Here is a 57,015-nt window from a genome sequence, read left to right on the forward strand (position 1 = left end):
GGAGATCCTTCGGGGGCTGCGAGTCGCTGATCACCTTAGACCAGCGGCAGCCGCCCGCTTGCGCGCCAAGGCGTCCACGCCTGCGGCCAGGAGCAAGACGGACCCTGTGACCAGGTACTTCACGCTCGCACCGTACCCCATCAGACCCATGCCGTTCTCGATCACGGCCACCACGGCGCCGCCGAGCACGGCGTCCAGCACCCGCCCCTTCCCGCCGAACAGGCTGGTGCCGCCGATGACGGCCGCGCCCACCGCGTACAGCAGGACGGAGCTGCCGCCCGTGTTCGGGTCGACGGAGCTGGCCCGCGAGGCGGCCACGATGCCGCCGATGGCGGCCATCGAGGAGCAGATCACGAACGCGCTGATCTTGATCCGGTCGACCGGGATGCCCGCGCGGCGGGCGGCCTCGGTGTTCCCGCCGACCGCGTAGAGGTGGCGGCCGAACCCGGTGCGGCGCAGGATCAGCGTCCATGTGACCAGCAGCACCAGGATGAGGGGGACCACGATCGGCACGCCGGTGAGCGAGACCAGCGCGGGGTTGCGGCTGCGCTCCAGGTTGAGCGCGAAGACCGCGAGCCCGGCGAAGAGCGCCAGCATGCCCACGCGGAAGGCGATCAGCGACAGCGGGTCGGCCACCAGCCCGCGGCCGGTGCGCTTCCTGGCCCGCATCAGCTGCACGCCCGCGTAGATCGCCACGCACCCGGCGTAGAGCGCCCAGCCGAGCCACGGCGGCAGGTTCCTGTTCGCGATCGCGACGATCACGCTGTCCCTGATGGAGATGTTCGTGCCCTCGTCGACCAGCACCAGGACCAGGCCCTGGAAGGCGAGGAACGCGGCCAGCGTCACGACGAACGAGGGGATGCCGACCTTGGCCACGAGTGTGCCGAGCACGGTGCCGATGACCACGCCGGTGAGGACGGCGGCCAGCACGCATACGTACCACGGCAGGCCCAGCCTCGCCAGCGTGACGGCGAGCACCGCCGCGCACACGCCGCTGGCGAAGCCGGCCGACAGGTCGATCTCGCCGAGCAGCAGCACGAACACCAGGCCCATCGCGATGAGCGTGACGGCCGCGCCCTGGGTGAACAGGTTCGCGAAGTTGATCGCGGTGACGAAGGAGGGACGGGCGACGGCGAAGACGGCGCAGAGCACGATCAGGCCGAGCACGGCCGGCAGCGCGCCCATGTCGCCGCCGCGCACCCGCTGGATGTAGGCGCGGAAGCTGTTGCCGATCGACGGGGCCTGCGTCGCGGCGACGATGGCCTCGCCGGGGAGTTCCTTGACGACCTTGCTCATGGGGTGACCCCGTTCTTGAGGCCGAGATCCCCGCTACGGCCTGCAGTGATCAGTTCGACGACCTGCGCGTGCGTCACGTCGGCGGTCCTGACCTGGGCGGCCATCCTGCCGAGGTAGAGCGCCGCGATCCGGTCGGAGACGGCGAACACGTCGTTCATGTTGTGCGAGATGAGCACGACGGCCAGGCCGGTGTCGGCGAGTCTGCGGACCAGCTCGAGCACCTGCGCGGTCTGGGCGACGCCCAGCGCGGCGGTCGGCTCGTCGAGGATGACGACCTTGCTGTTCCACAGCACGGCCTTGGCGATGGCGACGGTCTGCCGCTGACCGCCGGACAGGCTGGAGACCTGCTGCCTGATGGACTTCACCGTACGCACGGACAAGCTGCTGAGCGTCTTCTCGGCCAGCTCCTCCATGCTGTCCTCGTCGAGCAGGAGCCCGCTCTTGCGCTCCCTGCCGAGGAACATGTTCTGGACGATGTCGAGGTTGTCGCAGAGCGCCAGGTCCTGGTAGACGATCTCGATCCCCAGCTCACCGGCGTCGCGGGGGGTGTGGATCTGGACCGGGCGGCCGTCGAAGGAGATCGTGCCCGCGTCGATCGGGTAGATGCCGCCGATGCACTTGACCAGCGTGGACTTGCCCGCGCCGTTGTCGCCGACGAGCGCGGTGACCTCGCCGGGGTAGGCCGAGAACTCGACGTTGTGCAGGACTTTCACCGGACCGAAGCTCTTGTCGATCCCGTGCACTTCGAGGAGGGGGGTCATGGGGCTCCCTAAAGGGGACGCGGCCGACGGCCGCGTCCCCTTGAACTCATTGGATTCCGGCCTCGGTGCACTTCTCGGCGAAGTCACCCGTGCAGAGTTCCTCCTTGGTGACGTAGCCGTCGGCCACCACGTCCTTGACGTTGTCGGCGTAGATGGCCTGCGGCTCCATCAGCTCGGCGGGCACGTCCTGACCGCTCTCCGGGTCCTTGACGCTCGAGCTCGCCGTGGGCTTCTCGCCCTTGGCCAGCGCCACCGCGAGCTTGGCCGCGGCGTCGGCCTCCTTCTTGACCGCCTTGTAGACGGTCATGCACTGGTCACCCGCGAGGATGTTCTGCAGGCCCTGGACGGTGGCGTCCTGGCCGGTGACCGGCACCTTGCCGTTGAGGTTGTTCTTCTTCAGCACGGTGATGGCGGCGTTGCCGAGGCCGTCGTTGGCGGCCAGCACGCCGGCGATCTTCGGCTGCTCGGTGAGCATCTGCTCGAAGAGCGTTCCGGCCTGGGTGTTGTCCCAGTCAGGCACCGACTGCTCGGGGCCCTTGACGTAGTCGCCGGAGTCGAACTTGGGCTTGAGCACCCCGTCGTAGCCGGCCTTGAACAGCGTGGCGTTGTTGTCCGTCGGCGAGCCGTTCAGGTAGGCGACGATCGGCTTCTCGGCCTTCTTGTCGGTCAGGCACTTGACCAGACCTTCGCCCTGGAGCGTGCCGACCTTGGTGTTGTCGAAGCTGACGTAGTAGGCGGCGCCGCCGCCGAGCGTCAGCCGGTCGTAGTCGATCACGGCCACGCCCTGGGACTTGGCCTTGTCGATCACCGCCTTGCCGCTGCCGCTGTCCAGGTTCACGATCATCAGAACGGTGGCGCCGTTCGTGACCATCTGGTCGGCGATGGTCTGGAACGCCGTCTTGTCGTTCTGGGCGTTCTGGATGTCGTACTGGACGCCGGCGGCCTTGAACGCCTCTTCGAGGAATTTGCGGTCCGCCGTCTCCCATCGAGCCGAGGACTTGCTGTCCGGCAGGATGACGCCGATCTTGCCGGCTTGGGCCGCTGAGGCCGTGGCGGACGAGGTCGACGTGGTGGTCTGACCGCTATCGCCCCCGCAGGCGGTGAGACCGAGGGCGAGCGCGGCTGCCGCGGCGGTCATGCTGAGGATCCCCTTGCGCATGGGTGCAGGGTCCTTTCTTCCGGAGGGGCCCGGATGAATGTTGTTTGCGGCAACGTATTCCGGGATGGCCTGCTTTGGAAGAGGGTTGGGGTTGAGAGTTTGTTGTATCCGGTAACAATCCAGAAACGCCACCTCAATCTCCCGGACTCCCGCCGCCGAGGCCCCTTTCTTTCATCGGTGACTCTCAGTGATCGCTTGGTATCGTTCTGACATCAGCACGCCCCGTGCCCAGGCGACGCGGGGCACCCTCCTCGGTCCCATAGCCGTGCACGCTGGACCCAATAGCGTCCGGAGGGACGTGCCACGCGGGCCGGGGGCTTTGCCCCCCGGCACCAGGACATGACGACGATCGGTGCATGCCCGGCATTTCGCCGTGCACTGTTCCTGGGGATTCCTCAGGATCGCCAAGCTGACCAGAGACGCTGTGAGCGATAGGTGGCGGATGTGAGACGCCTGGAGTCGATCAAGCATCGCAAGGAGTGCTGGGCGTCGGAGTGCTCGATGGCCAGGGTGACCGGGCATAGGACAGTCACTCGGGCGAATCGTCTGCGCCGTGGCAGAATCCACCGCGGCCGACCCCTGTCTTGACCTGCGTGAAGAACTCGCGGAAAAGATCGTCAGCAGCCATCGTGCCCGCTTCGATGACGGCGATGTCGTCGCGTACAGCGCGGTCGATGCCGAAGGAGTGCGGGCCCAGCGGTCGCCGCGCGTGACAAGCGGGGTGGCCGCGTCAGCGGTGACGTGTGGCCGGCGATCATTCGCTTTGCGGTGATGGTGAGGGAGAGGTGGCCCGGAGTCGGCGCTGGCGGCCGCCCGCGGCGAGGACCGCCCAGCCCGCCGCCGTCGTGGCGGCCATGAGCAGGGCCAGGGCGCCCAGCGTCTGGCCGTCGGGGTGAATCACCGCCTGGCCGCGCAGCGCCTGCCAAGTCACCAGGACGATCAGGCCCGCGTACGCCGCGGCCGCCACGATCATCAGGCCCGCCCGGGTCCGCTCGTCGCGCAACCGGGTGACCCGGCTCGCCAGGAACCCGAGCACCAGCGCCGCGACCAGCATGACCTGCAGCCCGTGCAGGCCGACGAAGTGCGGGATGCGCAGGTCGCCGCCGACCGTGCTCCAGCCGGTGAGCGGCAGCCCGGGACCGCCGTCCGGGACGCCCACGTTGTGCTGGGCGGCCAGGGGGATCGCGTGCCCGGCCGCGTCCTTGGCCGTCCACACCTCGTTGGACCTCATAGGTATCAGGAGCCCGAGGCCGATCCCGGCGATCACGAAGGTCAGGCCCGCGCGAATCGCCCAGGTGAGCACCCGGTCGCCGACCCTTTGGAAGATCAGAAGCCCGGCGAGGACGAAGTTCGCCAGCATGAGCAGCTGCACGCCCACGCCGAAGATCAACTGGATGACGTTGGTGAACGGGTCGTCCGCCTGGTTGAAATGGCTGAACGTGCCGCGCGCCGCCTGGACCACGACGACGCCGACGTCGACAATGCCGGTGACGGCCAGCAGCGTCGCCATCCACCAGGTCCAGCGGCTCGCCCTGTGCGGCAGCGTCAACAACCAGGCCAGCGTCAGGCCGTACACGATGAACGACACGGCGAACTTGAGGGGCTTCCCCCAGACCGGCGCGCCGAGCAGGACACGGTCGTCGGCCACCATGCCCACGGCCGAGACGACCAGCAGCAGTGCCATCGAGACGACCATCAGCAGGAGCGGGCGGTGCAGGCGGCGGGCCGCCGTACGGGCTGGTTCGAGGACTGCGGACATCGGCACGCCTTTCGAAGCGGAAGCCGCGATGAAGGAACAGTCCCGACGTTAGGAACCGGCTCGGTTCCGCCCCAGCCTGGCGACCCCCGAACCAGAGGACGGCCAGCCGTCCCACGGGTGGTAGGGCCAGCCGTACCAGGGTGTTTGACGTGCTTTGTGTGGTCCGTGGTGGGCTTGCCGCAGCCCAGGGAGGTTCCCCGGAACCCTGTTCATCACGCTTTCAGCGTCACTCCCGTCGCGCCCCAGTGAGCACCCGGCCCGGCCCCACCTGCCGGGCGAGGACTCTGAACCAGCCGATCGCGGGAGGCACGCTCACCGCGAGGCCGGCAAGACCCGCGATCGCCAGGCCTCGAGCGGGACCCACCCAGTCCACGAGCACGCCGCCCAGCATGACGCCGAGGCCCTGAACGGCCACCAGCGCCGAGGACGCCAGCCCGACCGCCTGACCGCGCTGCTCGTTCGGCACAATCCGGACGAACTCCGCGTTCGCCGAGACCTGGTAGGCGGTGCACACGCCGGTCAATCCCCACAGCACGAGCACCATGGCGAACCCCGGCTGGAGAAAGGCCACCACGAGCGGCGCGCCGGCGAGAACGGCCATCGGCGCCATGAGCAGCAGCCTGGAACGCGCTGGAACGAACGTGGTCAGCGCGAACACGCCGATCAAGGTGCCGGCCGGCATGGCCGCCATCATGATCCCCGCCTCGGCGTCGCCCAGGCCGAGTGAATGGGCGTAAGGCACGGCGATCGCTTCGGGGATCACGTGGAAGGCGGCGAGCAGGGCGAGGCCCAGCAGGTTGCGCAGCGACGGCGTTCCGGCGATCAGCCGCAGCCCCGCGTTCGTGGACGACCACCAGGAGCGCCCGGGGCCGTCCCGCCCGGCCGCGGGGCGGTGTCGTACGGTCAGGGTCGTGATCACCGCGCTGACGGCGAAGGTGACCGCGTCGATCGCGAGCGCCGGTCTCGGCCCGACGAGCGCCACCACCACACCGCCTGCGGCGAAGCCGACGAGGGTCATGAGCTGGCCGGTGAAGGCGTTGATCGCGACACCCGTCGGGTAGATCGCCGCGGGCAGGACGTCGGGCGTCAACGCGATGCGCGCGGCCCGCGCCGGCGCGTCCAGCAGATGCGACGCGAACACCAGTGTGCCGATCAAGGGCAGCGGCATGCCGGGAACGGCCATGAGGGCCACCAGGACGGTCCTGGCCACGTCGCAGCAGACGATGAGCTCGCGCCTGGGGTGGCGGTCGGCGAGCCAGCCGAGCAGGGGGCCGCCGAGCAGAGCGGGCACGAGCGTGAGCCCGTAGACGACGGCGGTCAGCGCCGCCGACCCGGTGCGGTCGTAGGCCAGGATGGCCAGCGCCACGCGGGCCAGCTGGTCGCCCACCTTGGACAGCAGGAGCCCTGCCCACAGCCCAGTGAACTCGGCGATCGCGAAGACTCGCAGGTATTCGGCCCCTGGGATGGTTCTGCGCACCCTTGTCCCTCCGCGAAGGTGGAGGTGACGGTCGCCAACCGCCGAACCGTCACCTCATGTGACCTCGATCAGCTCCAGTTGATGTCGGGGCAACCCCATTCGAAATCGGGGCAACTCCAGTCGAACTCGGGGCATCCCCATTCAGTTCCAGACAGCTGTCGCATCAGTGACCTCCCTTCCGCAAGCACATGGCTCCACGATCGGATGTGAACGCTCACTCCATGTCGGAAGAACGGCACCCGGCCGTGTCGCCGTCGATTCGTCCTACGCCATGGAACCCGTTTCACCGGCCGCGCTGTTGCCTGCGGACGCCTGGTTGTTGCCCGTTCGCGCACGGCTCGGCGTTCACTGAACGGCGTTGAACGCGTAGGATCAGGGCCCGTTGCGGATCATGCAGTGCCGAGCCGAGTTCGCAGGCGGGCAGGGCGGCGATCAGGTCGAGGATCACCCCTGGTCACATGGGCAGCATCCGCGCGACCACATTCTGTACGATCAGCGCCACCGCCGAGGCGGCTGCCACCGCCAGGACGGCCACGCGCACCTTGCCGCCGTCCAGGTAACGCCGCAGCGGCCCCGACACCAGAAAGCCCAGCACCATGGGCACGATGAGCACCGCCCCCGTCACCAGCGCCTGGGCCGGCAACTCGTCCACGAACGCCAGGATGGCCAGCGACTGAGCGGCGCTCAGGAAGAAGAACATCGCCAGCGTCGCCCTGATCTGCGGCCCCTTGGCCGTCTGGTAGACCAGCGCGATGGGCGGCCCGCCGATGCCCGTGGCGGTCCCGGTGACCCCCGAGACGAAACCGGCCGAGGTGATCGTCACACCGTTGCGCGGCACGCTCAGCGCTCTGGCGGTGAGCGCCACGGCGATGAGCACCATGACGGCGACGAAGACGCCTCGGCTGTAGACAGAAATGTAGACAACGATGAGCGCACCGAGCACGCTTCCCGGGATCCTGCCGAGCACCGCGAAACCGAGCCCGCGCCAGTCCACCCTGCGCCATTCGGCGGCCAGCGTGAACAGCGGCAACGTCATGTTGACGACCTGAATGGCACCCGGCATCAGGCCGGGATCGAGCATGGTGAGCACGGGCGCCGCCACCAGCCCCAGGCCGAAGCCCACACCACCCTGGACGACCGCGCCGACGAAAACCGCCAGACCACCGACGATCAGCACCAACGCCGCATCAGTCATGGGAAGGAGTCAACCATCTTTACTCTCTGTTGCCATTCATGCTGCGAACGTGACCGAGGCCCTGTAGTGTTCCTTTAGACGCCGACGTAGCCTTCTGAGTATGACGATGAAGCCCAAAGCGACGACGATACGCGTCAGTGTCAAAACGAGAGATCGACTAGCCCGGATCGCCCGGCAGGAGGGCCGAACCATGACCGAGGTGCTCAACGACGCCATCGCGGACTACGAACACAAGCAGTTCTGGCAGGAGGTCAACGAGCAGGTTGAGCGGACGCAGCGAGAGGACCCGGCAGGCTGGGCCGACTACCTGGCGGAGCGCGAAAGCGTCCTCGGCACCGCACCGCGCACCCGTCGCATAGCGCCCGAGTGGGAGGGCCTGATCACATTCCCCGAGGAGAAGAATGAAACTCACACAAGGTGAGATTTGGTTCACCCGATTCGAACGGCAGCCGACGGGACGCGAGCAAGGATTCGACCGTCCAGCCCTGATCCTCAGCAACGACAATTTCAATCAGTCGAGGCTGGGGCTCGTGCTGGTGGTTCCGCTGACGACCCGTGAGCGCGGATATCCCACGCATGTCCGTCTGGGGCGCGGCCAGACCGGGCTGGCCAAGCCGAGTTGGGCGATGGTCGAGCAGGTGCGGGCCATCTCACCAGACCGGTTCGACTTCTTCGTCGGCAGCGCGCCCGACGAGGTCGTCGCCGAAGCGGTCACCGTGCTCACACGGATGCTATGAGTGTTGCCGCCCGGCGAAGTAAAGGTTCGCCGGGTGGCACCCTCATCGTGCCACATGCCACCGCTCGTTAAGCTGCCGACCGTGCATTCCCTCCCGATCAAGCGCCCCCTCGTGGCGGTCCTGGTGATCTCCTCCTTGTCCGCCTTCCCGGCCCAGGCCTCCCCCGAAGCCACGTTCCCGCGAGGCAAGCCGGCCGCCATGTCCTGCCCGGAGACGCCGATCAGTTCCGGAGGGATTCCGCGGACGCGGGAGTATCTCGAGACGGTCCTGACCTGCCTGGGCAAGGCGTGGGCAGGCTATTTCAGGCGTGCGAAGCGGGAGTTCCGTAAGCCCGTCGTCCGCTACTACGAAGAGCCCGAGAGCACCGTGTGCGGGGTGGCGTGGCCCGAGCACGCGGCGGCCTTCTACTGCACCAATCGTCGCACGCTGGTGTTCCCGCTCACCGGCCGCTGGATCGAGGACCGGACGGATCTCTATCCCTTCAAGGTGGCCGCCCACGAGTACGGGCATCACCTGCAAAGCCTGCTCGGCATCCGGCGGGCCTTCGAGGAGCGCGTCCGGACCCGCAAGCCGCATCAGGAGGAGCTGAAGCGGCGCTACGAACTCCAGGCGGACTGCCTGGCCGGCGTGTTTCTGGGGAGCGTGTGGCGATCCCTGTCCCGCACGCGGGCGGATTGGGAGGAACTGGTCGAGGCCACGCGGGCCAGCGGCGACGATCCCGATTACCGCAGCCATGGCAGGGGCGCCAATCGGGTCTATTGGCTCGAACGCGGTTACCGGGCCGTCTCCCCCGCCGCCTGCGACACCTGGGCGGCCCCGGCCGCGAGAGTCTCCTGAGAGCGCGGAAGAGCCGCCCAGCGGGGGTTTCCCGCCGGGCGGCTCTCCGTGTGTCGGGTGGTTCCCCCGATCGGGGCGCGTGAGGATCACGCCCCCGCCCCCGGCTCAACGGCTCAGCGAAGCAGCCAGGGTCCCGGCCCCCGCGCGGCTCATGACCGGGCGGGGGCGCGGGAAGTCACTTGGCCAGCAGCGAGCGCAGCACGTACTGCATGATGCCGCCGTGCCGGTAGTAGTCGGCCTCGCCGGGCGTGTCGATGCGCACGACCGCCTCGAACTCGACGCCGGCTCCCTGCGCGGACGACGACGTCGCCTTGACGTGCACCGTCTGCGGGATGCCGCCCTTGTTGAGCTCCTCGACGCCCGTGATGTCGAACGTCTCCTCGCCCGTCAGCCCCAGGGACGCGGCCGAGGCACCCTCGGGGAACTGCAGCGGCAGCACGCCCATGCCGATGAGGTTGGAGCGGTGGATGCGCTCGTACGACTCGGCGATGACCGCGCGGACGCCCAGCAGCGCCGTGCCCTTGGCGGCCCAGTCGCGTGAGGAGCCCGAGCCGTATTCCTTGCCCGCCAGCACCACCAGCGGTGTCCCGGCGGCGGCGTAGTTGACCGAGGCGTCGTAGATGAACGACACCGGCCCGTCGGGCTGGGTGAAGTCGCGGGTGTAGCCGCCCTCGGTGCCGGGGGCGATCTGGTTGCGCAGGCGGATGTTGGCGAACGTGCCCCTGATCATCACCTCGTGGTTGCCGCGCCGCGAGCCGTAGGAGTTGAAGTCCTTGACCTCGACCCCGTTGGCCCGCAGGTATTGGGCGGCCGGGGTGCCGTTCTTGATGGAGCCGGCGGGCGAGATGTGGTCGGTGGTGACCGAGTCGCCGACCTTGACCAGCACGCGGGCGCCGGCGATGTCGGAGACGGCCTCGGGCTTCTCCGGCATGCCGTCGAAGTAGGGGGCCTTGCGCACGTACGTGGAGTCGGGGTCCCACTCGAACGTGTTGCCGGTCGGGATCGGCAGCGAGCGCCAGTGGTCGTCGCCCTTGAAGACGTCGGCGTAGTCGCGCTCGAACATGTCGCGGCCGATGGAGGAGGTGACCACGGAGGAGATCTCCTCCGGCGACGGCCAGATGTCGCGCAGGTAGACCGGCTTCCCGTCGTTGCCGAGGCCGAGCGGCTCGGTGTCGAGGTCGAGGTCCATGGTCCCGGCCAGCGCGTACGCCACCACGAGCGGCGGCGAGGCCAGATAGTTCATCTTGACGTCGGGGTTGATGCGGCCCTCGAAGTTGCGGTTGCCGGACAGCACCGCCGTGACGGCCAGGTCGTTGGCCTGGATGGCATCGGAGATCTCCGGCAGCAGGGGCCCCGAGTTGCCGATGCAGGTGGTGCAGCCGTAGCCGACGAGGTTGAAGCCGATCTTGTCGAGGTACGGCTGGAGCCCGGAGCGCTCGAAGTAGCCGGTGACGACCTGCGAGCCGGGGGCCAGCGAGGTCTTGACCCACGGCTTGCGGGTCAGGCCCTTCTCGACGGCGTTGCGGGCCAGCAGCGCCGCGCCGATCATGACGTACGGGTTGGAGGTGTTGGTGCACGAGGTGATCGCGGCGATGGAGACGATGCCGTGGTCGATCTCGAACGACGTGCCGTCGGCCAGCGTGACGGGGACCGGCTTGTGCGGCCGGCCGCCGTTGGCGCTGGCGTTGGAGGCGGGCGCGTCGGAGGCGGGGAACGACTCCTCCCCCTCCTCGTCGACGCCGTCCTCCACGTAGTTCTGGACGTCGTGGCGCCAGGTGGTCTTGGCGGCCGACAGCGCGATGCGGTCCTGCGGGCGCTTGGGGCCGGCGATGGAGGGGACGACGGTGGCGAGGTCGAGCTCGATGTACTCGGAGAACACGGGCTCGGGCGCCGACGGGTCGAGCCACAGGCCCTGGGTCTTGGCGTACGCCTCGACGAGGGCGATCTGCTCCTCGCTGCGGCCGGTCAGGCGCAGGTAGTCGACGGTCTGGCCGTCGATCGGGAAGATCGCGCAGGTGGAGCCGAACTCGGGGCTCATGTTGCCGATCGTGGCCCGGTCGGCCAGCGGCACGGAGGAGACGCCCTCGCCGTAGAACTCGACGAACTTGCCGACGACGCCGTGCTTGCGCAGGATCTCGGTGATCGTGAGGACCAGGTCGGTGGCGGTGGCCCCGGCCGGCAGCTTGCCGCTGAGCTTGAAGCCGACCACGCGCGGGATCAGCATGGAGATCGGCTGGCCGAGCATCGCGGCCTCGGCCTCGATGCCGCCGACGCCCCAGCCCAGGACGCCGATGCCGTTCTCCATGGTGGTGTGGGAGTCGGTGCCGACGCAGGTGTCGGGGTAAGCCTTGCCGTCGCGGGTCATGACGACCCTGGCCAGGTGCTCGATGTTGACCTGGTGGACGATGCCGGTGCCGGGCGGCACGACCTTGAACTCGTCGAAGGCCGTCTGGCCCCAGCGCAGGAACTGGTAGCGCTCGCGGTTGCGCTCGTATTCGCGCTCGACGTTGCGCTGGAAGGCGTCGGGGTGGCCGAAGAAGTCGACGATCACCGAGTGGTCGATGACCATCTCGGCGGGCGCGAGCGGGTTGATGCGGGCCGGGTCGCCGCCGAGGTCGCGTACGGCCTCGCGCATGGTGGCCAGGTCGACCACGCAGGGCACGCCGGTGAAGTCCTGCATGATCACGCGTGCCGGCGTGAACTGGATCTCCACGCTGGGCGCCGCTTTCGGGTCCCAGCCACCCAGCGCCCGGATGTGGTCGGCGGTGATGTTGGCGCCGTCCTCGGTGCGAAGGAGGTTCTCCAGAAGGATCTTCAGGCTGTACGGGAGGCGTGCGGCGCCCTCGACGGCATCCAGCCGGAAAATCTCGTATGACGCGTCGCCGACGCGTAGCGTGTCACGGCTGCCGAAGCTGTTCGCGGACACGGTGATTCGCCTCCTCCATCAGTCCTGTGTTCAGACCAAATCCTGCCGCACTCCTGGAATGCCAAGCACGTTAGGTGACCCTAACAAGCAGGCCGCGGCAGGTGTCTCGACGTCAAGATATCACTGGGACAAGGAACCTGCCCATCAGACTGCCGCCTCACTGCCGCTCGTGGCCGAGACCGTAGCGGCAGTCCGTTCAGCGGGCTTCTCCTTGACCCGGCGTCGAGTCAAACCGGCGCCAAGCGCCAGAACAGCAGCCCGATGATCGCGACGGACAGGATCGGGGCCAGGATCTTCTGCTCGAACGTCTTGCCCGTCTTGATGCCGATCTTCCACGGCAGCATGAACTTGGTCCCCAGCGGCCACAACACCGGGCAACCCCGTTCGGTCATGCAGTCGCCGACCACATGCATGAGGCAGCCGATCCCCACGGCCAGCCCGAGCCAGGCGTACCCGACGGACAACGAGAGGAAGACGGCGTAGAGCCCGGCGGTCAGCCCGACGTTGATCATGGCGGACCCGATCTTGTTCCCCGGGATGCCGACGCCGACCGCGCGCAGCGCGAGGCCGATGAGCAGCACGACCATGATGTCGCGGCCGATGGGATAGGTGTTGGCCAGCCAGTGCGCGCCGATCCCGATCCCCACGGCGAACGCCAGCGAGTGCGTGGCCCCGCGGTGCCCGCCGCTGATCCAGGACACGGCCTTGCTGAGCGCCCAGGTGACAGGACCGAACGTCTGCGCGATGGTCGCGCTCGGATGGTCGAGGTCGGGCAGCATCGCGGCGCCCGCGCAGACGATCGCGCCGGCGATCAGCTCGGCGGGAGAGAGCGCGGTCGCCATGATCCCGGTGTCGACGTACCGCGAGGACTCGTTCAGCAGCGGCAGTGCGGCGAGCGGCGGAGCCAGCCCCAGCCAGGCGATGGCCCCGGTCATCGCGTGCGTGTGCCCCATCATGATCGGGACTGTACGGCAAAGAACGCCTTTACGCGCCGAGGCGTGCCGTGAGACCCGTTCGATATGTCCGGAAACGCAGACGAGGTCGTCTCCGCGGCGACAGCACCCCCCAGCCCTGCCGACGCGGAACGACCTCGTCTGCTCTGAACAACGACCGTCTCCCCAATCCTGTTCCCGGATTCCGCAACTTTTTCGTGATGTGGATCACTCCTCCTCCCGGCTTGCTAACGACATAGTGTCGATATATCGTTGATGCATCGAGAATAGATCACGATATAGGGGGAAACCTATGAGTTCCGCACAGGCAGCCGGGGGAAACTGGCCCGGCGCACACGAGTACAGGCAGGCGGCCCGCGAGGCCAAGCAGGCGGCCCGCGAGGCGTTCAGGACCCTGTCCGAGGCCTTCGAGCAGATGGGCGGCCGGCACCACCACCACGAGCACCGGCACCGCGGCCGGCGGGGCGGTCCGGGCGGTCCGGGCCCGTTCCCGTTCGACTTCGGGCGCGGCGGCCCCTGGGGCGGTCCCGGCGGGCCGTGGGGCGGCCACCGCGGCTGGGGCGGCCGCAGCCGCAAGGCCAAGCGCGGCGACGTGCGCGCCGCCATCCTGGCCCTGCTGGCCGAGGAGCCGCGCAACGGCTACCAGATCATCCAGGAGATCGCCGAGCGCAGCGAGGGCGGCTGGAAGCCCAGCCCGGGCGCCGTCTACCCGGCGCTGCAGCAACTCACCGACGAGGGCCTGGTGGTCTCGGAGGAGAACGACGGGCGCAAGAGCTTCCGCCTCACCGAGGAGGGCCGCAACTACATCGAGGCGCACGCCGACGAGGTCAGCGCCCCCTGGGACGACATGCGCCCGGACATCGACGACAACGCCGCCGATCTCTGGCAGATCTCCAAGCAGTCGGCCTTCGCGATGATGCAGATTCTCCAGACCGGGAACGACGCACAAATCCGCGAGGCGCGTAAGACTTTGGTAGAGACCCGGCGCAAGCTCTACCAGATCCTGGCCGACGGCGAACCGGGCGAGGAGTGACTCCTACCCCGCGAGGGAGTGCCGTCGTCTGGAGGAGCGGCGGGAGCGAAGCGACCAGAGCGGGGGAAGACGGCGGCATATGGCGACCGAGCCGCCGATCGGAGTGAGGCCATGAACACAGAGGAGCCGGCCATGGACCGCAACGATCTGCGCATCGGCGACGCCGAGCGCGAGCACGCGATGGCCGCCCTGCGCGAGCACTTCGCGCAGGGCCGCCTGACCCACGAGGAGCTCGACGAGCGACTCGACCGCACGCTGGCCGCCAAGACGGCCCGCGACCTCGCGCAGGTCACCGCCGACCTGCCCGGGAAGGAACCCGCGTACGACTACCGTGCGCCCCAAGGGCCTTGGGACAGGGCTGAGTGGCACGCGGCGATGCACGCGCACCGGCACCAGTTGCAGAGCCAGCGCCGGGAGGCGCACGCCATGCACCGGGACAGGCGCCGGGAATGGGCCCGGCGGCACGGCCGCCGCGGGCCCCACCCGTTCGTCGGCGTGCTGTTCGTGCTCATGGTGCTGTCGCTGATCTTCGGGTTCGGCGTCTTCAAGGTGTTGTTCGCACTGTGGCTGGGGGCCATGGTCTTCAGCCTGGTCCACCGGCGTTTCCACTACCGCGGCTGAGGGGCCGCGCAGATCGTCTTTGGGCCTTGACCCGCGTCAGGGACTCACTGATGATCTGGGCGGATCTTCAGTACGTGAGGGGACGCCGCATGAGCGAGCCGCGCGCCGGCCGGGACAATCCGTTCACCGCCGTCCCCCCGGCCGACGGCCTCGTCCTAGACGTACCGGAATACCGATCCCGTTTCGACCGCGACCACGCCACGCGCACCGAGCCGATGTGGAAGCTGGAGCGTGCCCAGAGCTTCTACGAGCCGGACGTGGCGAGCTGGCGGGCCATGATGGACGGCGACTGGGCGACCTCGCTGGCCCTTGCCGAGCGCATGGCGGGCCCGCTGGAGGACTACTTCCGCAGCCGCGTGCCGGTGTGGCGGGTGCGGGTGGTGGAGTTCCCGATCAGCGCGTACCTGCAGTGGGAGCTGCACGTGCTGGCGGTGCGCGCCCGTGCCGGCTCGCCCTGCAGGGTGGTGCCGGCCGAGCGGGTCGCGGCCCTCGACCCGCTGCCCGAGCTGGTGATCTTCTCGTCGTCCCTCATGTACGAGGTGCTCTACGACCGCCACGGCGGCGGCCGGGGCGGCAGGCGGATCACCGACCCCGGCGTCGTGGAGCCCTGCCTGCGGGCGGTGCGGGAGTTGTACGCCGTGGGCGAGGACCTGCTCTCCTTCCACGAGCGGGAGATCGTGCCGCTGCCACCGCCGGTCGTCACCGACGAGATGCGGGCCGCGGTGCCCGCGTACGCGCACCGCACCGAGGAGTTCAGGATCTGACGGCCTCGTTCACGCACCGCAGCACGGGAAACCCGGTCAGCGCCGCGGCGTCCAGTTCCCTGGCCGTCGTGACGTGGAAGGCGGCCCTCTCCCCCGGCAGCAGGGTGACGAGCTGGTCGTCGACGCTCGCGTCCGGGTCCAGCCGGTCGGGGAAGAGCGCCAGCTCGCGCACCACGGTGGTCGCGGTCACGGTCACCCGGTAGCCGCCGGCCGAGCGCTCGGCGTGCGCCTCGTAGTCCGCCTCGGGGAACGCCACCGCGGTGTCCTCGGCGTAGAAGCCCACCGTGCGGCTCGCGCCGAGGCGGGCGGCGAGCAGCTCGCGCGCCGGGTCGTCGGGCTCTGCGACGGACTTCGGCAGCGCCACCCTGGTCACCGACCTGGCCGCCACGTGGACGGCGACGACCTCCTTCGCGAGGGGCTCGCCGGCCAGGCTCTGGCGGACCAGCCGCAGCTCGCCCGTCCAGGGCACGGCCGTGTCGTTGACCAGGGCGAGCTCGCCGTCCTGCACGGTGAGCAGCCGGTCGGCGTAGGCGCGGCGCAGCGCGTACCAGAGCGGCTTGCGCCGCCCGTCGCCGTCCACGGCCGACCAGGACGTCACCGGCCAGCAGTCGTTGAGCTGCCAGACGATCGTGCCCATGGTCCACGGCATGAGGGAGCGGAACCGCTCGACGCCGAACGCCACCGCCCGTGCCTGGTTGAGCTGCGTCAGATAGTGCCAGTCGTCGAACGTCTCCGGCCGCGGCAGGTGCTCGCCCAGCCCGCGCAGCAGCTTGGCCTGCCCGTCGACGGCCTTCTGGTGCGAGGAGTCCGAGGTCAGGGGCTCGTCGGAGGAGGCCCGGCGCAGGGTGGCGTACGCGGGCGGCCCCTGGAAGCCGAACTCGGCCACGAAGCGGGGCCGGTAGGCGGCGTACCGGGTGTAGTCCTCCCGGTTCCAGACGTCCCAGATGTGGATCGTTCCGCGTGCGGGGTCGTTGGGCGGCAGGCCGGGGGCACCCGAGTAGGGGCTGCCCGGCCAGTACGGGCGGGCCGGGTCGAGCTCGGCGACGATCGCCGGGAGCAGGTCGTAGTAGAAGCCCGCGCCCCAGGAGCGCCCTTCGAGCCGGTCCTGCCAGTGCCAGTCGGCGTGGCCCTCCAGGTTCTCGTTGTTGCCGCACCACAGGACCAGGCTGGGGTGCGGGGCCAGCCGGGTGACGTTCTCCCTGGCCTCGGCGGCCACCTCGGAGCGGAACGGCTCCTCCTCGGGGTAGGCGGCGCAGGCGAACGGGAAGTCCTGCCAGACCATCAGGCCCAGCTCGTCGGCCAGGTCGTAGAAGTCGTCGCTCTCGTACAGGCCGCCGCCCCAGACCCGTAGCAGGTTGACGCCGGCGGCCGTGGCCTGCCCGAACCGCTCGGCCAGGCGTTCCCTGGTGACGCGGGCGGGGAAGCAGTCGTCGGGGATCCAGTTGACGCCCCTGACGAAGATCCGGACGCCGTTCACCTTGAGCGTGAACGCCTCGCGCTCCAGCTCCACGGACCGGAACCCGACCTTGCCGCGCCACTCGTCGCCGCCGAGGCGGACGGCCAAGTCGTAGCGGGGCTGGTCGCCGTACCCGCGGGGCCACCACAGCTCCGGGTCGGGGACCTTCAGCGAGAGCACGGCCGACCGGCCGTCGAGACGCTGCTCCGCGGTGACGCCGGCGATCCCGGCGGACAGGGTGAGCGGCTCCTCGGTGCTCCGCTCGACGCGTACGTGCACGTCCACCGTGCCGTCGGCGTACGCGAGCGGGCGCACCTCCGCCAGGCGCGCGCCACTCCAGCTCTCCAGGCCGATCGGCCGCCAGATGCCGGCCGTGACCAGCGTGGGGCCCCAGTCCCAGCCGAAGTTGCAGGCCATCTTCCTGATGAACGGGAACGGCTCGGTGTACGGGCTCGGCCGCTCCCCCAGCGCCGCCCGGCGCTCCTCGGCGTAGTCGTAGGCCGAGGAGAAGCGGATCTCCAGGGTGTTCTCGCCGGCCCGCAGCAGGTGCCGGACCGGGAACCGGTACGAACGGTGCTGGTTGGCGGTGCCGCCGAGGCGTACCCCGTTGAGCGTGATCGTGGCGACGGTGTCGAGCCCCCGGCAGATCAGGTCGGTGCGCTCGTGCCCGTCGGGCGACCATGTGAAGGCGGTGCGGTAGGTCCATTCCGTGCGGCCGATCCAGGCCAGCCGGTGCTCGTTGTCGTCCAGGTAGGGATCGTCGATCAGCCCGGCCGCGAGCAGATCGGTGTGCACGCAGCCGGGCACCGTCGCGGGAACCTCCTTGACATCGGGCGCGAGGTCCTGCGACGACAGGGTCCAGCCGTCGTGCAGCGGACGGTACGTCAAGAAGGTCTCCTCAGCAGGTCTCGAGCCGGGCGCACGCCACGAAATGGCCGGGTTCGGCCTCCAGCAGGCCGCCGGAGGCGCCCTTCGCGTGGTAGAGGCAGGTGTCCACGGCCGCGGCGTCGGCCCACTCCTCGTGCAGGCGCGGCACCGCCGACAGCAGCTCGCGCGTGTAGGGGTGCAGCGGATCGCCGAAGACCCGGTCCGTCAGCCCCATCTCCACCACGCTGCCCTTGCGCAGCACCACCGTGCGCTCGGCCAGGTAGTTGCCGAGCGACAGGTCGTGCGTGATGTAGAGCACGCCGAGGCCTCTGATCTTCAGCTCGGCCAGCAGGTTGAGCACGTCGATGCGGGTGGAGGCGTCCAGCATGCTGGTGATCTCGTCGGCCACCAGCAGCTTGATGTCCAGCAGCAGCGCGCGGGCGATGAGCAGGCGCTGCAGCTGGCCGCCGCTGAGCTGGTGCGGGTATTTGCCGAGCACCTGGCCGGGGTTGAGCCGCACGTCGCGCAGGGACGCCCGGACCCGTTCGTCCCATTCCGGCGCGGGCACCGCCGGATAGTACGACTCCTTGATCATGGCGAACACGCGGTCCGCCTTGAACACCGGATTGAACGAGCTGAACGGGTCCTGGAAGATGCCCTGGACGTGGCGGTAGTACTCCTTGCCCGCGCGCGCCGGGCGGCCGTCGAAGGTGATCGAGCCGCTGGTGACCGGGTTCAGGCCGAGGATCATGCGGCCGATCGTGCTCTTGCCGCTGCCGCTCTCCCCGATGAGGGACACCACCTCGCCGGGCACCACGTCGAAGCTCACGTTCCTGACGGCCGTGACGCTCTTGCCGCCGAAGGCGCCGATCCTGAATTCCTTGGTGACGTCGTCGAGTCTCAGCATCATGCCTTCCAGCAGGCGACGTGGTGGGCGGGCGCGATCTCGACCACCGGCGGCTCCTCGGCGCACTCGTCTCCGGCGAGCGGGCAGCGGTCGCGGAAGCGGCAGCCGGCCGGCGGGTCGAGCAGCGACGGCGGGCTGCCGGCGATGCCCTCCAGCCTGCGCTCGGCGTAGCGGACGCCGACCTCGGGCAGGGAGTCGAGGAGCAGCTTCGTGTACGGATGCCGCGGCGCCTTGACGATCACGTCCGCGGGCGCCTTCTCGGCGAGCTTGCCCGCGTACATCACCATGATCGTGTTGGCGATGTGGTGGGTGAGCGCGATGTCGTGGGTGACGAAGATCATGCTCTTGACGTAGCCGCTGTCGCGGAAGCCGAGCAGGGCGCGGGCGACGGCCTTCTGGGTGGAGACGTCGAGCGCGGAGGTGACCTCGTCGGCGATCAGCAGGGACGGGTCGAGCAGGGTGGAGATGACCATCACCGTGCGCTGCTTCATGCCGCCCGAGAGCTCTATCGGGTACCGGTCGAGCACCTCGGGGGGCAGGCCGACCTGGTCCATGCGGCGCTCCAGCTCGGCGGTGTCCAGGGTGACGCCCCGCGATCTCAGCAGCTCCCTGATCATCCGGCGGATCTTGCGGGTGGGGTTGAGCGCGCTCATGGCGTACTGCGGGATGAGGGAGACCTCCTTGAAGCGGAAGTCGTTCATCTTCCGGTCGTCGGCGATGGGCAGTTCCTTGCCGTCGAGCACCACGCGGCCGCCTGCGTGACGCATGCGGCCGTCCATGCGGATGAGGCTCTTGCCCAGCGTGCTCTTGCCGCAGCCGGACTCGCCGACCAGGCCGAGGATCTCGCCGTCGGCCAGCTCGAAGGACATCCCGTCGAGGGCGCGCACCTCGCCCTTCAGGGTCCTGTAGTAGACCCTCAGCTCGCTGACCCGCAGGCTCATGTCTCCCTCAGTTTCGGGTTGAAGACCTCGTCGAGTCCGACGTTGGCGACGTACAGGGCGCCGACGACGGCGGTGATGGCCGCGCCCGGCGGGACGAACCACCACCACATGCCGAGCTGGAGCGCGCTCCACTGGGTGGCGTTCTGCAACATCAGCCCGAGCGAGACGCCCTCGGTGGGGCCGAGGCCGATGAAGTCGAGCGAGGAGGCGATGAGGACCGAGCCGCCGAACAGCAGGATGAACGTCATGAACAGGTAGGAGCTCATGTTCGGCGCGATCTCCCTGGCGATGATCCGCCCGGTGCCCGAGCCGCTCATCCTGGCCAGGTCCACGAACTCCCGGGTACGCAGCGAGAACGTCTGCGCCCTGATCGCCCGCGCCGCCCACGGCCACTGCGTCAGCCCGATGAACAGGCCCTGCACGGCCACGCTCCGGATGCCGAGGTACGCGTTGATGATCAGCAGGACGGCCAGGGTGGGGATGACCAGGATGATGTTGGTCAGCATGTTGAGTATCTCGTCCACGATGCCGCCGAGGTAGCCGGCCACGAAGCCGATCACCATGCCGATGACCGCGGCGATGCCCCCGCCGATCACGCCCACGGCGAAGGTGCTGCGCAGGCCGTGCACGAACTGGGCGAAGATGTCCTGGCCGAACGTGGTCGTGCCGAGCCAGTGCTCGCCACCCGGCGGGCTCATGGGCTGGGGGCCGTACTCGTTGGGGGCCTCGGCCACGAACAGCGGACCGAGCAGGCCGAGCAGCAGCAGCGCGAACACGATCGCGAACCCGGTCACGAGCTTGCCGTTGCGGACGGCGAAGTACAGCGCCTCGCGCCGCACGCCCTCCCGCTCGCGCGGGGCGACTTCCTGAAGTGCGGTCATGCGTTGGCTCCCGCCATTCCGGCCCGCGTGCGCGGGTCGACCACGACGTAGATGATGTCGATGATGAAGTTGGCGATCAGCACGCCCAGCACGATGAACAGGAACGTGCCCTGGAGCAGGAAGAAGTCCTTGTTCTTGATCGCGTTGAGAATCAGGCTTCCCAGGCCGGGGTAGGCGAAGACGATCTCGGTGACCAGGGCTCCGGCGACGATCACGCCGAGTTGCAGGGCCAGGCCGGTGATCTGGGGCAGGACGGCGTTGCGAAAGGCGTAGCGGCGGATCAGCCGGGAGGGCGCGCCCAGCGCCGACAGGTAGGTCGAGTAGTCGGACTCCAGCTCATAGATGATCATGTTGCGCATGCCGATCGCCCAGCCGCCCAGCGCCACCAGGAACAATGACAGGAACGGCAGGGTCCAGTGGTGCAGCAGGTCCAGCATGAAGTTCCAGGACCAGGTGGGCCGCAGCGAGAAGCTGTATCCGCCGGCGACCGGGAAGAACCCGGCGATCACGCCGAGCGACCAGGCCAGGAGCACCGCCAGCCACATGTACGGCATGGCAGTCAGGACGTACCCGATGGGCAGCACGGTGTTGTCGAGCAGCTTGCGGCGGGCGGCGTACGCGCCGAACCAGTTGCCCACCGCCCAGCTCAGCAGCACCGACGGGACGACCAGCGCCAGCGTGTACGGCACCGCGTTCGTGATCACGTCGCCGACCGGGGTCGGGAACAGCCAGATGCTCAGCCCGAAGTCGCCCCTGAACAGCGCGGCCCAGAAGTTCAGGTACTGCTGCCACAGCGGCTGGTCGAAACCGAAGAGGTTGTTGTAGTAAGCCCGCATGGCCTCCACGGCCTCGGGCCTGGCGACGTTGGCCCTGGCCACCATGCTGGCGACGGGGTCTCCCGGCATGAAGCGCGGGACCAGCCAGTTGACCGTGACGGCGACGAAGAAGGTCAGTCCGTAGATGAGGAGTTTCCTGCCGAAATAGCGACGCACGTGCTCTTTCTCCGTGAAGGCCCCCGCCCCCGGCATTGCGGGGACGGGGGGACGGGGGAACGGGGTCGGTCAGGAGCCAGAGGGCTGGAGCTGGGTCAGGGTCTCGAAGCCGCCCAGTTCGAGCCAGTTGCGCCACATCACCGCGCCGGTCTTGGGTGCGCCGCCGTTCGCAGACGACCAGTTCTTCCACACGGACGTGCTGGACTGCGCCCACAGGCCGTTGTACCAGAGCGGGATCACCGGCATGTCGTCCAGATGGATCTGCTGGAGCTGCGAGGTGATCTTCTTCATGCCCTCGATGTCGTCGGTCTTGACCTGGTCGAGCTGCTGCACCAGGTCCCAGGCCTTCTTGTTCTCGTAACGGGCGAAGTTGACGGTGTTCTGCTGCTTCTGGACCGGCAGCTGGAACATGTACTCGTAGTAGGTGTACGGCGAGTTCGACAGCTGCCGCTCGTTGTTGATGAGCAGGTCGAAGTCGCCCTCGGCACGCTTCTCGACGAGGGCGTTGAAGTCGGGGAAGTCCGGGGTGATCTGGATGCCGGCGGTCTTGGCACTGGCCGCGATGGCCCGGGCGGACTCCATCCAGTCGGTCCAGCCGGACGGCACGATCAGGGTCAGGCTGATCTTGGAGCCGTCCTTGTTCTCCACGAAGCCGTCACCGTCGGTGTCCTTGTATCCGGCGTCCGCCAGGAGCTTCTTGGCCTTGGCCGCGTCGTACGCGAACCCGGACGAGGAGACCACGTTCTGGTCCACGAACTGCTCCCACTGCGGCAGCAGGCCGGTCGGGCTGGAGGCCTTGACGAGGTTGCCGTAGACGCCTTCGACGATCTTCTTGACGTCGACGGAAGAGGCCAGCGCCTTGCGGAAGGCCGGGTCGTTCATCGGCTTCTTGGTGTTGTTGGGCACCATCCAGGCGGTGTTGGCCGACAGGTGGTACGGCGGCTCGGCGTAGTAGGTCGTCAGGCCGAAGTTGCCCTTGACCAGGTTGGCCACGCCGGGCAGGAAGTTGTTGGACAGGTCCAGGCCCTTCTGCAGCAGCATGCCCAGCGCGACCTCGTTGCTCGGGGTGGCGATGTCCACGATGTACCTGGGCTTGGGCTCCATGTTCAGCGCGGTCTTGCCCCACCAGTCGTCGCGCCGCTGCAGGACCACGCGGTCCTGGTCGTTGCTCATGAACTTGTACGCGCCGGTGCCGACCGGGTTCTCGTTGACGCCGTCGAGCACCTCCTTCTCCGAACGGCCCTTCCAGATGTGCTCGGGCAGGATGGAGCGGCTGTAGAGGTTGAAGTCCCACTGCTGGTAGTTGGCCTTGGAGAAGGTGAACTTCACCGTCTGGTCGTCGACGGCCTCGACGCTCTTCAGCCAGCTCCACAGGTTGTGGTACGGAACCGTCTCCATCTTGCCCAGCTCGAAGGAGAACACCACGTCCTTGGCGGCCAGCGGCTGCCCGTCGGACCACTTGATCCCCTGGCGGAGCTTGAGCTGGTACGTGGTGTCGTCGGTCCACGAGCCGCTCTCGGCCAGCCACGGGGTGAGCTTGGCCGCGGTGGTGTCGTAGTGGAACAACGTCTCGTAGACCAGGCCCTTGGTCCCCACGGCCGAGTCCCATTCCCTGATCGGGTTGAAGTTGGCCGGCGGGCCCCACTGCGTTCCCGTGGTGTAGAGGGTCTCGCTGCGCGGCAACTGATCGGGGTTGGCGGGGGCCGCCGCGCCCTGGCTCTGCCCCTGGCCGGCGGGCGGGGTCGGCGTGGATCCGCCGCCGGTGCAGGCCGTGGCGAGCAGGCCCGCCGCCACGAGCGGAATCATGATCCGAGCCCGGTTACGCATCGCTTCTCTCCTTCCCTCCGCGCCCGGCGCGAAGGTTCGCACGTGTGCTAGACACCCCCGATGGGCCGGGCTCGGACGGGCTTCGCGCCGCTCTCTGGGAGCGCTCCCATGAACAACGCAAGCACGCTCCCGCCTATGAGACCGGTGAGCGATCACTCTTCAGTAGCCGCAGGTCCGCGTGACCTGCTGAACCGGATAAGTACCGCGAACGTAAATTCAGCATGTCCACGCCGTCAATAGCCGTGACGCTTTCGAGACGTCCGCTCCGGGAACGCTCCCACGGACCGGGAACGCTCACGCAGATGAACTAACCGGTTCAACCGCTGGCACGGCCCGTACCATGCTGTATCCGCCCGCTTGCGCACCGTCACGGGTTCGGGCGCCGCGTCTGGGGGAAGGCGAGCGGCGGGGGCCGCGCGAACCCACGGTGCCCAGCATGCGGGACGCGCTCTGGGCGGGTTTCGGGCCGAAGGGCAAGGCTCCCGGGAATCCTCGCGCTGAAGGGCTCCGGCCTGCGCAGACGCTTCACCGATCACTTTGGTTTACACCGGCATCACGGGAATGTCGCAAATTTCATGACAAATGGGTTGCGGTCCCGACAGAATGCGGTGCCATCCAGCGTCTACCGCAACTGGAGGAAACCCCCTATGCGTAGACCCCTAGGGGTACTCGCCGGACTCGTGAGCGCCGCCGCTCTCTGCGCACCCGTCACCGCGGCCGAGGCGACGACCGCGTCGGAGACGGCCTGTCGCGTCAGCGTGGCCAAGCCCCGGCTGACGGGCACCGCACTCAAGATCGTGTCTTCCGCCGCCCGCCGCGGCTGCTCCACTTCAGCGCTGCTGCGCGTCCGCATCATGCGCGCCGTCCCGGGACGCGACCCGGTCGTCAAGAGCGGGGCCACCAGGACCGGCCGGCTCCGCCTCACCCTTCCGTGCGCGCGCGGCACCTACTACGCCGTCGCCACCGACTACCGGGGCGCCACCGCCAAGTCCAAGGCGGTCAGGCTGACCTGCACTCCCGGCAGCGGCACGCCGACCCCCAGCCCCTCGCCGACCGGCACGTCGTCCCCGACGCCGTCGAGCAGCCCCACCACGACGCCGCCCCCGGGAACGGTGGGCACGGCCGAGGAGAACGAGGTCGTCCGCCTGACCAACGCCGAGCGGGCCAAGGGCGGCTGCGGGGCGCTCAAGCACGACCCGCAGCTGCGCGCCGCCGCCTTCGGCCACTCCGACGACATGGCGAAGAACAACTACTTCGACCACACCTCGCGGGACGGCCGCAGCTTCACCGACCGCATCAGGGCGGCCGGCTTCACCGGCGGAACGGCCTGGGCGGAGAACATCGCCTTCGGCCAGCCGTCGGCCGCCTCCGTCGTCCAGGGGTGGATGAACAGCCCGGGCCACCGCGCCAACATCATGAACTGCCGGTTCAACCTGATCGGCGTCGGCGCGGCCAAGAACTCCCAGGGCCGGATCTACTGGACCCAGGACTTCGCCGCCCGTTAGACCGCCGGATCTCGTGGTGCCCCGCGCCCGCGCCGCGGGGCACCACGAACCCAGGTCCCTAGATCCGGATGGACTCGCGCAGCCGGGACATCTCCCCCGCGATGGCGGCCAGGGTCCAGTGGGCGTTCAGCCCGCTGGGGTTGGGCAGCACCCACACCCTGGCCCCGCCCACGGTCTCTTCCCGCGGCCCGATCCGCGCCTCGGGCCGCTGGAAGGCCGTCCGGTACGCCGACACGCCCAGCACGGCCAGCACCTTCGGCCCCGTCCCCGCCACCTTCGCCGCCAGCGCGGCCCCGCCTTCGACGAGCTCTTCCCTGGTCAGCTCAGACGCCTTGGCGCTCGCGCGGGGCGCGATGTTCGTGATCCCCAGCCCGTACGAGGGCAGCAGGTGCTGCTCGGCCGGCGCGAGCAGCCGCGGCGTGAACCCGGACAGGTGCAGCGCGGGCCAGAACCGGTTGCCGGGACGGGCGAAGTGGTGCCCGGTGGCCTCGGACATGAGACCGGGATTGATCCCGCAGAACAGCACCTCCAGCGAAGGGCCCAGGACGTCGTCGATCACGCCCCGCAGGTTAGCCCATCTCCTCCAGTTTGCGGCCCTTGGTCTCCTTGATCCACCTGGCCACGAAGAAGAACGACACCAGCGCGAAGAGCGCGTACCCGGCGTACGTCAGGGACAGGTTCCAGGCCCCGAGGGCGGGGAACGACACGGTGATCGCCCAGTTGGCGATCCACTGGGCCCCGGCGGCCACCCCCAGGGCGGCGGCGCGGATGCGGTTGGGGAACATCTCGCCCAGCAGCACCCAGACCACCACACCCCACGACAGCGCGAAGAACAGCACGAACACGTTGGCCGCGACGAGCGCGATCGGCCCCTGCGGGTCCGGCAGGGACACGGCGCCGTCGGCCACCCTGGCCGCGCTGAACGCCCACGCCGCGGTGCCCAGCGAGACCGCCATCCCGGCCGAGCCGATCATGAGCAGCGGCCGCCTGCCGATCTTGTCCACCAGTGAGATCGCGATGAACGTGCCCACGATGTTGATGATCGAGCTGGAGAAGCTGATCAGCAGCGAGTCGCTCTGGTTGATGCCGACCGACTGCCACAACACGGACGAGTAGTAGAAGATCACGTTGATGCCGACCAGCTGCTGGAAGGCCGACAGCACGATGCCGATCCAGACGATCGGCAACAACCCGAGCGCCTTGCCGCGCAGGTCCCTCAGCCCGGGCACGCGCTGGGTGCGCAGCACGTGCTGGATCTCCGAGACGCGCGCGTCGAGGTCCACGTCGTCGCCCTCGACCTCGGCCAGCACCTCTCGCGCCCGCCGCGACCGCCCCGCCATGACCAGGTAGCGCGGCGACTCGGGGATTTTGAGCGCGAACAGCAGGTACAGGACGGCCGGCACCACGCACGCGCCCAGCATCCACTGCCAGGCCTGCAGCAGCCACAGCTCGTTGTTCACCGCGCCGCCGGCCAGCCGCACGATCACGTAGTTGACCAGCTGCGAGACCGCGATCCCGAGCACGATGGCCAGCTGCTGGAACGACCCGAGCCGGCCCCGGTACGCGGGCGGCGCCACCTCCGCGATGTACGCGGGCCCGAGCACCGACGCCATGCCGATCGCGAAGCCCGCCATCACCCGCCACCACGCGAGGTCCCAGACGGTGAACGGCAACATCTGCCCGATCGAGCTGACCGCGAACAGCAGCGCCGCCACCTGCATGGACCGCGTACGCCCCCACCGGTCGGCCAGCCCGCCGCCCGCCCACGCGCCCACCGCGGACCCGAGCAGCGCGATGGCCACCACGAACCCGATCTCGACCGGCCCCACGTGGAAGTACCGCTGGATGCCGACGACCGCGCCGTTGATGACGGAGCTGTCGTACCCGAACAGGAACCCGCCGATGGCGGCGGCCGCCGTGATGAACACGACATGGCCCAGGTGCCCGTGATGGGTGTGTCCCGTAGACATGCAGGTCCTTCCCCCAGGCCGGGGACATACCCGCAGGTCACACACGTATGCCCATCAGAGCCGCGGGTCGACCGGCTCCGATTCCAGGGCCAGCACCGCGAAGACCGGCTCGTGCACCCGCCAGGCGGCCTCGCCGTCCGCCAGCCGCGACAGGGCCTCCAGGCCGAGTGTGTACTCGCGCAGCGCCAGCGAGCGCTTCTTGCCGAGGAAACGCCTGCGCAGCACGTCGAGCGACTCGGTGTAGTCGGGGCCGTAGATGATCCGCAGATATTCGCGGCCGCGTACCTTCACCCCGGGCTGCACCCGGCCTGGAGCGTACGCGGCGGGCTTGACCACCATGCCCTCGCCGCCCGCCGCCGTCATCGACTCCCACCAGGCGGTGGCCGCGGCCCTGGACTCGGGCGAGCCGAGGTCCACGAACACGTGCTCGGTCCGGGCGATCAGCGGCGAGTCCAGCAGCGCCAGCGTGGACAGGTGCCAGGCGTGCGGCTCCAGCGCCGTGGCCCGTCCCTCGCAGGCCAGGATCTGGAACGGCGCCAGCTTGATGCCCTCCAGCCCGTCCACCGGCCAGCAGTAGCGTGCGTAGGCGTCGCGGAACAGGGCAGCGTTGTGGGAGCGGCGCCGGGTGCGGTGCAGCAGTTCGCCCACATCCAGCCCGCGCCCGGCCGCCGCCTCCAGGGCCGACACCGCCTCGGGCAACGCCGCCCGGGCGGCCGCGCCGACGGAGGCGTACTGGCTTCTGATCAGGTCGCCGGCCTTGGCCGACCAGGGCAGCAGCTCGCAGTCGAGCACGACCCAGTCGGAGCCGAGCTCGTCCCAGAGCGGCTCGCACGCCACACGCAGCCGCTCGACGAGCGGCCGCGTGTCGGCGAAGAACGGCCGCCCGGTGCGGGTGTAGACGGCGCCCGCGCCTCCGTCGGCCACGCCGAACCTGGCCGCGGCCGCCTCCGGCGTCCTGGCGAGCACGGCGACGGCCCGCGAGCCCATGTGCTTCTCCTCGCACACGACCTCGCGCACCCCGGCGGCGGCGAACTCCTCGAACGCCTCGTGCGGGTGCTCCAGGTAGCCGTCGAGCTTGGAGGTCTCCGGCGGGGCCATGGTGGGCGGCAGGTAGACCAGCCAGCGCGGGTCCACCGCGAACCTGCTCATGACCTCCAGCGCCGCGGCGGCGTTCTCCTCCAGGACCTTGACCCGCGTGCCGAACCTGGTCTCGACGTGCCGGGTGCCGATCACGTCGTTGATGTCGAGCATGCCGGGGTCGCGGACGGCGCCGGCGCCGAGCGGCTTGACCGGTTCGTACCAGACCTTCTCCGCAGGGACCTGGACGATCTGGCGCTCGGGGTAACGCAGCGCGGTCAGGTGGCCGCCGAACACACAGCCGGTGTCGAGGCAGATCGTGTTGTTGATCCACTCGGGCTTGACCGTGGGCGTGTGGCCGTAGACGACCATGGCGCGGCCGCGGTATTCCTCGGCCCACGGGTAGCGGATCGGCAGGCCGTACTCGTCGGTCTCGCCGGTCGTGTCGCCGTACAGGGCGAACGAGCGCACTCGCTTGGAGGCGCGCCCGTGGTAGGCCTCCTTCAGTCCCGCGTGCGCGACGACGAGCCGGCCGCCGTCCAGCCGGTAGTGGCTGAGCAGGCCGTCCATGAACGTCCTGGCCCGCTCGACGAACTCGGGCGGCTCGGCGGCGAGCTGGTCGAGCGACTCCTGCAGGCCGTGCCCGATCTTGACCTGCCGGCCGTTCAGCGCGCGCACCAGCTTCTGCTCGTGGTTGCCGGCCACGCAGATCGCGGTGCCCGCCTCCACCATGTCCATCACCAGGCGCAGCACGCCGGGCGAGTCGGGGCCGCGGTCCACCAGGTCGCCGACGAACACCGCAGTGCGGCCCTCCGGGTGCCTGACCCCCTGCCAGCCCAGCTCGCGCAGCAGGGCCTCCAGCTCCGCGCGGCAGCCGTGCACGTCTCCGATGATGTCGAACGGTCCGGTCAGGTCGGTCTTGTCCGACCAGGCCTTCTCGTACGTGATCACGGCGTCGTCGATCTCGCCGAGCCCGCGCAGCACGTGGACCTTCCTGAACCCGTCACCGGAGATCTTGCCGAGCGAGCGGCGCAGGTCCTTGCGCTGGCGGATCACCACGCCGGGGCCGAAGTCGCGGTCGGGACGGGCGGCGTTGCGCTCGATGGCCACCTCCTCCGGCACGTCGAGCACGATCGCGTCGGCCAGCACGTCGTGCTTCCTGGCCAGGTCGATGAGGCTCTTGCGGGCGGCGTACTGGACGTTGGTGGCGTCGACCACGGTGAACAGGCCCCTCGCCAGGCGCACGCCGACGATGTGGTGCAGCAGGTCGAACGCGGCCGGGGTGGCCGCCTGGTCGTTCTCGTCATCGGCGACCAGGCCGCGGCAGAAGTCGGAGGAGATGACCTGCGTGGCCTTGAAGTGCTTCTTGGCGAACGTGGACTTGCCGCTGCCGGAGACGCCGACGAGCACCACGAGGGACAGCTCAGGAACGCTGATCACGGGTGAACACTCCCATCTGGGTGGGCGGGCCGACTTCGGGGTCGTCGTCGCCGACCGGCTCGAACGCCACCTGGTAGCCGTGCTCGGCGGCCACCCGCGTCGCCCAGGAGGCGAACTCGGCGCGGGTCCACTCGAAGCGGTGGTCGGGGTGGCGCAGGCCGGTCAGGAACTCGTAGCGCACGTTGTACTCGACGTTGGGGGTGGTGACGAGCACGTGCTGCGGCCTGGCCTGGCCGAACACGACGCGTTCGAGCGCGGCCAGGCGGGGCGGGTCGACGTGCTCGACCACCTCCATGAGGACGGCGGCGTCATAGCCCTTGAGCCGCTTGTCGGTGTACGTGAGCGCGCCCTGGAACAAAGTGAGCCTGGCGCGCTTGGCGTCGGGCATGCGGTCGAGGCGCAGCTTGCGGGCGGCGATGGTGAGCGCCATGGACGAGACGTCCGTGCCGGCGACCCTGGCGAACCTGGGCCTGGCCAGCAGCGCGCCGACCAGCTCGCCCTGGCCGCAGCCGAGGTCGATCACGCTGACCGCGCCGAGCTCCTCGAGCCTGGCGAGCACGGCTTCGCGGCGCTGAAGGTTGAGCGGCTTGGCCTTGGGCCGGCTCTCCTCGCCCGCGGCGGCGCCCACTTCGGCATCGAGCGCCCCCGCCGTTCCGGCCGGCGTCCCTTCTGCCGGCACCCCGCCCATGGCGTCCGCCCCCTCGGGCTCGCCGGCCCGGGCCTCCGCCTCGGCGGCGGCCATCTCGTCGGCGGCGGTCTCCTCGGCAGGCGCCTCCTCGGAGACTGCGGGCTCCAGCTCGTCCTCCGTCTCGTCGCCCAGCTCGGCCAGCCTGGCCAGCGCCGTGCGCGCCAGCGCCCAGCGCCGTCCCAGGTAGCGGCGGGTGATCAGGCCGCGTTCCGGGTGCCCGCGCAGCCAGCCCTCGCCGGCCCTGATCAGCTTGTCGACCTCGTCGGGCGCGATCCAGTAGTGCTTGCCGTCGTCGAGCACGGGCAGCAGCACGTAGAGGTGGTTGAGCGCGTCCGCCAGGCGGGCGTCGCCCCGCAGGGTGAGCCGGACATAGCGCGACTCGCCCCACTCGGGGAAGCCCTCGTCGAGCGGCAGAGCCTCCGCCTCGGCCTCCCACCCGAGCGGCTCGAACAGCCGCCGCGCCAGGTCGGGCCCGCCGCGGCAGGGCAGCGCGGGCAGCCGCAGCTCCAGCGGCAGAGCCGTGCCGGGCAGTTCGGGCCTGGCCTTGCACCGGCCGGCCCGCGCGGTGCGGAACACGTCCCCCAGCGCCACGGCCAGCAGCGAGGAGGCCGCGTAGGGGCGGTCGTTGACATACTGCGACAGGCTGAAGTCGGGCGAGCCCTTGCCACGGGACCTGACCAGCGCGATCGGGTCGACCTCCAGCATGAGCGCCGCCGTGCAGCGCTCCTCGCCCGCCTCCGGGTAGAACACCGTGGCCGTGCCGAACGACTGGCCGAACTCCTGCACGCGCGCGGGATGCTTGTGCAGGAGAAAACCCAGATCGGTGGCGGGGCTCGCGGTGGTCGTGATCGTCAGCAGCACGCCCCAAGTCTGCCGCACCGCCGCGAACCCCTGCCAACGGATTACTTACACGTACTCACACGTGCGGGAGGACCTCGGCGGCGATCAGCTCCAGGTGCTCCAGGTCGCCGAGGTCCATGATCTGGAGGTAGACGCACTCCGCGCCCAGCTCGGCGAACTTGCCGATCTTCTCCAGGACCTCCGCCGGGGTGCCGCACAGGCCGCCCACGGGCAGGGTGTCAGGGTTCTCGCCGATGGCGGCCGCCCTCCGCTCGACCTCTGCCCGGTCGGCGCCCACGACCGTGGTCTGCGCCACCGACAGCCGCACCGCCCGGCCGGTGGCCTCGCACGCCTCGCGTACCCGGGCGAACGCCTCGCCGGTGTCGGCCAGGCTGTGGAACGGCAGGTTGTACTCGTCCGCGTACGCGGCCGCCAGCCGCGGCGTGCGCTTGGCCCCGAACCCGCCGATGATCACCGGCGGCCTGGGCCGCTGCGCCGGCTTGGGCAGCGCGGGCGAGTCGGCGAGACGGTAGTAGCTGCCCTCGAAGGAGTAGCTCTTCTCCGCCGTCCACAAGCCGGTGATGATCTCCAGTTGCTCCTCGAACCGTGCGAACCGCTCGGCCAACGGCGGGAACGGGATGCCGTACGCCGAGTGCTCGGCGTCGAACCAGCCGGTGCCGAAACCCAGCTCGACCCGGCCGCCGCTCATCTGGTCCACCTGCGCGACGCTGATCGCCAGCGGGCCGGGCAGCCGGAACGTGGCGGGCGTCACCAGCGTGCCCAGCCGGACCCTGGAGGTCTCCCTGGCCAGGGCGGCCAGCGTGATCCACGCGTCGGTCGAACCCGGACCCGGGTCGCCCGCGCCGATGCGCTGGTAGTGGTCGGACCGGAAAAAGGCATCGAAGCCCAGGCGGTCGGCGGCCTGGGCGACGGCGAGCAGGTCGTCATATGTCGCGCCCTGCTGGGGCTCGGTGAAGATCCGCAGCTTCATGACCACATTATCCGCCCACAACGGACGCGGACTGGAAAAGGCCCGCGCCGCGACGGGAACGCTTGCTAACGTTCGGTATCAGCGCCGTACGTAGTCAACTGAACACGTGGAGTGTCCTATGTCACGGCACAAGCGCGAACCAGGGCTGCTCCCCCGCCCTCTCGCGATTCTCGGGGCGCTCGCGCTCACCGGTGCCACCGGCGTCGTCATCCGGTTCCTTCCCGCGGGCGCGGCTTCCCCGTCCCAACCGCAACCACCGCCGGCCACGCGTCACTCCCCTCCCCTCTCGCAGGCCGTGGCGGCGAAGTCCGCGGTCACGTTCGTGAGCTTCGTCGACACCGCCCGCGAGCCCGGCCTCGACCTGCCGGCCGAGTCCCGCCGAACCGGCGTGCGTCACTACGCTCTGGCCCACCTCGTGGCGGGCGGCGACGACGGCTGCGCCCCGAAATGGGCAGGACCATTCGAACCGGACGCGGACGAGACCGGCGAGGACGAACCCGGCGAGGACGCGGCCGGCTCCCCCGAGCAGGACGGGACCGACCCCGCCGAAACCGACGCGGACGGGAGCGGCGCGCTCGGATCCGGCGCGGCACGGAAGGATCCGCTCGATCCGGGTGAGAATCCGGTGGCGAACACGATCGGGGGGCTCAGGGCGCTGGGCGGGGACGCCGCACCCGTGTTCGGCGGCCCGGATGGCACGGAACTGGCCGTGACCTGCACCAGGCCGGGCGGTCTCGCCGCCGCGTACCGCCGCGTGGTGGGCGCGTTCGACGCCGCCGCGATCGGCTTCGAGGTCCGCGACAGCGAGGACGGCGCCGCGGTGCTGCGCCGGGCCCGCGCCATCCGGGCCATGCAACGGGAGCGGCCGCTGCGGGTCAGCTTCACGCTCCCGCTGACGCCGTACGGGCTGGGGGCCGGCGACGTGGCGATGCTGCGCACCACCCACCAGGCGGGCGCGGAGGTCGGCACCGTCAATCTGCTGGCCACCATGGAGCCGCACTCGGCCCCGAGCGGCCGCCTGCGCCGGCTCTCGGCGGCCATCCGGCTGGCCAGGGACCAGATCGCCCAGGCCCAGGACCTGTCCGAGACCGACCACGCCTGGCGGCGCATCGCCCTGACACCCGTGCTGGCGAGCGAGGACGACCTCAGCGAGGTCGACGCCCACATGCTGACCGACTACGCCGCCCGCCACGGACTGGCCTGGCTGTCACTGCGGGGTGTCGCCCCGTCGCGGCAAGTGTCACGAATCCTGTGGGGCGCGTAAATATAGGATCTCATCACCTACAACGCTCTGCGTGGATGAGAGGGGGGCAATGGCGGCTCGTCCCGACACGGCGCGAAAAATCCTGATTTATTGGATGGACGCGGTGATCGCGTTCATCGGCGTCGTCTCAGTGGGGCTCACGGTCGCGGCGGGGATGGACGGCACGGTCTCTCCCACGGTCGCGGCCGCCTCCATCGCCTTCCTGATCGGCTTCTACGCGCTTTTCCCCTTCCTGCTCAGGGAGGCGTTCGACGCGCCGCGCGGCCCCACGCCGAAGCTCCTGGCAGCTGCGGTGTTCGCGGTGGCCAGCATGGTCCTGCTGCCGCTCGACGCCCAAAACTCGCCCATGTGGACACAGGCCGAATCGTTGTGGCTGTCGGTGGCCGCGCTCTACCTGCCGCTCCGGGTGACCGCATGCCTGACGGCGGCCGTCGTGGGGCTGTTCACGGTCTACATCGTCCTGGTGACCGGCGAGTCCTGGCAGGGCGTCCTGCTGTTCACCGCGTTCAGTTCCGTCACGCTGGTCGTCACCATGCTGCTGTGGCGCTGGCTCTGGTGGGTGATCAGGGACGCGCATCAGAGCCGCGAGGCGAAAGCCAGGCTGGCGGTGGCCGAGGAGCGGCTGCGCTTCGCCCGCGATCTGCACGACCTGCTCGGGCACGGACTGTCGGTGATCACGCTGAAGAGCGAGCTGGCCGCCAAGCTCGCGACCAAGGACGCCGGGCGGGCGGTGGCCGAGATGGCCGAGGTACGCGCCCTGGCCGGGGACTCGCTGGCCAAGGTGCAGCAGGCGGTGCACGGCTACCAGGCGCTCGACCTCGACGAGGAGCTGGCCGGCGTACGTGCGGCGCTGGAGGCGGCGGGAGCCCGCTGCGTGATCGACGCCAGGGCCGGCGACCTGTCGCCGGCCGCCAGGGCGCTGCTGGCGTGGGCGGTGCGCGAAGGCGGCACCAATGTGCTCAAGCACAGCAAGGCCACGCGCTGCGCGATCACCATCGACGGCGGCGTGCTGGAGATGCTCAACGACGGCGTGCACGAGCCGCCGTCCGCGCCCGGCAACGGGCTGCGGGGCCTGGCGGAGCGGCTGGCCACGGCGGGCGGCTCCTTCTCCGCGGCGCCCACGCCGACCGGCGAGTTCCTGCTGCGCGCGGCGGTGCCGTCGTGATGCGCGGGCCCCTGAGCCGGATCAGCGGCGAGGTCAGGGCGTCCACGGCGGGCCGCCGGGCGGAGCTCGGGGAGAGGATCCGCAGGCTCCAGGGAGCGACGAAGCTGGACAAGGTCCGCTGGGTGATCCTCGCTTCCACGGACATCCTCCTGCTGTCCCCGCTCTTCGGCTACTTCGAGCTGTTCGTCCGCTGGCAGGCGGGCATGGCGTGGCCCCTGGCCGTGGGCGGCGGCGTCCTGCTGACCGTCTTCATGGTGCTGAGCGTGCGCCCGTTCCGGATCGCCGTCAGGGGCGGCGGCCGGCCCACCGCGCTCCTGGCGGTCACCGGGGCGATCGTCGCGGTCCTGTCGGTCTTCCCGCTCATCTGGACGATCCCGCCCTGGCTGGCGTTGTTGGCGGCGTTCGTCCGCAAGCGCACCGTCATCGTCCTGTCCGTCGGCTCGGTCGCCGTCATCGCCCTGTACCTCGGCCTGGTCACCGGGTTCCACCCGGACGTCCTGCTGTTGACGCTGGTGCAGGCCGGGTTCACGGTGATCTCCGTGGGCGCTGTCTGGGCCAACCTGCGGCTCTGGCAGCTGGCCCAGGAGGCGCACGAGGGCGAGGAGGCCATGGCCAGGCTCGCGGTCTCCGAGGAGCGGCTGCGCTTCGCCCGCGACCTGAACGACCTGCTCGGCCAGAGCCTCACCGACGTCGCGGCCCGGACCGCCCACGCCGAGCGGGCGCTGCGCGCCGATCCCGAGGCGGCCGCGGCGGAGATGTTCGAGGTACGCGACCTGGCCAGGCAGTCGTTACGCGAGGTGCGCACCGTCGTGCAGAACTACCGGGCCATCGACCTGGACGAGGTGCTCGCCAGCGTGCGGGCGGTGCTGGAGGCGGCGGACGTGCGCTGCACCGTACGCGCCGACACGGCGGCGCTGACGCCGGAGACCCGCACGCTGCTGGCCACGGTCGTACGCGAGGGCGCCACGAACGTCCTCAAGCACAGCCGGGCCGAACGCTGCACGATCACGATCGAGGACGGGGTTCTGGAGATCGCCAACGACGGGGTGAGCGGGCCGGTGGGCGAGCCCGCGCCGAACGGACTCGCGGGGCTGGCCGACCGCGTACGAGCGGCGGGCGGCACCCTGGAGGCCGCGCCCACACGTGAGGGCCGCTACCTGCTGCGGGCGGCGGTGCCCGCATGACCCTTTGGGAGCTCCCATGACCATCCGAGTCCTGCTCGCCGACGACGAGCACCTCATCCGCGGCGCCATCGCGGCCCTGCTGGACCTCGAGGACGGCATCGAGGTCGTCGCCCAGGTCGGCAGGGGCGACGAGGTCCTCGGCGCCGTGGCCGAGCACCGGCCCGACGTGGCCGTGCTCGACATCGAGATGCCCGGCATGGACGGCCTGAGCGCGGCCGAGCGGATCAGCTCCCAGTGCAAGATCGTCATACTGACCAGCCTGGGCCGGCCCGGCTACCTGCGCAGGGCCATGGCGGCGGGCGTGAGCGGGTTCCTCGGCAAGGACGCCTCGGCAGAGGAGCTGGCCATGGCGATCCGCAAGGTCCAGGGCGGGGGCCGTTACCTGGACGCGGAGCTGGCCGCGGCGGCGATGGCCGCCGGCGACAGCCCGCTGACCGAACGCGAGCGCGACGCGCTGCGGCTGGCCGGGGACGGGGCCACGATCTCGCGGATCGCGGGCGAGTTGCACCTGACCGAGGGCACGGTACGCAACTATCTGTCGAGCGCCATGACCAAGCTCAACGCGCAGAACCGCCTGGAGGCCATCCGCACCGCCCAGCGCATGGGATGGCTCTGAGCTCAGGGCTTACACCACACCCTGACCTCCGCGGAGGTGCCGGTGGGGCGGTTGGTGTTGCCGCTGCTGGGGGTATTGGGGATATTGGCCTGTCCTCCATACCCGATCGCCTGGCGACCACGGCGAAGCCGCATCCGGGGCTACGGCACATGGGCCGGCCGTCCAGCACGAAGGGGGATCGATGAGTACACGGGGGAACGGCGAGCGGTCGAGGGTCGCCGATCTGCGCAGGCTCGGCGGGCGCGCACTGATCGCGGGAGCGGTGGCGGCCGGCTCGCTGCTGGCCCTCACGGGGCCGGCTCATGCCGTCACCAGCGTGAGCGTGCCCGGCTCGGACCCGCGGATCGAGCCGGGCGACGAGTCCGACGACATCGACGTGGTCGTGTCCGGCAGCCGGCTGATCTTCACGGACGACGGCGACACGATCACCGCGATCGCGCCGTGCGAGCTGGTGAGCGCCTCCCAGGTGGCCTGCCCCGGCACGGGGATCACGGTGATCAGGGGGTAACGCCTCATGGCAAGCGCCCCGCCGCTTCGCCGTTGAAGCGGCGGGGCGCCCGCCGGCCGGATCAGCTCTCGCAGTCCGTCTCGAACTCCGCGTCGCATCGGTCCGTGCCGTCGCCGCCACTGGCCGAGTCGGCGCCCGCGTCGCCGACCAGCGTGTCGTTGCCCGCCTGCCCCGAGAGCCGGTCCTCGCCGTCGCCGCCGAAGGCGATGTCCGAGCCCAGCCCGCCCAGGAACGCGTCCGTGCCCGGCCCCAGGTCGACCTTCGACCGCAGGGCCGTACGGTTCCGCAGCCGGTCGTCGCCCTTCCCGGTGACCGCCGAGATCACCGAGATCCCCGCGCTGGGGCAGGCCACCTGGTTGGCGGTCAGTCCCACGCACGGAGCGGCGCCGACGACCGTGTCGGCGGTGTTCGAGACGATCAGCCGGTTGCCGGACACGAACACGACGAGGTCGTCGGACGCGCTGCCCGCGACGACCTGCAGCACCGTGCCGGACACGCTCACGTTGGTGGCGGCGTGCGCCGGACCGGCGACGGCCAGGAGCGAGGCGGTCAGCGCCGCCCCCGCCGTGAGCGCGCGGACTCCGTGCCGGCGAAGAACACGGGCCCTTGAGCGCCTGTCGTTCCCCCGTGTACTCATCGATCCCCCTTGACTTGGTGACCGGCCCCCGCGATCGGGGGCCGAGGATGAGTACAGCGCCACCGGGGCCGCGCCTCAGTGCCGAAGCCGACACGTGTTCTGTGCCGTTTTGCCGTGTGCCGCCCTGCCTACGCCCTGACCAGCAGCCCCACGCACTCCACGTGATGCGTCATCGGGAACGCGTCGAAGGCCCGCAGATCGGCCAGGACGTAACCGCGTTCGGCCAGCCACTTCAGATCCCGCGCGAACGTCGCCGGATCGCAGGACACGTACACGATGCGGAGCGCCTCCAGCCCCGTGATGCTCTCCACCACCTCGCGCCCGAGCCCCGAGCGCGGCGGGTCCACCACCACGAGGTCGGCCCGCTCGATCTGGAACCGGTCGAGCGCCTCCTCCACCCGCCCCCGCTCCACCCGGGCCTGCGGCAGGTCGCGGAGGTTGGCGCGGGCGTCGCGGACGGCGGACGCCTCCGACTCCAGCCCGAACACCGCCCCTTCCGGCCCCACGGCCTCGGCCAGGCCCGCGGCGAAGAGGCCGACGCCGCAGTAGAGGTCGAGGGCCCATTCGCCGGGTTCCGGCGCGGCGTACGCCAGCACCGCGTCCAGCAGCGTCTCCGCGGCCCCCGGGTGCACCTGCCAGAAGCCGCTGCCCGCGACCCGGAACCCGCGGTCGCCCACCTGCTCGTGCAGCACCCCCGACCCGCGCCTGGGCACCGTGCGGCCCTTGCCCTGGTCCAGCAGGATCGAGGCGGGCGCGTCGAGCTCGGGCACGGTGACGCTGCGCCGCGGCCGGGGGGCGACCACCACGGCCCGATCGCCGCTGGAGGAGGCGATGACCTCGACGCCGGCCGCGCCCGGCCACTCGTGCGCCTCCGCACCGACCGCCTCCACCTCGGGATGGGCGATCAGGCAGGCGTCCACGACCTGGATCTCGTGCGAGCGGTGCCGGCGGAAGCCCAGCTCGCCGGAGGGCAGGGCGGCGAACTGCACGCGCGTGCGCCAGCCGAGCCCGTCCTTGGCGCCCGGCACCTCCTCGACCAGGACCTCGCGCTCGATGCCGGCCAGCCGGTGCAACTGCTCGGCCACGACCTGGGCCTTGAGCCGCCGCTGGGCCTCGGGCGTGGCGTGCTGCCAGTCGCAGCCGCCGCAGCGGCCGGGGCCGGCGTACGGGCAGGGCGGGACCACGCGGTCGGGCGACGGTTCGAGGATCTCCACGGCGTCGGCCCGCAGGAACCGGGTCGTCTCCTCCGTGACGTCCGCGACGACCCGTTCGCCGGGCAGCGCGTGCCGCACGAACACCACGCGCCCTTCGTGGCGTGCCACGCACCAGCCGCCGTGGGCGACCGGACCTACCGTCAACTCGAGAGATGCCTGTTCCACACGGACACCTTATGCCCTGACCTGGCGGACTACCGTCGGACTTGATCCCTTACCCTAGGGGGTCGTGGGTTCGGCGCGGGTGGTGCGGCGGCGGCTCGGCTTCGGGGGGACGATGCTGGCCGTGCTGTTCGCCTGCGCGTCGCTGACGCCGTCGCTGCTGCCCCGCACGTGGATGTACCAGGGGGTGATGAGCGCGGTCACCGCCATTCTCGGGTACGCGGTGGGGACCGCGCTCGGCGCGCTGGGCCGGACGATGATCGCCTACCGGCTGCCGGAGCGGGGGCGGCGGATCGCCTGGCGGGTCATGATCGGCGGGTGCGCGGCGCTGGCGGCGGTGTCGCTCTGGTACAGCTTCGGCTGGCAGCGGGACCTGCGGGCGCTCATGGGCATGGACACGAGGATCACGTGGTTCCCGCCGCTGATCCTGGCGCTGACCATCGCCTTTTTCTCGCTTTTTCTGCTTATTTCGCGACTTATCCGGTTGGGTAGCCGCAAGCTGATCGGCTGGCTCGACCGGTTCGTCCCCTCCTACGTCGGCCACACCGTCGGCGTGCTGTTCATCGCGCTCCTGGTCGCGTTCTTCGCCGACGACGTGCTGTTCTCCGCGTTCGTCGCCCGCGTGAGCGACGTCTCCGCGGTCGCCAACGGCGGCACCCATCCGGGCGTGCGCAGACCCTTGTCGACCATGGTGTCCGGGGGTCCCGGCTCGCTGGTGAGCTGGGAGTCGCTCGGCAAGGAAGGCCGCGGCTTCACCGGCGCCGCCGCCACCCCTTCCGAGCTCGCCGCCTTCTCGGGCCGGCCCGCCGCCGATCCGATCAGGGTGTACGTCGGCCTCGACACCACCCCGTCCCCCCAGGCCCAGGCGGCGCTGGCGGTACGCGAGCTGGAGCGCACGGGCGCCTTCCGCCGTCCCGTCCTCGCCGTGCTCGGCACCACCGGCACCGGCTGGGTGGACCCGAAGGTGGCCAACGCGCTGGAGTACATGTACAACGGCGAGTCCGCCATGGTCGCCGTGCAGTACTCGTACCTGCCGAGCTGGGCGTCGTTCCTGCTCGACAGGGACAAGGCGGGCGCCGCGGGACGGGCGCTGTTCGAGGCGGTACGCGCCCGGTGGGCCCGGCTGCCGCGCGGCGACCGGCCGCGCCTGCTGTTGTCAGGCGAGAGCCTGGGCGCGTACGAGCTGGAGAAGGCCTTCCACGGCCTGGAGGACCTGGCGGCCAGGGCGGACGGCGCGCTGTTCGTCGGCCCGCCGAACGCCAACCCCATCTGGCGCCGCGTCACGGCCGGCCGCCGCCCCGGCAGCCCCGTGTGGCGGCCGGTCTACCAGTCGGGCCGGACGGTGCGGTTCGCCCGGCGTCCGGGCGACCTGGCCGGCCCCGGGCCGCGCCCGCGCGTGGTCTACCTGCAGAACTCCTCCGATCCGGTCGTGTGGTGGTCGCCCGAGCTGATCTACCGCCGGCCGGCCTGGCTGGCGGACGAGCGCGGACCGGGGGTGAACCCGCGGATGAGGTGGTTCCCGCTGGTGACGTTCTGGCAGGTGCTGGTGGACATGTCGGCCGGGCTGTCCGTGCCGCCCGGCCACGGGCACCGCTACGGCGCCAACGTCGCCGACGGCTGGGCCGCCGTCGCCGCGCCGCCGGGCTGGAACGCGTCCGACACCGGCCGGCTGCGCTCCCTGCTCAGCTCGTCCTGATCTGCTCTTCCTCGTCCTTGACCACCTGGTGCCACGGACGGCGCACCGACCCGGGCGCGAACGGCTCCGGCCGCCCCTTGAGCCGGTCGGAGGAGTGCAGCTGCCACGGCACGCTCGTGACCATGACCCCCGGCTTGAACAGCAGCCGCGCCTTCAGCCTGAGCGCGCTCTGGTTGTGCAGCAGGTGCTCCCACCAGTGGCCGACGACGTACTCGGGGATGAACACCGTCACCACGTCGCGCGGCGAGCGCCGCCGCAGGTGCTTGACGTAGTCGAGGATCGGCTGGGTGATCTCCCGGTACGGCGAGTCCAGCATCTTCAGCGGCACCGGGATCGCCCGCCGCTCCCACTCCTCCTGCAGCCGGCGGGCCTCCTCGCCCTCGACGCCCACGGTGACGGCCTCCAGGGAGGACGGCCGGGTGGCGCGGGCGTACGCGAGCGCCCGCAACGTCGGCTTGTGAATCTTGGAGACGAGCACGATGGCGTGGTTGCGCGCGGGCAGCACGGTCGGCTCGTCCTCGGTGACCGCCAGCTCGGCCGCCACGTTGTCGTAGTGGTGCCGGATGCCCTTCATCATGAGGAAGAGGATCGGCATCGCGATCACCACGATCCAGGCCCCGACCAGGAACTTCGTCAGCAGCACGACGATCAGCACGAGCCCCGTCATGACGGCGCCGAAGAAGTTGATCACGCGGGAGCGGTGCATCTGGTGGCGGACCCTGAGGTTGGTCTCGGTCTTCAGGTGGCGCGTCCAGTGAATGACCATGCCGGTCTGGCTGAGCGTGAACGACACGAAGACGCCGACGATGTAGAGGTTCAGCAGGCGGCTGACGTCGGCGTCGAACCCCCAGAGCAGCAGGCACGCGGCCGCCGCCAGGATGACGATGCCGTTGGAGAAGGCCAGCCGGTCGCCACGGGTGTGGAGCTGACGCGGCAGGTAGCGGTCCTGCGCCAGGATCGAGCCGAGCACGGGGAAGCCGTTGAAGGCCGTGTTGGCCGCCAGGAACAGGATCAGCGCCGTCACCGCCGAGATCACGATGAACATCAGCGACCCGCCGCCGAACACCGCGTCGGCCACCTGCGAGATGATCGGCTGCTGGTAGTAGCCGGGGCCGACCGGCGTGCCGTCCGGGCGCAGCAGATCCTCGGCGACCACGGAGGGCTCGGCCACCTTCACCCCCGACGCCAGGCCGAGCGCGATGATGCCGCCGAACATGGTGATCGCGACCAGGCCCATCATGAGCAGCGTCGTCGCGGCGTTCTTGCTCTTGGGCTTGCGGAAGGCGGGCACGCCGTTGCTGATGGCCTCCACACCGGTCAGGGCCGCGCAGCCGGTGGAGAACGCGCGCAAGATCAGGAAGGCGGCGGCGAAGGCCGTCAGATTGGTCTGCTCGGGCTCGATGGTGAAGTGCTTGCTCGGCGCCTCGATTTGCTCGCCCAGCACCAGCAGCCGGAACCCGCCCCAGGCGATCAGGCCCAGCACGGCCGCCATGAACGCGTACGTGGGAACGGCGAAGGCGGCGCCGGACTCGCGGATGCCGCGCAGGTTGATCACGGTGAGCAGGACCACGATGACGATGGCCACCGCGGGCTTGTGCTGGCCCACGAACGGGATCGTGGCGCCCACGTAGTCGACGCCGTTGGCCACGGACACCGCGACCGTCAGCACGTAGTCGACCAGGAGCGCGCTGGCCACGGTCAGCCCGGCGTTCTTGCCCAGGTTGGTGGTCGCGACCTCGTAGTCGCCGCCGCCGCTGGGGTAGGCGTGCACGTTCTGCCGGTACGACGCCACCACCGTGAGCATCACGATCACGACGGCTGCGGCGACCCAGGGGCTGTAGGCGTAGAAGGAGACGCCGGCCAGCGACAGGATGACCAGGATCTCCTGCGGGGCGTAGGCCACGGACGAGAGCGCGTCGCTGGCGAAGACCGGTAGCGCGATCCGCTTCGGGAGCAGTTGCTCATGGAGCTGCCCGCTACGCAGGGCACGTCCCACGAGCATGCGTTTGACAAGATCCGCTACCTTCGCCACGTAACGAGATGCTATCCCCATGCGCAGGCCTTTAACGAGGCGCGCCCCACCTGGGGCCATACTGGTGTCGAGCAACCGGCCGACCGCGACGATGCGGGGGGATATGCATATAGTGATCATGGGATGTGGCCGGGTGGGTTCGACCCTCGCGCACATCCTCGAAGACAGCGGCAATTCCGTCGCCATCATCGACCGCGACCCGCAGGCGTTCCGCCGGCTGCGCGCCGGGTTCCGGGGGCGGCGGGTGACCGGCATCGGCTTCGATCGTGGCGTGCTCATGGAGGCCGGCATCGAGTCCGCGGCGGCGTACGTCGCGGTCTCCAGCGGCGACAACTCCAACATCATCTCCGCTCGCGTGGCCCGCGAGACGTTCGGCGTCGACAACGTGGTGGCCCGCATCTACGACCCCCGCCGGGCCGAGGTCTACCAGCGGCTGGGCATTCCGACGGTGGCGACCGTACGCTGGACCGCCGACCAGATCATGCGCCGCATCCTCCCCGAGGGCGCCGAGCCGCTCTGGCGCGACCCCACGGGCACGGTCGTCCTGGCCGAGGTCACCGTCAACCCGGGCTGGATCGGCACCCGGGTCGTCGACCTGGAGAGCCGGGTCAGGACGCGCGCCGCCTTCATCAACCGCATGGGGGAGGCCGTGACCATCACGGAGGACACCGTGGTGCAGGAGGGCGACATCCTCCACGTCCTCGCCGCCGAGAACGACATGGACCGGATCAACAAGGTGCTCGCCGCGGCACCGGAAGAGGACCATTGATGCGCGTCGCCATCGCCGGAGCGGGAGCGGTCGGCCGTTCCATCGCGGCCGAGCTCCTGGAGAACGGCCACGAGGTCCTGCTCATCGACAGCGATCCCCGCGCCATCAAGATCGACAGCGTGCCGCGCGCCGAGTGGCTGCTCGCCGACGCCTGCGAGATCGCCTCCCTGGACGAGGCCGGGCTCAACAACTGCCACGTCGTGGTCGCCTCCTCGGGCGACGACAAGGTCAACCTGGTGGTGTCGCTGCTGGCCAAGACCGAGTACGGCGTGCCGCGCGTGGTGGCCCGCATCAACCACCCCAACAACGAGTGGCTGTTCAACGAGTCGTGGGGCGTGGACGTGGCCGTCTCGACGCCGCGCCTGCTGAGCGCGCTGGTGGAGGAGGCGGTGAGCGTCGGCGACCTGGTCCGCCTGATGACGTTCCGCCAGGGCCAGGCGAACCTGGTGGAGCTGACGCTGGCGGAGGACGCGCCGGTGGTGGGGCAGCGGGCCGGCTCGGTGCCGTGGCCGGTGGACGCGGCACTGGTGGCGATCCTGCGTGAGGGCCGGGTGCTGGTGCCGACGGCGGACGATCCTTTGGAGGCCGGGGACGAGTTGTTGTTCGTGGCCAATCAGGAGGTCGAACAGGAACTGGCCCATTTGCTCTCCCAGCATTAGGCGGTACGCCAAGGGCGAGCACGGCCGAGGCGTAGGCCGTCCACCGGGAAAGAGGCTCAGGTGTGGTACGGCCAGGTGCACGTGCCAGGGATGTAACCGGTCATCCCCTTGTACGTGATGTACTGCCAAACCTTCGACGTCTTCTGGCAGAGGTGTATTTCTGGCCGTCCTCGCCCCGGTGGCAGGAGAACCGCTTCCCCTTCGGGACCAGGCCGATCGCGGTGGAGCCGGCCTTGGGCTTCTTCCGGATCTTCACATTCTCCTTGGCGATGGCGTCCGAACCATACAGGCAGTAGCGCAACACGGTCCCGGCCGAGCCGGAGGCGGCCGGAAGGGCAGGCGCCGCGCTCGCCGGTACGGTCAGGGCAGCGGTGCCGAGCCATGCAACGCGGACGGTGACGCCTGCCGGCCTGTGACCGCGAAGCAGACTCAGGTCAGGCCGGGGCGACCGGATTGATGGGAGTGCGGCCGCGGCCCAGGATCCAGAGCATCGCACCGAGCGCGGCCACCTGGAGCGGCCAGCCCATCACGATCTTGGCGACCCCGAGCGCCGCCACCGCCTGGTCCCCGCCTCCGAACAGGTAGACGGGCCCCTGCACCGCCACCCTGACCGCGCACGGCAGCATGAGCAGCCAGGTCAGGCGCGTGCAGAGCTTCACGATCCCCGCGTCCCTGTGCCAGGCGGTCGGGTCGCCCGTGACCGAGCCGATCAGGAAGCCGACGACCGGCCACCGGGTGATGATCGACAGCAGCATGCCGACCATGTAGGTGGCGTTCCACAGGATGCCGGGCAGGAAGTAGTCCTTCGCGTCACCCGTGCGGCTGGCGAAGAACGCGCCGATCGCGATGCCGATCAAGCTGTTGATCACGAACTGCGGCGTGGACCGCTGCACGATCCTGGCCACCAGCAGCAGGACCGCCAGCGAGATGCTGACGATGAGCGACAGCTTCAGATCCTCGGTGGAGATCCAGCACAACGTGAACGCGATCGTCGGGATCGCCGCCTCGATGATGCCGCGCACCCCGCCCAGCGCCTTGGCGAGCTGCGCTCGCACCGCCGCCTCCACGGTGTCGTGGGCGACCTCTTCCGCCTCAGCACTCACCTGATCAACTCCCTGGCCGCAGCTCGTAACGCGGATTGAACATCACCTTGCGCCCGTCCTGCACGCTGACGAGCCCCTCGGCCTTGACCGTGCGGCCGGGCTCGATGCCTGCGATCTTGCGGCGGCCGAGCCAGACCAGGTCGATCACGTCTGACCCGTCATAGAGCTCGGCCTCGAGAGCGGGGGCGCCGCCCCTCGGACGCAACGTCACCGTACGTAGCGTACCCGCCACGCAGAAGCGCCGGCGGCCGCCGCACGACACGATCGGCGTCGCGCCGACCTCGTCGGCGTCTTCTCGTAGTTCCCGGGCCTCGATCTCGGACTGGGGGGATGCCAGCCGACTGAAGAACCCGCGCAATCCCCCGCGTTTCGGAGGCTCTGCCGTACTCATGATGAATCAGCCTATGCGATGTCAGCTCTTAGCGAATCTCGCTGATTTCCGGTCCTCGTTTGAAGGGATTCACGCCGGGCCGCTCCTCGGGCGTGTCGCCCGTCTGCTCGTTGGGGCGGCGCAGCGGGATGGCCTCCTCGCGGGCCATCGGCTCGTCGCCGCGCACGACCACGACGTCCTTGATGAAGTCGGCGAACGCCCCGGACACGGCCTCGTCATGCGTGCCCTTGCCGGAGATCACCCCGAGCAGGAACCAGCGCGGGCCGTCGATGCCGAGGTAGCGGGCCGGGCGGACGGCACCGTCGGCCTTGATCTCGCCGGCCAGCTCGGTGCCGAACGGGCCCTCACGCTCCTCCAGATCCTTCGCCTGCGCCCGGATCTTGGTCTTGACCTCGTCCCACAGCCCGGAGCTCCGCGGCGCGGCCAGGGCCTGCAGTTGCAGCGTGGTGTCCTCGTAGATGACGACGACGCCGACGTGCTGGTCTCCGACCGAGGCCAGCCGTACGTCGAAGTCGGGGTTGTGCGGCACCCGCAGGCCGCCGAGGTCGATCCTGTCGTGGTCCGGGTGGGGCTCGCCGGCGTCCCACGGGCCGGACTCGCGCGTGGGGGCGGCGGGCTTCTGCTCGGCCACCTGTTCCGGCTGCTCACGACGACGACGTCGGAACACTTTACTCACTCTCCCTGTTCGTCTACTTTTCCCTGCAGCCGTACGGTCAGCGCCCCGTCGATCCGAAGCCGTTGGCGCCGCGTACCGAGCCGGGCAGGCGTTCGACCTCGTAGAAGGCCGCACGCTCGACCCGCTGGATCACCAGTTGCGCCACGCGGTCGCCGCGCTGGAGCCGGAACGACTCCTTGGCGTCCGTGTTGATCAGTGTCACCTTGATCTCGCCCCGATAGCCGGCGTCGACCGTGCCGGGCGCGTTGACCATCGTGATCCCGTGCCTGGCCGCCAGCCCCGAACGCGGATGGACGAACGCCGCGTAGCCGTCGGGAAGGGCGATCGCCACGCCCGTGCCGACGACGGCCCGCTCCCCCGGCAGCAGCTCGACGTCCTCGGCCGCGTAGAGGTCGGCGCCGGCGTCTCCCGGATGGGCGTAGGACGGCATCGGCAACTCGGCGTCGAGCCGGTGGATGAGGACCTCGACGTTGCTCAAGGGTTCACCTCGTAGTCCTGGTGTTCTGCGGCGATGGCGGCCAGATCGCCGTGCCTGGCGAAGTGCTCCATGCTCACCTCGATGAACAGCGCTGCCGCGCGGACGGCGACGGGTCCGTCAGGGGCGCCCATGCGCCCCTCAGCCTCAAGGTACGCCTTTCTGCCCGCGATGCCGTTGCACCAGGCGCGCAGGTGGAGTGTCGTGCCCACGGGAACGGGGAGAAGGTAGTCGGTCTCCAGCCGTCCCGTCACATACGGCTTGTGGAAGAGGTAGACGGACATTCCGATGACCTCGTCCATGGCGGCGGCCAGCACGCCGCCGTGCGCCAGTCTGGGCGCGCCCTGGTGCGCCTCCCCCACCGTGAACTCGGCCTCGACGGTGGCGCCGTCCGGCGTCCTGGCCGTGAGGTGCAGGCCGGTCGGGTGATCGGTGCCGCAGCCGAAACACTGGCTGTAGTGGGAGCCCAGGTCGGCGCCCGGCGACGGCGCGCCGGGGTGCGCCGCGGGCACGCCGGCGTCCGGCGGCGGGGTCGTGAGGGAGGAACGGGTCACGGGTGACGAGGTTACTCGTTGTCCACGCCCCGCCGGTCCTCGGCCCTCGCTCCGTCCTCCGCGGGAGGCGCGTCCTCACCGGCCCCGGCCCCGGGCTCGGGACCGGGACCGGGACCGGCCTCAGTGCGGCCCTGGGGGCCGGGCTTCGGCCGGGGCGGCTTCCCGTCGTGCGGCAGCTCCTCGTGGTGCGGCGGCGAGGGCAGGGCGGGTTGCGCGTGTCTGAGCTCCGGAAGCGCCCGGTAGATCACCGCCGCCACCGGCACCGCCACGGCGGCGCCGGCGATGCCCGCCAGGATGCCCCCGATGGACAGCACCAGGATGATCGCCAGCGGATGGAAGTTGAGGGCCCGCCCCACGATGAGCGGCTGCAGGACGTGGTTCTCCAGCTGCTGCTCGACGACGAGGATCCCGAGGAAGACCAGCGCCAGCACGGGCCCCTGCGAGCCCAGCGTGACGAGCGTGGCGACCGTGCCGGCGAAGAAGATGCCGACGATGGGGATGAAGCTGGCCAGGAAGATCAGCACCGCCAGCGGCGCCCACAGGGGCACGCCCATGCCGGCCAGCACGATGCCCATGATCAGCCCGTGCACGGCGGCCACGGCCACGGTGCCCTGCACGTAGTGGGAGAGCGTGGTCCACGCGGCCCGCCCCGCCCGGTCCACCCGCGGCGCCACCCCGCCGAACCCCTTCAGGATCCACGCCCAGATCCGGTCGCCGTCCTTGAGCAGGAAGAACGTCACGAACAGCAGGAGCACGATCGACGCGAGCACCTCGACGGCCACCGCGCCGGCGCTCAGCACGGTGCCGGCGATGGCCTGCCGTTGCGTGTCGATCATCTTGGCGAACTCGTCGACGTAGCCGGTGATCTGCGCCTGCTGGAGGTGCAGCGGCCCGGTGATCAGCCAGTCCTGCACCTCGCGGGCGGTCGCCTGCACCTGACTGACGAGGCCGGGGAACTCCTCCGTGGCCCGCGCCCCGACCAGCCAGCCGGTGCCGACCAGCACGGTCAGGGCCACCAGCATCGTGATCCAGGTGGCGTAGATCGGCCGCATGCCCGCCTGGCGCAGGCTGTTGGTCAGCGGGAACAGCAGCGCGGTCAGCAGCAGCGCGATCGCCACCGGCAGCGCCACGAACGTGAGCCTTGCGATGATCAGCGCGAAGACGTAGACGACCACGCCGACAAGGATCAGGCACACGCACCACGCGGCCATCCTGGCCAGCACGGGCGGCACGAGCTTGGTTGGGCGGTCGGGAAGCACGTGTTCAAGACTGGCACGTCCGGGCGGCGGATGCGCGTGGATAACCGCGCGGCGGTCTCACGTCGTGAGGATCGGGCCAGTGCGCCGGGAAGATCGGGCCTGTGCAAGCAATGGCCCGCGTGTCACCGTCGGGGTCATGAAGGCCGTGGTAGTCCTCATCGTGCTCGCGTCCCTCATCGGCGCCCCCGCCCCCGCGTACGCGGGCGCCGACCTGGCGCTGGAGGTGCTCTCCAGCCGCCCCGACCAGGTCACCGGCGGTGATGCCCTGGTCAGGGTCCGCCACCGCAAGGGCGCGAAGGTCACGGTCACCCGCAACGGCGAGGACGTCACCGCGGCCTTCGAGCCGGCCGAGGACGGCCTGACGGGCCTGGTCACCGGCCTGGCCGTGGGGGCCGGCACGATCACCGCCACGGCGTGGCCGCACCGGCGGACCCTGCGGGTGCGCAACCACCCCGTCGGCGGCCCGGTCTTCTCGGGCGCGCACCAGTACCCGTTCCTGTGCAAGACCGAGCGCGGCGGCCTCGGCCCGCCGGTCGCGGACAACCAGGACGGACAGGGCATGCGCGTGGCGGGCGGCTGGAGCAGGGACTGTTTCGCGCCGGTGGTCGCCGACCGGATATACCGGTCGGCGGACGGCACGTTCAAGCCCATGCCGGCCGGGCGCCCCGCCGACATGGCCACGACCACGCTGCTGGACGGCCGCACGGTCGACTTCGTGGTACGGCGCGAGCGCGGCGTGATCAACCGCTTCCTCTATTCGATCGCCATGATCGAGAACGGCTGGAACGGCCGGGCGATCTACCGCTTCGACGGCGGCGTGGCGATCGGCCACGACCAGGGCACGCTGGGCGGCAGCGCGCTGGACCCGTACGGGCTCGGCAAGGGCTACGCGATCCTGCACTCCTCGGGCACCCGCACCTCCACCCACTACAACCTGATCCTGGGCGGCGAGACGGCCCTCATGGTCAAGGAGCGCTTCATCGAGCAGCACGGGCTGCCGCTGTACACGGTGGGCGTCGGCGGCTCGGGCGGTGCGATCCAGCAGTACATCTACGGCCAGAACTTAGGAAACCGGGTGATCGACGCCGCGATCCCGCAGTACTCCTATCCGGACATGGTCACCCAGACGATCCACGTGGGCGACTGTGAGCTGCTCGAACGCTATATGGACCACGACCCCCGCTGGGCGAGATGGGACGACCGCACGGCCCTGATCGGCATGAACGCCAGTGACACGGTGGCGAACCCGTACACCGGGAAGCCGGGCTCCGACGAGTGCGTCAACGGCTGGCGCGGCCTCACCCCGCTGGCCATGAACCCGCTCTGGACCTCCAATGACGACCCCGAATGGGAGCGCATGGACCCGCCGGGCGTCAAGGACACCGTCCAGTGGACGCACTGGGACGACCTGCGCAAGGTGTACGGCGTGGACGAGCGCGGCTACGCCCGCTCGACCTGGGGCAACGTCGGCGTCCAGTACGGGCTGAAGGCGCTCGTCGACGGCGTCGTCACACCGGCCGGGTTCCTGGACCTCAACGCCGAGGTGGGCGCGTGGAAGGAGGCGGCCGACATGGTGCAGGAGGGCTGCCCGTTCGTCCGGACCGCCTGCCCGGCGGACTTCGACCCGTGGAGCGCCCGCAACATGAGGCTCGGCGACCCCGCCCCGAGGCGCGCGGGCGACCCGATCGCGATCAGGAACGTGCAGCGCAGCGGGCTGGTGTTCGGGGGCGACATCGACATCCCGATCATCGACTGGCGGCACTACCTGGAAGACCAGCTCGACATGCACAACTCCCACCAGTCCTTCGCCGCCAGGAAGCGGATGCTCGACCACGACGGCCGGGCGGGCAACCAGGTCATCTGGTTCACTGACGCGCGCCCCGACGGACCGAGGTTCGACCAGACGCCGGAGGCGCTGCAGGTGATCGACGCCTGGATGGCCGGCATCCGGAAACATCCGGCACGCGGTGTGGCCGGCAACAGGCCGCCCCAAGCCGTGGACCGCTGCTTCGCCACCGACGGCACGCAGATCGCCGCGGGCCCGCAGGTCTGGGACGGCATCCTTGACCGCCGCTCCCCCGGCATCTGCACCCAGCGCTTCCCGCTCTACTCGACCTCCCGCATCGTCGCGGGCGGCCCGCTGGAGGGCGGCGTCTACGCCTGCCGGCTGCAGCCGGTCGAACGGGCCATCACGAAGGGCCTGTACGGCGCCTGGCGGCCGACGGCGGACGAGCGGGCGCGACTGAAGCAGATCTTCCCTACGGGAGTGTGCGACTACTGACCGGCAGCTCGCGCATCGTACGCAGGGGCGAGGTGACCAGCCAGAGGAACGCCAGGCAGGACCCGGCCGCGGCGACCAGGAGCGTGTTCCTGAGCCCGATCGCCTCGCCCAGCACGCCGCCGAGCAGCCCGCCCAGCGGCAGGGTGCCCCAGACGAGGAAGCGGATGGTGGCGTTCATGCGGCCGAGCAGCGGCTCGGGTGTGATGGCCTGCCGGAAGCTGAGCTGCGTGACGTTGTAGACCACGGTCCCCGCCCCGACGAAGAACTCGAACAGCGTGAACAGCCCGAGCCGCCAGTCGGCCTCCATCCAGGGCAGGACGAACGTCAACGGCGCCGGCACGGCGATGGCCAGCCACATCGCCGGGCCCTGTCCGAGCCTGCGGGCCAGCCGCGCGTTGACCAGCGCGCCGGTCACCCCGCCGAGCCCGCCCGCGGCCAGGAGCAGCCCGATCGTGCCCGCGCCCAGCCCGAGCTCTCTGGCCAGCAGCAGCAGGATCAACGGCTGCGACATGGCCGCGAAGAAGTTGGCGGTGGCGGTGCAGCCCGCGATGCGGCGCAGCAGCGGCTGCCCGGCGACGAACCTGACCCCTTCGGCGATCTCCTTGCCCAGGTGGGCGCGGCGGGGTGGCTGCCGCGGCTCACGCTTGCGGATCATCCCCAGGCACAGGGCCGACCAGGCGAACCCGGCCACCGTGACGACCAGCGCGAACGGCGCGGTGAGGAGCTGGATCAGGTAACCGCCGGCGCTGGGTCCGCCGACCTGCGCCACCGTGCGCACGACCTCCAGTGCCGAGTTGCCCTCGACGAGCCTGTCGCGCTCGACCAGGTGCGGCAGGTAGCTCTGGTATCCGACGTCGAAGAACACGGTGAACACGCCGAGCACGAGCGCCACGGCATAGAGCTGATGGATCGTCAGCACGTCCATCCACCAGGCCACCGGGACAGAGACGAGCGCCAGCGCCCGCGCCAGGTCGCTGACCACCATCACGGCGCGCTTGCGCAGCCGGTCCACGACCGCCCCGGCCGGCAGCCCGATCACCACGAACGCCAGCGTCTGGCACGCGGCCAGCGCTCCCACCTCGAACGCCGACACGCGCAGCGCCGACACCGCGACCAGCGGCAGAGCCAGCAGGAGGACCTGCGTGCCCGCCTGGCTGGCGGTGTCGGCCAGAAAGAGGCTCCTGAAGTCACGATCGCGCAGCAAGGTCACGGCACGACACTCCACCACTGATTGAGAAAAGTCAATCGGTTATAGGGTGGCCGTCCATGGGCACCACACGCCGCCCCGCCACCGAGGCCGAAGCCCGCGCGCTGGCCTCCGCCGCGCGGCTGCGCATCCTGCGCCTCTGCCTGGACCAGGCGCTCACGAACAAGGAGATCGCCGAGCGGCTCGGCGCCAATCCCGCCACCACGCTCCACCACGTCCGCAAACTGGTCGGCACCGGCTTCCTGGCCCCCCAGCCCAGCCGTCCCGGGCCACGCGGCTCGACCGAGATCCCCTACCGGGCCACCGGCAAGTCGTGGGAGATGGACATCCGTGAGAGCGGCGTGCGCGGCGCCAACGCGGCGATGCTCGACGCCTTCCTGGAGGAGGTCAGGCTCGCCGGCCTCGAGCAGGGCCACTTCACCAGGCTGGGGCTCAGGCTCACCGCCGACGGGCACGCCGAGCTGCGCCGGCGGTTGCAGGAAGTGCTCGACGACTTCCGCGACCGGCCGCCGCCGCCGGAGGGGGAGGCGTACTCGTTGTTCCTCGCCCTCCACCGCGACGCCGGCCGCGACGCGTGAAGCGGGGGGACGCCGCGCGTCCCCCCGACGTCAGCCGAGACGGACCTCGACCGTCAGCTCGTCACCCTGGTCCAGCACGAACTCCTCGACGTTGCCCGCCGCGCACAGGTCGTCCTGCGCCAGCCGCACGAGCCCGACCTCGGGCCCGGCGACGGTCAGCCGGGACACCTCGGCACGCATCGACAGCTTGGCCTCCGACTTGGCCTTGCGCACCCGGCCGAGCACCTCGGAGGCCACGGCCAGCACCGCCGGATCGCCCGTCCCGCGGTCCACGGCCGGCCACGGCGCGAGGTGCACCGACCCCTCGCGCCACCAGGACCACACCTCTTCGGTCACAAAGGGCAGGAACGGCGCGAACAGCCGCAGCAGCACGTCGAGGGCCTGCCGCAACGCCGCGTGGGCGGAGGCGGATCCGTCGTACGCGCGGGCCTTCACCAGCTCCACGTAGTCGTCGCAGAACGCCCAGAAGAAGCGCTCCACGGCCTCCAGCGCCCGGGTGTGGTCGTAGGCGTCGAACGCCTCGGTGGCCTCGCGCACCGCGTCCGCCAGCGCCGCCAGCATCGAGCGGTCGAGCGGCTCGGTGACGCCGGCGGATTCCGGGCCCTCGCTCTCGGCCAGGCCGAGCACGAACTTCGAGGCGTTGAGGATCTTGATGGCGAGCCGCCGCCCGACCTTGAGCTGCCCCGCGTCGAACGCGGTGTCCACGCCGTAGCGGCCGTTGGCCGCCCAGTAGCGCACGGCGTCGGAGCCGTGCTGCTCCAGCAGGTCGAGCGGGGTGACCACGTTGCCCTTGGACTTGGACATCTTCTTGCGGTCAGGGTCGAGGATCCACCCCGAGATCGCCACGTCGCTCCACGGCACCACGCCGAACTCGGAGTGCGACCTGACCACGGTCGAGAACAGCCAGGTCCGGATGATCTCGTGGGCCTGCGGCCGCAGGTCGGCGGGGAAGACCCGCCGGAACAGGTCGTCGTCGGTGCACCAGCGCCCCGCGATCTGCGGCGTCAGCGACGAGGTGGCCCAGGTGTCCATGACGTCAGGGTCGGCCATGAAGCCGCCGGGCACGCCGCGCCGGTCCTCGGTGTAACCGGGTGGCACGTCCGAGGACGGGTCTACCGGCAGCATGTCCTCGGACGGCACGATCGGCGCGTCGTGGACGGGCTGCCCGGACTCGTCGATCGGATACCACACCGGGAAGGGCACGCCGAAGAACCGCTGGCGGGAGATCAGCCAGTCGCCGGTGAGCCCCTCGACCCAGTTGTCGTAGCGCACCCGCATGTGCGGCGGGTGCCAGGCCAGCTCCCGCCCGCGCTCCAGCAGCCGCCGGCGCAGCTCCTCGTCCCGGCCGCCGTTGCGGATGTACCACTGGCGGGTGGTGACGATCTCCAGCGGCTTTTCGCCCTTCTCGTAGAACTTCACCGTCCGGGCGACGGGCCGCGGCTCGCCGTCGAGGTCACCGGAGTCGCGCAGCAGCTCCACGATCCGCTCGCGCGCGCTGTGCACGGTCTTGCCGGCCAGCTCCTTGTACGGCTCCGGCTCCACGCCCTCCGGCGGCTCGGGCAGCAGCCGCCCGTCCCAGCCGATGACCGGCCGGGTCGGCAGCCGCAGCTCCCGCCACCAGGTGACATCGGTGATGTCGCCGAACGTGCAGATCATCGCGATGCCGGAGCCCTTGTCCGGCTCGGCCAGGTGGTGGGCCAGGACCGGCACCTCGACCCCGAACAACGGCGTCAGCACCGACGTGCCGAACAGGTCCTGATAGCGCTCGTCGCTGGGGTGCGCGACCAGCGCCACGCACGCCGGGAGCAGCTCCGGCCGGGTCGTCTCGACCCAGACCGGCCCCTTCTCGCCGTAGAACGAGATGCGGTGGAAGGCGCCGGGCCACTCCCTGTCCTCCAGCTCGGCCTGCGCGACCGCGGTGCGGAAGGAGACGTCCCAGAGCGTCGGCGCCTCGGCGAGGTAGGCCTCGCCGCGCTGCAGGTTGCGCAGGAACGCGCGCTGCGACACCGCCCGCGCCTCGTCGCCGATCGTGGTGTAGAGCAGCGACCAGTCCACCGACAGGCCGACCCGCCGCCACACCTCCTCGAACGCCTGCTCGTCGATCGCGGTCAGCTTGTGGCACAGCTCCACGAAGTTGCGCCGCGAGATCGAGATCTCGCGTTTGCCGGGCTTCTCCGGTGGAACGAACTCCGGGTCGTAGGGCAGCGACGGATCGCAGCGCACGCCGTAGACGTTCTGCACCCGCCGCTCGGTGGCCAGGCCGTTGTCGTCCCAGCCGATCGGGTAGAAGACCGCTTTGCCGATCATCCGCTGGTAGCGGGCCATGATGTCGGTGTGGGTGAAGGAGAAGACGTGGCCGACGTGCAGCGAGCCGGACACGGTCGGCGGCGGCGTGTCGATCGAGTAGACCTGGTCACGCGGCTTCGACCGGTCGAAGCGGTAGGTGCCGTCGGCCTCCCAGCGAGCTACCCATACCTGCTCCAAGCCGTCGAGAGCCGGCTTCTGGGGCATGGATGCATGGCGTAGTCGCTGTTGAGTCATGCCTCCTTATGGTACGGCTTCGACGGTCCCGCAAGCGGTACAGACTAGGGTTCGTTACATATGGGGAAGGAGATCGGGATGGCGGACGACAAGCCGGACGTGGCCTGGCGGATCATCGGCGGCCTCGTGGGTCTGGTGACCGGGTGGGCGATGAAGAAGCTCCTCGGGTTCGTCTGGGTGAAGGCGACCGGCAAGGAGCCGCCGGTCGACACAGACTCACCCGAGGTCAGCATGGGCGAGGCGATCGGCTACGCGGTGCTCATGGGCGTCGGCATGTCGGTGGCGCAGATCGTGGTCAACCGGACCGCCAAGAAGCGCTACGACGCATGGAAGGCTCTGAAGCAGGTGACTCCAGGGCAGTGAGAAACTCGCTCGCCCAGCGGTCCACGTCGTAGGTGGCCACCCGGCGGCGCATCGTACGCATCCGCCGGGCCAGCTCGTGCGGCGTGGCCCGCATCGCGGCGACCATCTGCCGCTTGACGTCCTCGACGTCGTACGGATTGACCAGATAGGCCTGCCGCAGCTCGTCCGCCGCCCCCGCGAACTCGCTCAGCACCAGCGCGCCGTGCAGGTCGTGGTGGCAGGAGATGTACTCCTTGGCCACCAGGTTCATCCCGTCCCGCAGCGGGGTGACGACCATGACGTCGGCGGCGAGGTAGAGCGCGGCCAGCTCCTCCTGGCCGTAGGACTGGTGGAAATACCACACCGGCTGGTAGCCGAGCTGCGCGCGCTCGCCGTTGATCCGCCCGACCTGCAGCTCGATGTCGTCGCGCAGCCGGCGGTATTCCTCCACCCGCTCCCTGCTCGGCGTGGCGATCTGCACGAACACCGCCTCGCCCGCCTCCAGCCGCCCGTCCTTGAGCAGCTCGCCGAACGCCTCCAGCCGCTGCCCGATGCCCTTGGTGTAGTCGAGCCGGTCCACGCCGAGCAGGACGTGCTCGGGGTCGCCCAGCTCCACCCTGATCTCCTTGGCCCGCGCCACGATGTGGGGCTCGCGTACCAGCGAGTCGAGCTGCCCGAAGTCCACGGAGATCGGGAACGCCTGCGTCCGCACCACCCGGTCGTCGAGGAAGATCTCGTTCCCCTTGTACGGCAGCCCGAGCAGCCGCCGGCACAGCCTGCGGAAGTTCGAGGCGCCGCCGGGCAGCTGGAAGCCCACCAGATCGGCCCCGAGCAGCCCCTCGACCAGGTCCTTGCGCCACGGCAGCCGCCAGAACAGCTCGACCGGCGGGAATGGGATGTGCAGGAAGAAGCCGATCCGCAGGTCGGGCCGGAGCCTGCGCAGCATGGCCGGCACGAGCTGGAGCTGGTAGTCCTGCACCCAGACGACCGCGCCCTCCTCGGCGGCGTCGGCGGCGGCGTTGGCGAAGCGCTCGTTGACCTCGCGGTAGGCGTCCCACATCTCCCGCTCGAAGATCGGCGGCGCCACCACGTCGTGGTAGAGCGGCCAGAGGGTGGCGTTGGAGAAGCCCTCGTAGTAGAGCTCCACCTCGCTCGCCGACAGCGGGACGGGGATGAGGTTCATGCCGTCCTGCTCGAACGGCTCCAGCTTCTCGTCGGGCGCACCGTGCCAGCCGGCCCACGCCCCCTGGCGGCGCTGCATCACCGGCGCGATCGCGGTGACGAGCCCCCCGGGGCTCCTGCGCCACGAGGCCGCTCCGTCAGGCTCGATCGTCCTGTCCACCGGCAACCGGTTGGCGACGATCAAGAACGAGCTTCGGCCAGTCACGCATGTCCTCCTCAGGCTCCGGCGTCAGAACAGCCGCTCCCGCGGCTCACGGCACCCGCCGCCGACTCCGGTCCCCGTGTGGGATCCTCGCGGCCATGGGGGCATCGGGCTTGATGCTCCATGCCTCGTCCGGCCCCGCGCCGATCGTGTCAGCGAGCGTGCCGATCCCATCGAACACCGCGAACTCGCGAACGGCGAGCGGCGCCCTAGTGACTTTGCCCACGACCTGCACAGACAAACGCGAATTGTGCATTTCGCTCAAAACATCACTGACCCCGCCAAGGCATCATCTTCCCCCCATACCATCGTGGACCTCAATCGTCTGGGCGTGCAGGGCGGCGGAGCGGGCTCAGCCTCCGGGGCAGGCGCGGCGCACGGCGGCCGCCACCGTCTCCGGCTCCGCATGGGGGATGAT

51 protein-coding genes (1 of these 51 only partly in view) are annotated in these 57,015 nt (G+C 70.2%); 19 read left to right on the forward strand and 32 right to left on the reverse strand.

Translation table 11 applies throughout. From position 1 onward, the window contains the following. Positions 1–30 precede the first annotated feature (30 nt). The 3 genes from ACIBX3_RS07540 to ACIBX3_RS07550 are packed head-to-tail and all read right to left on the reverse strand — an operon-like array spanning position 31 to position 3,216. The gene (locus ACIBX3_RS07540) at positions 31–1,296 is read right to left on the reverse strand and encodes a sugar ABC transporter permease (RefSeq protein WP_397114182.1); all 1,266 of its coding nucleotides are present in this window, start codon (positions 1,294–1,296) and stop codon (positions 31–33) included. Further along, complete coding sequence (locus ACIBX3_RS07545; protein WP_397114184.1) at positions 1,293–2,057, reverse strand: ATP-binding cassette domain-containing protein; 765 nt, start codon at positions 2,055–2,057, stop codon at positions 1,293–1,295. The genes ACIBX3_RS07540 and ACIBX3_RS07545 overlap by 4 nt, the downstream gene beginning before the upstream one ends. 46 nt (positions 2,058–2,103) lie before the next feature. Beyond that, a complete protein-coding gene (locus ACIBX3_RS07550; protein WP_397114186.1) occupies positions 2,104–3,216 on the reverse strand; it encodes a sugar ABC transporter substrate-binding protein in 1,113 nt (370 codons plus the stop codon). Between the two features lie 553 nt (positions 3,217–3,769). Between ACIBX3_RS07550 and ACIBX3_RS07555 the strand changes: the two genes are divergently transcribed. Continuing rightward, the gene (locus ACIBX3_RS07555; protein ID WP_397114188.1) at positions 3,770–3,988 is read left to right on the forward strand and encodes a hypothetical protein; all 219 of its coding nucleotides are present in this window, start codon (positions 3,770–3,772) and stop codon (positions 3,986–3,988) included. On the opposite strand, the gene ACIBX3_RS07560 is transcribed toward ACIBX3_RS07555, so the two are convergent. The 3 genes from ACIBX3_RS07560 to ACIBX3_RS07570 all read right to left on the reverse strand — a co-directional run bounded on the left by ACIBX3_RS07560 (position 3,971) and on the right by ACIBX3_RS07570 (position 7,647). Next, positions 3,971–4,975 (reverse strand): hypothetical protein, encoded by a 1,005-nt coding sequence (locus tag ACIBX3_RS07560; RefSeq protein WP_397114190.1) that lies wholly within the window; start codon positions 4,973–4,975, stop codon positions 3,971–3,973. The genes ACIBX3_RS07555 and ACIBX3_RS07560 overlap by 18 nt on opposite strands. A gap of 226 nt (positions 4,976–5,201) precedes the next feature. After that, a complete protein-coding gene (locus ACIBX3_RS07565; RefSeq protein ID WP_397114192.1) occupies positions 5,202–6,452 on the reverse strand; it encodes an MFS transporter in 1,251 nt (416 codons plus the stop codon). 454 nt (positions 6,453–6,906) lie between these two features. After that, the gene (locus ACIBX3_RS07570; protein ID WP_397114194.1) at positions 6,907–7,647 is read right to left on the reverse strand and encodes a sulfite exporter TauE/SafE family protein; all 741 of its coding nucleotides are present in this window, start codon (positions 7,645–7,647) and stop codon (positions 6,907–6,909) included. A 190-nt stretch (positions 7,648–7,837) separates the two neighbouring features. Between ACIBX3_RS07570 and ACIBX3_RS07575 the strand changes: the two genes are divergently transcribed. From ACIBX3_RS07575 to ACIBX3_RS07585, 3 genes are all read left to right on the forward strand, one after another. Beyond that, positions 7,838–8,068 (forward strand): hypothetical protein, encoded by a 231-nt coding sequence (locus ACIBX3_RS07575; protein ID WP_397114196.1) that lies wholly within the window; start codon positions 7,838–7,840, stop codon positions 8,066–8,068. After that, a complete protein-coding gene (locus tag ACIBX3_RS07580; protein WP_397114198.1) occupies positions 8,049–8,384 on the forward strand; it encodes a type II toxin-antitoxin system PemK/MazF family toxin in 336 nt (111 codons plus the stop codon). Before ACIBX3_RS07575 ends, ACIBX3_RS07580 begins: the two co-directional genes overlap by 20 nt. Positions 8,385–8,465: 81 nt before the next feature. Continuing rightward, a complete protein-coding gene (locus ACIBX3_RS07585) occupies positions 8,466–9,221 on the forward strand; it encodes a neutral zinc metallopeptidase (RefSeq protein ID WP_397114200.1) in 756 nt (251 codons plus the stop codon). Positions 9,222–9,396: 175 nt separating this feature from the next. Here ACIBX3_RS07585 and acnA read toward each other — a convergent pair whose 3' ends face one another. After that, complete coding sequence (gene acnA, locus ACIBX3_RS07590; RefSeq protein ID WP_397114203.1) at positions 9,397–12,147, reverse strand: aconitate hydratase AcnA; 2,751 nt, start codon at positions 12,145–12,147, stop codon at positions 9,397–9,399. Between the two features lie 227 nt (positions 12,148–12,374). Further along, the gene (locus ACIBX3_RS07595; protein WP_397114205.1) at positions 12,375–13,103 is read right to left on the reverse strand and encodes a metal-dependent hydrolase; all 729 of its coding nucleotides are present in this window, start codon (positions 13,101–13,103) and stop codon (positions 12,375–12,377) included. 289 nt (positions 13,104–13,392) lie between these two features. Here ACIBX3_RS07595 and ACIBX3_RS07600 point away from each other — a divergent pair, with 289 nt between their 5' ends. The 3 genes from ACIBX3_RS07600 to ACIBX3_RS07610 all read left to right on the forward strand — a co-directional run bounded on the left by ACIBX3_RS07600 (position 13,393) and on the right by ACIBX3_RS07610 (position 15,518). Further along, the gene (locus ACIBX3_RS07600; RefSeq protein WP_397114207.1) at positions 13,393–14,133 is read left to right on the forward strand and encodes a PadR family transcriptional regulator; all 741 of its coding nucleotides are present in this window, start codon (positions 13,393–13,395) and stop codon (positions 14,131–14,133) included. Positions 14,134–14,265: 132 nt separating this feature from the next. Next, positions 14,266–14,754: a DUF1707 domain-containing protein gene (locus ACIBX3_RS07605; RefSeq protein ID WP_397114209.1), complete on the forward strand. Its 489-nt coding sequence runs from the start codon at positions 14,266–14,268 to the stop codon at positions 14,752–14,754. 89 nt (positions 14,755–14,843) lie between these two features. Further along, entirely contained in the window at positions 14,844–15,518 is a 675-nt protein-coding gene (locus ACIBX3_RS07610) for a DUF6879 family protein (RefSeq protein ID WP_397114211.1), read from the forward strand. Here the strand turns inward: ACIBX3_RS07610 and ACIBX3_RS07615 are convergent. The 6 genes from ACIBX3_RS07615 to ACIBX3_RS07640 form a co-directional block, all read right to left on the reverse strand. After that, positions 15,508–17,862: a glycosyl hydrolase 2 galactose-binding domain-containing protein gene (locus ACIBX3_RS07615; RefSeq protein WP_397114213.1), complete on the reverse strand. Its 2,355-nt coding sequence runs from the start codon at positions 17,860–17,862 to the stop codon at positions 15,508–15,510. The genes ACIBX3_RS07610 and ACIBX3_RS07615 overlap by 11 nt on opposite strands. A gap of 10 nt (positions 17,863–17,872) precedes the next feature. Next, entirely contained in the window at positions 17,873–18,748 is an 876-nt protein-coding gene (locus ACIBX3_RS07620; protein ID WP_397115005.1) for an ABC transporter ATP-binding protein, read from the reverse strand. Beyond that, on the reverse strand, positions 18,748–19,689 hold the full coding sequence (locus tag ACIBX3_RS07625; protein ID WP_397114215.1) for an ABC transporter ATP-binding protein: 942 nt from the start codon (positions 19,687–19,689) through the stop codon (positions 18,748–18,750). Before ACIBX3_RS07625 ends, ACIBX3_RS07620 begins: the two co-directional genes overlap by 1 nt. Next, the gene (locus ACIBX3_RS07630) at positions 19,686–20,570 is read right to left on the reverse strand and encodes an ABC transporter permease (protein ID WP_397114217.1); all 885 of its coding nucleotides are present in this window, start codon (positions 20,568–20,570) and stop codon (positions 19,686–19,688) included. Before ACIBX3_RS07630 ends, ACIBX3_RS07625 begins: the two co-directional genes overlap by 4 nt. Then, positions 20,567–21,562, reverse strand: a complete 996-nt coding sequence (locus ACIBX3_RS07635) for an ABC transporter permease (RefSeq protein WP_397114219.1) — start codon at positions 21,560–21,562, stop codon at positions 20,567–20,569. The genes ACIBX3_RS07630 and ACIBX3_RS07635 overlap by 4 nt, the downstream gene beginning before the upstream one ends. 69 nt (positions 21,563–21,631) lie before the next feature. Further along, positions 21,632–23,389, reverse strand: a complete 1,758-nt coding sequence (locus ACIBX3_RS07640) for an ABC transporter substrate-binding protein (protein WP_397114221.1) — start codon at positions 23,387–23,389, stop codon at positions 21,632–21,634. A 647-nt stretch (positions 23,390–24,036) separates the two neighbouring features. Here ACIBX3_RS07640 and ACIBX3_RS07645 point away from each other — a divergent pair. Next, a complete protein-coding gene (locus tag ACIBX3_RS07645) occupies positions 24,037–24,894 on the forward strand; it encodes a CAP domain-containing protein (RefSeq protein WP_397114223.1) in 858 nt (285 codons plus the stop codon). A 58-nt stretch (positions 24,895–24,952) separates the two neighbouring features. On the opposite strand, the gene mug is transcribed toward ACIBX3_RS07645, so the two are convergent. From mug to ACIBX3_RS07670, 5 genes are read right to left on the reverse strand one after another with little or no spacing between them, the layout of a single operon-like run. Beyond that, a complete protein-coding gene (mug, locus tag ACIBX3_RS07650) occupies positions 24,953–25,453 on the reverse strand; it encodes a G/U mismatch-specific DNA glycosylase (protein ID WP_397114225.1) in 501 nt (166 codons plus the stop codon). Between the two features lie 10 nt (positions 25,454–25,463). Further along, positions 25,464–26,864 carry a sugar porter family MFS transporter gene (locus tag ACIBX3_RS07655; protein WP_397114227.1) on the reverse strand — a complete coding sequence of 467 codons (1,401 nt, stop codon included), beginning with the start codon at positions 26,862–26,864 and terminating at the stop codon, positions 25,464–25,466. Positions 26,865–26,918: 54 nt separating this feature from the next. Then, positions 26,919–29,381 carry a polynucleotide kinase-phosphatase gene (locus ACIBX3_RS07660; RefSeq protein WP_397114229.1) on the reverse strand — a complete coding sequence of 821 codons (2,463 nt, stop codon included), beginning with the start codon at positions 29,379–29,381 and terminating at the stop codon, positions 26,919–26,921. After that, positions 29,365–30,930: a 3' terminal RNA ribose 2'-O-methyltransferase Hen1 gene (locus ACIBX3_RS07665; RefSeq protein WP_397114231.1), complete on the reverse strand. Its 1,566-nt coding sequence runs from the start codon at positions 30,928–30,930 to the stop codon at positions 29,365–29,367. Before ACIBX3_RS07665 ends, ACIBX3_RS07660 begins: the two co-directional genes overlap by 17 nt. Positions 30,931–30,985: 55 nt before the next feature. Further along, entirely contained in the window at positions 30,986–31,900 is a 915-nt protein-coding gene (locus ACIBX3_RS07670) for an LLM class F420-dependent oxidoreductase (RefSeq protein ID WP_397114233.1), read from the reverse strand. Between the two features lie 118 nt (positions 31,901–32,018). Between ACIBX3_RS07670 and ACIBX3_RS07675 the strand changes: the two genes are divergently transcribed. The 5 genes from ACIBX3_RS07675 to ACIBX3_RS07695 all read left to right on the forward strand — a co-directional run bounded on the left by ACIBX3_RS07675 (position 32,019) and on the right by ACIBX3_RS07695 (position 36,637). Then, complete coding sequence (locus tag ACIBX3_RS07675; protein WP_397114235.1) at positions 32,019–33,164, forward strand: hypothetical protein; 1,146 nt, start codon at positions 32,019–32,021, stop codon at positions 33,162–33,164. Positions 33,165–33,258: 94 nt separating this feature from the next. Beyond that, positions 33,259–34,329 (forward strand): sensor histidine kinase, encoded by a 1,071-nt coding sequence (locus tag ACIBX3_RS07680; RefSeq protein ID WP_397114237.1) that lies wholly within the window; start codon positions 33,259–33,261, stop codon positions 34,327–34,329. Beyond that, on the forward strand, positions 34,329–35,513 hold the full coding sequence (locus ACIBX3_RS07685) for a sensor histidine kinase (protein ID WP_397114239.1): 1,185 nt from the start codon (positions 34,329–34,331) through the stop codon (positions 35,511–35,513). Before ACIBX3_RS07680 ends, ACIBX3_RS07685 begins: the two co-directional genes overlap by 1 nt. 16 nt (positions 35,514–35,529) lie before the next feature. Next, entirely contained in the window at positions 35,530–36,129 is a 600-nt protein-coding gene (locus tag ACIBX3_RS07690) for a response regulator transcription factor (protein WP_397114241.1), read from the forward strand. Positions 36,130–36,310: 181 nt separating this feature from the next. Next, entirely contained in the window at positions 36,311–36,637 is a 327-nt protein-coding gene (locus ACIBX3_RS07695; protein ID WP_397114243.1) for a hypothetical protein, read from the forward strand. 61 nt (positions 36,638–36,698) lie between these two features. Here the strand turns inward: ACIBX3_RS07695 and ACIBX3_RS07700 are convergent, their stop codons facing one another. Beyond that, positions 36,699–37,274, reverse strand: a complete 576-nt coding sequence (locus ACIBX3_RS07700; RefSeq protein ID WP_397114245.1) for a calcium-binding protein — start codon at positions 37,272–37,274, stop codon at positions 36,699–36,701. A 128-nt stretch (positions 37,275–37,402) separates the two neighbouring features. Next, positions 37,403–38,653, reverse strand: a complete 1,251-nt coding sequence (locus ACIBX3_RS07705) for a class I SAM-dependent RNA methyltransferase (RefSeq protein ID WP_397114247.1) — start codon at positions 38,651–38,653, stop codon at positions 37,403–37,405. Positions 38,654–38,717: 64 nt separating this feature from the next. Between ACIBX3_RS07705 and ACIBX3_RS07710 the strand changes: the two genes are divergently transcribed. Further along, on the forward strand, positions 38,718–40,346 hold the full coding sequence (locus tag ACIBX3_RS07710) for an alpha/beta hydrolase (RefSeq protein ID WP_397114249.1): 1,629 nt from the start codon (positions 38,718–38,720) through the stop codon (positions 40,344–40,346). Here ACIBX3_RS07710 and ACIBX3_RS07715 read toward each other — a convergent pair. After that, positions 40,333–42,378 (reverse strand): APC family permease, encoded by a 2,046-nt coding sequence (locus ACIBX3_RS07715; protein WP_397114251.1) that lies wholly within the window; start codon positions 42,376–42,378, stop codon positions 40,333–40,335. The genes ACIBX3_RS07710 and ACIBX3_RS07715 overlap by 14 nt on opposite strands. A 103-nt stretch (positions 42,379–42,481) precedes the next feature. Here ACIBX3_RS07715 and ACIBX3_RS07720 point away from each other — a divergent pair, with 103 nt between their 5' ends. Continuing rightward, on the forward strand, positions 42,482–43,147 hold the full coding sequence (locus ACIBX3_RS07720; RefSeq protein ID WP_397114253.1) for a potassium channel family protein: 666 nt from the start codon (positions 42,482–42,484) through the stop codon (positions 43,145–43,147). After that, positions 43,147–43,806 (forward strand): TrkA family potassium uptake protein, encoded by a 660-nt coding sequence (locus ACIBX3_RS07725; RefSeq protein ID WP_357868458.1) that lies wholly within the window; start codon positions 43,147–43,149, stop codon positions 43,804–43,806. Before ACIBX3_RS07720 ends, ACIBX3_RS07725 begins: the two co-directional genes overlap by 1 nt. Before the next feature lie 434 nt (positions 43,807–44,240). On the opposite strand, the gene ACIBX3_RS07730 is transcribed toward ACIBX3_RS07725, so the two are convergent. The 6 genes from ACIBX3_RS07730 to ACIBX3_RS07755 are packed head-to-tail and all read right to left on the reverse strand — an operon-like array spanning position 44,241 to position 48,264. Next, a complete protein-coding gene (locus ACIBX3_RS07730) occupies positions 44,241–44,909 on the reverse strand; it encodes a DUF3159 domain-containing protein (protein ID WP_397114255.1) in 669 nt (222 codons plus the stop codon). 4 nt (positions 44,910–44,913) lie between these two features. Further along, entirely contained in the window at positions 44,914–45,300 is a 387-nt protein-coding gene (locus tag ACIBX3_RS07735; RefSeq protein WP_397114257.1) for an OB-fold nucleic acid binding domain-containing protein, read from the reverse strand. A gap of 28 nt (positions 45,301–45,328) precedes the next feature. Then, positions 45,329–45,967: a DUF3710 domain-containing protein gene (locus ACIBX3_RS07740; protein ID WP_397114259.1), complete on the reverse strand. Its 639-nt coding sequence runs from the start codon at positions 45,965–45,967 to the stop codon at positions 45,329–45,331. A 46-nt stretch (positions 45,968–46,013) separates the two neighbouring features. Beyond that, the gene (dut, locus tag ACIBX3_RS07745) at positions 46,014–46,454 is read right to left on the reverse strand and encodes a dUTP diphosphatase (protein ID WP_397114261.1); all 441 of its coding nucleotides are present in this window, start codon (positions 46,452–46,454) and stop codon (positions 46,014–46,016) included. Beyond that, on the reverse strand, positions 46,451–47,005 hold the full coding sequence (locus tag ACIBX3_RS07750; protein ID WP_397114263.1) for a PaaI family thioesterase: 555 nt from the start codon (positions 47,003–47,005) through the stop codon (positions 46,451–46,453). Before ACIBX3_RS07750 ends, dut begins: the two co-directional genes overlap by 4 nt. Before the next feature lie 11 nt (positions 47,006–47,016). Then, a complete protein-coding gene (locus tag ACIBX3_RS07755; protein WP_397114265.1) occupies positions 47,017–48,264 on the reverse strand; it encodes an AI-2E family transporter in 1,248 nt (415 codons plus the stop codon). Between the two features lie 136 nt (positions 48,265–48,400). Between ACIBX3_RS07755 and ACIBX3_RS07760 the strand changes: the two genes are divergently transcribed. Then, the gene (locus tag ACIBX3_RS07760) at positions 48,401–50,545 is read left to right on the forward strand and encodes a DUF6351 family protein (RefSeq protein ID WP_397114267.1); all 2,145 of its coding nucleotides are present in this window, start codon (positions 48,401–48,403) and stop codon (positions 50,543–50,545) included. On the opposite strand, the gene ACIBX3_RS07765 is transcribed toward ACIBX3_RS07760, so the two are convergent. Continuing rightward, positions 50,523–51,755: an MFS transporter gene (locus ACIBX3_RS07765; RefSeq protein ID WP_397114269.1), complete on the reverse strand. Its 1,233-nt coding sequence runs from the start codon at positions 51,753–51,755 to the stop codon at positions 50,523–50,525. The two genes, ACIBX3_RS07760 and ACIBX3_RS07765, sit on opposite strands and share 23 nt — an antisense overlap. A gap of 56 nt (positions 51,756–51,811) precedes the next feature. Between ACIBX3_RS07765 and ACIBX3_RS07770 the strand changes: the two genes are divergently transcribed. Continuing rightward, entirely contained in the window at positions 51,812–52,330 is a 519-nt protein-coding gene (locus ACIBX3_RS07770) for an ArsR/SmtB family transcription factor (protein WP_397114271.1), read from the forward strand. 30 nt (positions 52,331–52,360) lie between these two features. Here ACIBX3_RS07770 and valS read toward each other — a convergent pair whose 3' ends face one another. Continuing rightward, the gene (valS, locus tag ACIBX3_RS07775) at positions 52,361–54,841 is read right to left on the reverse strand and encodes a valine--tRNA ligase (RefSeq protein WP_397114273.1); all 2,481 of its coding nucleotides are present in this window, start codon (positions 54,839–54,841) and stop codon (positions 52,361–52,363) included. 108 nt (positions 54,842–54,949) lie between these two features. Between valS and ACIBX3_RS07780 the strand changes: the two genes are divergently transcribed. Continuing rightward, the gene (locus ACIBX3_RS07780; protein WP_397114275.1) at positions 54,950–55,234 is read left to right on the forward strand and encodes a DUF4235 domain-containing protein; all 285 of its coding nucleotides are present in this window, start codon (positions 54,950–54,952) and stop codon (positions 55,232–55,234) included. Here ACIBX3_RS07780 and ACIBX3_RS07785 read toward each other — a convergent pair. Both ACIBX3_RS07785 and ACIBX3_RS07790 read right to left on the reverse strand, forming a co-directional pair. After that, the gene (locus tag ACIBX3_RS07785; protein WP_397114277.1) at positions 55,167–56,600 is read right to left on the reverse strand and encodes a trehalose-6-phosphate synthase; all 1,434 of its coding nucleotides are present in this window, start codon (positions 56,598–56,600) and stop codon (positions 55,167–55,169) included. The genes ACIBX3_RS07780 and ACIBX3_RS07785 overlap by 68 nt on opposite strands. Before the next feature lie 349 nt (positions 56,601–56,949). Then, positions 56,950–57,015, reverse strand: partial view of an FAD-dependent monooxygenase gene (locus ACIBX3_RS07790; RefSeq protein ID WP_397114279.1) — the end only. It continues 1,464 nt past the right edge of the window; only the last 66 of its 1,530 coding nucleotides appear in the window; its start codon lies beyond the right edge, outside the window; it ends in the stop codon at positions 56,950–56,952.

It is taken from the genome of Nonomuraea sp. NPDC049480, from assembly GCF_044465905.1.
Classification (GTDB): Bacteria; Actinomycetota; Actinomycetes; order Streptosporangiales; family Streptosporangiaceae; genus Nonomuraea.

Bases quoted from the DNA above. Each gene is read 5' to 3' on its own strand.
- ACIBX3_RS07780 (WP_397114275.1), top strand. From the start codon at position 54,950: ATGGCGGACGACAAGCCGGACGTGGCCTGGCGGATCATCGGCGGCCTC.
- ACIBX3_RS07690 (WP_397114241.1), top strand. From the start codon at position 35,530: ATGACCATCCGAGTCCTGCTCGCCGACGACGAGCACCTCATCCGCGGC.
- ACIBX3_RS07605 (WP_397114209.1), top strand. From the start codon at position 14,266: ATGGACCGCAACGATCTGCGCATCGGCGACGCCGAGCGCGAGCACGCG.
- ACIBX3_RS07645 (WP_397114223.1), top strand. From the start codon at position 24,037: ATGCGTAGACCCCTAGGGGTACTCGCCGGACTCGTGAGCGCCGCCGCT.
- ACIBX3_RS07580 (WP_397114198.1), top strand. From the start codon at position 8,049: ATGAAACTCACACAAGGTGAGATTTGGTTCACCCGATTCGAACGGCAG.
- ACIBX3_RS07545 (WP_397114184.1), bottom strand. From the start codon at position 2,057: ATGACCCCCCTCCTCGAAGTGCACGGGATCGACAAGAGCTTCGGTCCG.
- ACIBX3_RS07760 (WP_397114267.1), top strand. From the start codon at position 48,401: ATGAAGGCCGTGGTAGTCCTCATCGTGCTCGCGTCCCTCATCGGCGCC.
- ACIBX3_RS07540 (WP_397114182.1), bottom strand. From the start codon at position 1,296: ATGAGCAAGGTCGTCAAGGAACTCCCCGGCGAGGCCATCGTCGCCGCG.
- ACIBX3_RS07655 (WP_397114227.1), bottom strand. From the start codon at position 26,864: ATGTCTACGGGACACACCCATCACGGGCACCTGGGCCATGTCGTGTTC.
- ACIBX3_RS07560 (WP_397114190.1), bottom strand. From the start codon at position 4,975: ATGTCCGCAGTCCTCGAACCAGCCCGTACGGCGGCCCGCCGCCTGCAC.
- ACIBX3_RS07700 (WP_397114245.1), bottom strand. From the start codon at position 37,274: ATGAGTACACGGGGGAACGACAGGCGCTCAAGGGCCCGTGTTCTTCGC.
- ACIBX3_RS07720 (WP_397114253.1), top strand. From the start codon at position 42,482: ATGCATATAGTGATCATGGGATGTGGCCGGGTGGGTTCGACCCTCGCG.
- ACIBX3_RS07640 (WP_397114221.1), bottom strand. From the start codon at position 23,389: ATGCGTAACCGGGCTCGGATCATGATTCCGCTCGTGGCGGCGGGCCTG.
- ACIBX3_RS07680 (WP_397114237.1), top strand. From the start codon at position 33,259: ATGGACGCGGTGATCGCGTTCATCGGCGTCGTCTCAGTGGGGCTCACG.
- valS (WP_397114273.1), bottom strand. From the start codon at position 54,841: ATGCCCCAGAAGCCGGCTCTCGACGGCTTGGAGCAGGTATGGGTAGCT.
- ACIBX3_RS07570 (WP_397114194.1), bottom strand. From the start codon at position 7,647: ATGACTGATGCGGCGTTGGTGCTGATCGTCGGTGGTCTGGCGGTTTTC.
- ACIBX3_RS07600 (WP_397114207.1), top strand. From the start codon at position 13,393: ATGAGTTCCGCACAGGCAGCCGGGGGAAACTGGCCCGGCGCACACGAG.
- ACIBX3_RS07695 (WP_397114243.1), top strand. From the start codon at position 36,311: ATGAGTACACGGGGGAACGGCGAGCGGTCGAGGGTCGCCGATCTGCGC.
- ACIBX3_RS07735 (WP_397114257.1), bottom strand. From the start codon at position 45,300: ATGAGTACGGCAGAGCCTCCGAAACGCGGGGGATTGCGCGGGTTCTTC.
- ACIBX3_RS07550 (WP_397114186.1), bottom strand. From the start codon at position 3,216: ATGCGCAAGGGGATCCTCAGCATGACCGCCGCGGCAGCCGCGCTCGCC.
- ACIBX3_RS07610 (WP_397114211.1), top strand. From the start codon at position 14,844: ATGAGCGAGCCGCGCGCCGGCCGGGACAATCCGTTCACCGCCGTCCCC.
- ACIBX3_RS07630 (WP_397114217.1), bottom strand. From the start codon at position 20,570: ATGACCGCACTTCAGGAAGTCGCCCCGCGCGAGCGGGAGGGCGTGCGG.
- ACIBX3_RS07770 (WP_397114271.1), top strand. From the start codon at position 51,812: ATGGGCACCACACGCCGCCCCGCCACCGAGGCCGAAGCCCGCGCGCTG.
- ACIBX3_RS07725 (WP_357868458.1), top strand. From the start codon at position 43,147: ATGCGCGTCGCCATCGCCGGAGCGGGAGCGGTCGGCCGTTCCATCGCG.
- ACIBX3_RS07670 (WP_397114233.1), bottom strand. From the start codon at position 31,900: ATGAAGCTGCGGATCTTCACCGAGCCCCAGCAGGGCGCGACATATGAC.
- ACIBX3_RS07595 (WP_397114205.1), bottom strand. From the start codon at position 13,103: ATGATGGGGCACACGCACGCGATGACCGGGGCCATCGCCTGGCTGGGG.
- ACIBX3_RS07620 (WP_397115005.1), bottom strand. From the start codon at position 18,748: ATGCTGAGACTCGACGACGTCACCAAGGAATTCAGGATCGGCGCCTTC.
- ACIBX3_RS07685 (WP_397114239.1), top strand. From the start codon at position 34,329: ATGCGCGGGCCCCTGAGCCGGATCAGCGGCGAGGTCAGGGCGTCCACG.
- ACIBX3_RS07575 (WP_397114196.1), top strand. From the start codon at position 7,838: ATGACCGAGGTGCTCAACGACGCCATCGCGGACTACGAACACAAGCAG.
- ACIBX3_RS07675 (WP_397114235.1), top strand. From the start codon at position 32,019: ATGTCACGGCACAAGCGCGAACCAGGGCTGCTCCCCCGCCCTCTCGCG.
- ACIBX3_RS07625 (WP_397114215.1), bottom strand. From the start codon at position 19,689: ATGAGCCTGCGGGTCAGCGAGCTGAGGGTCTACTACAGGACCCTGAAG.